General features: G+C 58.0%; 44 protein-coding genes and 10 pseudogenes (2 of these 54 only partly in view). 21 read left to right on the forward strand and 33 right to left on the reverse strand.

From position 1 onward, the window contains the following. On the forward strand, positions 1-354 hold the 3' end of the coding sequence (istB, locus tag QA644_RS32555; protein ID WP_283072758.1) for an IS21-like element helper ATPase IstB. Its footprint begins 567 nt before the window's first position; only the last 354 of its 921 coding nucleotides appear in the window; its start codon lies beyond the left edge, outside the window; its stop codon occupies positions 352-354. A gap of 101 nt (positions 355-455) precedes the next feature. Here the strand turns inward: istB and QA644_RS32560 are convergent, their stop codons facing one another. The 3 genes and pseudogenes from QA644_RS32560 to QA644_RS32570 form a co-directional block, all read right to left on the reverse strand. Further along, positions 456-833 (reverse strand): hypothetical protein, encoded by a 378-nt coding sequence (locus QA644_RS32560; RefSeq protein ID WP_283073133.1) that lies wholly within the window; start codon positions 831-833, stop codon positions 456-458. Between the two features lie 82 nt (positions 834-915). Further along, on the reverse strand, positions 916-1884 hold the full coding sequence (locus QA644_RS32565; protein ID WP_283073134.1) for an SDR family oxidoreductase: 969 nt from the start codon (positions 1882-1884) through the stop codon (positions 916-918). A 12-nt stretch (positions 1885-1896) separates the two neighbouring features. Further along, positions 1897-2944, reverse strand: a pseudogene (locus tag QA644_RS32570) (alkene reductase). Between the two features lie 95 nt (positions 2945-3039). On the opposite strand from QA644_RS32570, the gene QA644_RS32575 reads away from it, so the two are divergent. Next, a complete protein-coding gene (locus tag QA644_RS32575) occupies positions 3040-3915 on the forward strand; it encodes a LysR family transcriptional regulator (RefSeq protein WP_239602634.1) in 876 nt (291 codons plus the stop codon). 383 nt (positions 3916-4298) lie between these two features. Here the strand turns inward: QA644_RS32575 and QA644_RS32580 are convergent, their stop codons facing one another. After that, positions 4299-4421, reverse strand: coding sequence for a hypothetical protein (locus QA644_RS32580; protein ID WP_283074089.1), 123 nt, complete (start codon positions 4419-4421; stop codon positions 4299-4301). 284 nt (positions 4422-4705) lie between these two features. Here QA644_RS32580 and QA644_RS32585 point away from each other — a divergent pair, with 284 nt between their 5' ends. Both QA644_RS32585 and QA644_RS32590 read left to right on the forward strand, forming a co-directional pair. Continuing rightward, entirely contained in the window at positions 4706-4879 is a 174-nt protein-coding gene (locus QA644_RS32585) for a hypothetical protein (protein ID WP_283073135.1), read from the forward strand. Next, positions 4876-5211 (forward strand): type II toxin-antitoxin system PemK/MazF family toxin, encoded by a 336-nt coding sequence (locus QA644_RS32590; RefSeq protein ID WP_283073136.1) that lies wholly within the window; start codon positions 4876-4878, stop codon positions 5209-5211. Before QA644_RS32585 ends, QA644_RS32590 begins: the two co-directional genes overlap by 4 nt. A 285-nt stretch (positions 5212-5496) precedes the next feature. Here the strand turns inward: QA644_RS32590 and QA644_RS32595 are convergent, their stop codons facing one another. From QA644_RS32595 to QA644_RS32620, 6 genes are all read right to left on the reverse strand, one after another. Next, on the reverse strand, positions 5497-7386 hold the full coding sequence (locus QA644_RS32595; RefSeq protein WP_283073137.1) for a sugar phosphate isomerase/epimerase and 4-hydroxyphenylpyruvate domain-containing protein: 1890 nt from the start codon (positions 7384-7386) through the stop codon (positions 5497-5499). A gap of 274 nt (positions 7387-7660) precedes the next feature. Beyond that, complete coding sequence (locus QA644_RS32600; RefSeq protein ID WP_283073138.1) at positions 7661-8728, reverse strand: IS110 family transposase; 1068 nt, start codon at positions 8726-8728, stop codon at positions 7661-7663. Positions 8729-8889: 161 nt separating this feature from the next. Next, a complete protein-coding gene (locus QA644_RS32605; protein ID WP_283073139.1) occupies positions 8890-9750 on the reverse strand; it encodes a shikimate dehydrogenase in 861 nt (286 codons plus the stop codon). Between the two features lie 64 nt (positions 9751-9814). After that, positions 9815-10831 carry a TRAP transporter substrate-binding protein gene (locus QA644_RS32610; RefSeq protein ID WP_283073140.1) on the reverse strand — a complete coding sequence of 339 codons (1017 nt, stop codon included), beginning with the start codon at positions 10829-10831 and terminating at the stop codon, positions 9815-9817. A 77-nt stretch (positions 10832-10908) separates the two neighbouring features. Continuing rightward, positions 10909-12189: a TRAP transporter large permease subunit gene (locus QA644_RS32615; RefSeq protein ID WP_239602616.1), complete on the reverse strand. Its 1281-nt coding sequence runs from the start codon at positions 12187-12189 to the stop codon at positions 10909-10911. Between the two features lie 10 nt (positions 12190-12199). Next, on the reverse strand, positions 12200-12760 hold the full coding sequence (locus QA644_RS32620) for a TRAP transporter small permease (protein WP_283073141.1): 561 nt from the start codon (positions 12758-12760) through the stop codon (positions 12200-12202). A gap of 287 nt (positions 12761-13047) precedes the next feature. On the opposite strand from QA644_RS32620, the gene QA644_RS32625 reads away from it, so the two are divergent. Then, positions 13048-13701, forward strand: a complete 654-nt coding sequence (locus QA644_RS32625) for a TetR family transcriptional regulator (protein ID WP_092588739.1) — start codon at positions 13048-13050, stop codon at positions 13699-13701. A 272-nt stretch (positions 13702-13973) separates the two neighbouring features. Here QA644_RS32625 and QA644_RS32630 read toward each other — a convergent pair whose 3' ends face one another. The 8 genes and pseudogenes from QA644_RS32630 to QA644_RS32665 form a co-directional block, all read right to left on the reverse strand. Then, positions 13974-14405: a type II toxin-antitoxin system VapC family toxin gene (locus QA644_RS32630; protein WP_283073142.1), complete on the reverse strand. Its 432-nt coding sequence runs from the start codon at positions 14403-14405 to the stop codon at positions 13974-13976. Beyond that, positions 14402-14656: a plasmid stabilization protein gene (locus QA644_RS32635; RefSeq protein WP_028739329.1), complete on the reverse strand. Its 255-nt coding sequence runs from the start codon at positions 14654-14656 to the stop codon at positions 14402-14404. Before QA644_RS32635 ends, QA644_RS32630 begins: the two co-directional genes overlap by 4 nt. Before the next feature lie 369 nt (positions 14657-15025). Beyond that, positions 15026-15331: pseudogene (locus tag QA644_RS32640) on the reverse strand (transcriptional regulator); the annotation flags it as partial. 102 nt (positions 15332-15433) lie between these two features. Then, positions 15434-16260, reverse strand: a pseudogene (locus QA644_RS32645) (carbohydrate ABC transporter permease). Between the two features lie 3 nt (positions 16261-16263). Next, positions 16264-17097 (reverse strand): sugar ABC transporter permease, encoded by an 834-nt coding sequence (locus QA644_RS32650; protein WP_283074074.1) that lies wholly within the window; start codon positions 17095-17097, stop codon positions 16264-16266. A gap of 102 nt (positions 17098-17199) precedes the next feature. Then, positions 17200-18468 (reverse strand): annotated as a pseudogene (locus QA644_RS32655) (ABC transporter substrate-binding protein). 141 nt (positions 18469-18609) lie between these two features. After that, positions 18610-19696, reverse strand: a pseudogene (gene ugpC, locus QA644_RS32660) (sn-glycerol-3-phosphate ABC transporter ATP-binding protein UgpC). Between the two features lie 61 nt (positions 19697-19757). After that, positions 19758-21279 (reverse strand): annotated as a pseudogene (locus tag QA644_RS32665) (alpha-N-arabinofuranosidase). 500 nt (positions 21280-21779) lie between these two features. On the opposite strand from QA644_RS32665, the gene QA644_RS32670 reads away from it, so the two are divergent. Further along, complete coding sequence (locus QA644_RS32670; RefSeq protein WP_283074075.1) at positions 21780-23615, forward strand: potassium transporter Kup; 1836 nt, start codon at positions 21780-21782, stop codon at positions 23613-23615. Positions 23616-23855: 240 nt separating this feature from the next. Here QA644_RS32670 and QA644_RS32675 read toward each other — a convergent pair whose 3' ends face one another. The 6 genes from QA644_RS32675 to QA644_RS32700 form a co-directional block, all read right to left on the reverse strand. Continuing rightward, positions 23856-24467, reverse strand: coding sequence for a flavin reductase family protein (locus tag QA644_RS32675; protein ID WP_283073143.1), 612 nt, complete (start codon positions 24465-24467; stop codon positions 23856-23858). 1 nt (position 24468) lies between these two features. Then, positions 24469-25212: an aspartate/glutamate racemase family protein gene (locus QA644_RS32680; RefSeq protein WP_283073144.1), complete on the reverse strand. Its 744-nt coding sequence runs from the start codon at positions 25210-25212 to the stop codon at positions 24469-24471. A 1-nt stretch (position 25213) separates the two neighbouring features. Continuing rightward, a complete protein-coding gene (locus QA644_RS32685) occupies positions 25214-26035 on the reverse strand; it encodes an ABC transporter permease (RefSeq protein WP_239602605.1) in 822 nt (273 codons plus the stop codon). 1 nt (position 26036) lies between these two features. Next, on the reverse strand, positions 26037-26951 hold the full coding sequence (locus QA644_RS32690; RefSeq protein ID WP_283073145.1) for an ABC transporter permease: 915 nt from the start codon (positions 26949-26951) through the stop codon (positions 26037-26039). Between the two features lie 153 nt (positions 26952-27104). Then, complete coding sequence (locus tag QA644_RS32695; RefSeq protein WP_283073146.1) at positions 27105-28403, reverse strand: PotD/PotF family extracellular solute-binding protein; 1299 nt, start codon at positions 28401-28403, stop codon at positions 27105-27107. Positions 28404-28431: 28 nt separating this feature from the next. After that, a complete protein-coding gene (locus QA644_RS32700; RefSeq protein WP_283074076.1) occupies positions 28432-29514 on the reverse strand; it encodes an ABC transporter ATP-binding protein in 1083 nt (360 codons plus the stop codon). Positions 29515-29783: 269 nt separating this feature from the next. On the opposite strand from QA644_RS32700, the gene QA644_RS32705 reads away from it, so the two are divergent. Further along, positions 29784-30497, forward strand: a complete 714-nt coding sequence (locus QA644_RS32705) for a GntR family transcriptional regulator (RefSeq protein WP_074072897.1) — start codon at positions 29784-29786, stop codon at positions 30495-30497. A 61-nt stretch (positions 30498-30558) separates the two neighbouring features. Here QA644_RS32705 and QA644_RS32710 read toward each other — a convergent pair whose 3' ends face one another. From QA644_RS32710 to QA644_RS32720, 3 genes are all read right to left on the reverse strand, one after another. Continuing rightward, the gene (locus QA644_RS32710; protein ID WP_283073147.1) at positions 30559-31566 is read right to left on the reverse strand and encodes an alpha/beta hydrolase; all 1008 of its coding nucleotides are present in this window, start codon (positions 31564-31566) and stop codon (positions 30559-30561) included. A 311-nt stretch (positions 31567-31877) separates the two neighbouring features. Continuing rightward, complete coding sequence (locus tag QA644_RS32715) at positions 31878-33116, reverse strand: hypothetical protein (RefSeq protein WP_283073148.1); 1239 nt, start codon at positions 33114-33116, stop codon at positions 31878-31880. 41 nt (positions 33117-33157) lie between these two features. Next, the gene (locus QA644_RS32720; protein ID WP_283073149.1) at positions 33158-33469 is read right to left on the reverse strand and encodes a hypothetical protein; all 312 of its coding nucleotides are present in this window, start codon (positions 33467-33469) and stop codon (positions 33158-33160) included. Positions 33470-34007: 538 nt separating this feature from the next. On the opposite strand from QA644_RS32720, the pseudogene QA644_RS32725 reads away from it, so the two are divergent. Next, a pseudogene (locus tag QA644_RS32725) lies at positions 34008-35099 on the forward strand (IS630 family transposase). 22 nt (positions 35100-35121) lie between these two features. Here QA644_RS32725 and QA644_RS32730 read toward each other — a convergent pair. Beyond that, positions 35122-36189, reverse strand: a complete 1068-nt coding sequence (locus tag QA644_RS32730; protein ID WP_283073150.1) for a glycosyltransferase family 4 protein — start codon at positions 36187-36189, stop codon at positions 35122-35124. Between the two features lie 6 nt (positions 36190-36195). Next, the gene (locus QA644_RS32735; RefSeq protein ID WP_283073151.1) at positions 36196-37155 is read right to left on the reverse strand and encodes an NAD(P)-dependent oxidoreductase; all 960 of its coding nucleotides are present in this window, start codon (positions 37153-37155) and stop codon (positions 36196-36198) included. A 1517-nt stretch (positions 37156-38672) separates the two neighbouring features. On the opposite strand from QA644_RS32735, the gene QA644_RS32740 reads away from it, so the two are divergent. From QA644_RS32740 to QA644_RS32795, 12 genes are all read left to right on the forward strand, one after another. Beyond that, positions 38673-38918, forward strand: coding sequence for a hypothetical protein (locus QA644_RS32740; RefSeq protein WP_283073152.1), 246 nt, complete (start codon positions 38673-38675; stop codon positions 38916-38918). 317 nt (positions 38919-39235) lie between these two features. Then, entirely contained in the window at positions 39236-40219 is a 984-nt protein-coding gene (locus tag QA644_RS32745) for a nucleotidyltransferase family protein (protein ID WP_283073153.1), read from the forward strand. After that, on the forward strand, positions 40216-41409 hold the full coding sequence (locus QA644_RS32750) for a hypothetical protein (protein ID WP_283073154.1): 1194 nt from the start codon (positions 40216-40218) through the stop codon (positions 41407-41409). The genes QA644_RS32745 and QA644_RS32750 overlap by 4 nt, the downstream gene beginning before the upstream one ends. Positions 41410-42119: 710 nt before the next feature. Beyond that, positions 42120-42914 carry a YdcF family protein gene (locus QA644_RS32755; protein WP_283073155.1) on the forward strand — a complete coding sequence of 265 codons (795 nt, stop codon included), beginning with the start codon at positions 42120-42122 and terminating at the stop codon, positions 42912-42914. Between the two features lie 156 nt (positions 42915-43070). Then, positions 43071-43250: a hypothetical protein gene (locus QA644_RS32760; protein ID WP_283073156.1), complete on the forward strand. Its 180-nt coding sequence runs from the start codon at positions 43071-43073 to the stop codon at positions 43248-43250. Positions 43251-43575: 325 nt separating this feature from the next. Further along, the gene (gene wecB, locus QA644_RS32765) at positions 43576-44757 is read left to right on the forward strand and encodes a UDP-N-acetylglucosamine 2-epimerase (non-hydrolyzing) (protein WP_283073157.1); all 1182 of its coding nucleotides are present in this window, start codon (positions 43576-43578) and stop codon (positions 44755-44757) included. 45 nt (positions 44758-44802) lie between these two features. After that, positions 44803-45963: a hypothetical protein gene (locus QA644_RS32770; RefSeq protein ID WP_283073158.1), complete on the forward strand. Its 1161-nt coding sequence runs from the start codon at positions 44803-44805 to the stop codon at positions 45961-45963. Next, positions 45960-46730 (forward strand): WecB/TagA/CpsF family glycosyltransferase, encoded by a 771-nt coding sequence (locus tag QA644_RS32775; RefSeq protein ID WP_283073159.1) that lies wholly within the window; start codon positions 45960-45962, stop codon positions 46728-46730. Before QA644_RS32770 ends, QA644_RS32775 begins: the two co-directional genes overlap by 4 nt. A 12-nt stretch (positions 46731-46742) precedes the next feature. Continuing rightward, positions 46743-47882 carry a glycosyltransferase family 4 protein gene (locus tag QA644_RS32780; protein ID WP_283073160.1) on the forward strand — a complete coding sequence of 380 codons (1140 nt, stop codon included), beginning with the start codon at positions 46743-46745 and terminating at the stop codon, positions 47880-47882. A gap of 562 nt (positions 47883-48444) precedes the next feature. Beyond that, on the forward strand, positions 48445-49500 hold the full coding sequence (locus QA644_RS32785) for a polysaccharide biosynthesis tyrosine autokinase (protein ID WP_283073161.1): 1056 nt from the start codon (positions 48445-48447) through the stop codon (positions 49498-49500). A gap of 125 nt (positions 49501-49625) precedes the next feature. Next, complete coding sequence (locus tag QA644_RS32790) at positions 49626-50924, forward strand: polysaccharide biosynthesis/export family protein (protein WP_283073162.1); 1299 nt, start codon at positions 49626-49628, stop codon at positions 50922-50924. After that, positions 50921-52456, forward strand: coding sequence for an oligosaccharide flippase family protein (locus QA644_RS32795; protein ID WP_283073163.1), 1536 nt, complete (start codon positions 50921-50923; stop codon positions 52454-52456). The genes QA644_RS32790 and QA644_RS32795 overlap by 4 nt, the downstream gene beginning before the upstream one ends. A 96-nt stretch (positions 52457-52552) precedes the next feature. Here the strand turns inward: QA644_RS32795 and QA644_RS32800 are convergent, their stop codons facing one another. From QA644_RS32800 to QA644_RS35295, 3 genes and pseudogenes are all read right to left on the reverse strand, one after another. Continuing rightward, positions 52553-53686, reverse strand: a complete 1134-nt coding sequence (locus QA644_RS32800) for a glycoside hydrolase family 18 protein (protein WP_283073164.1) — start codon at positions 53684-53686, stop codon at positions 52553-52555. A gap of 589 nt (positions 53687-54275) precedes the next feature. Beyond that, positions 54276-55321, reverse strand: a pseudogene (locus QA644_RS35290) (glycosyl hydrolase); the annotation flags it as partial. Next, positions 55319-57058 (reverse strand): annotated as a pseudogene (locus QA644_RS35295) (DUF4158 domain-containing protein); the annotation flags it as partial. The pseudogenes QA644_RS35295 and QA644_RS35290, both read right to left, overlap by 3 nt. A gap of 236 nt (positions 57059-57294) precedes the next feature. On the opposite strand from QA644_RS35295, the pseudogene QA644_RS32810 reads away from it, so the two are divergent. Further along, positions 57295-57565 (forward strand): annotated as a pseudogene (locus tag QA644_RS32810) (ABC transporter substrate-binding protein); the annotation flags it as partial. Positions 57566-57644: 79 nt separating this feature from the next. Here the strand turns inward: QA644_RS32810 and QA644_RS32815 are convergent. Next, positions 57645-57671, reverse strand: the 3' portion of a protein-coding gene (locus QA644_RS32815) for a GNAT family N-acetyltransferase (RefSeq protein ID WP_283073165.1). The gene runs 531 nt beyond the window's last position; only the last 27 of its 558 coding nucleotides appear in the window; its start codon lies beyond the right edge, outside the window; it ends in the stop codon at positions 57645-57647.

The raw sequence follows: 57671 nt of genomic DNA on the forward strand, positions 1-57671 counted from the left end.
TTCGAGCTCATCTCTGCGCGTTACGAGCGACGATCAATTATGATCACCGCCAATCAGCCCTTCGGAGAATGGAACAGGGTCTTCCCAGATCCCGCCATGACCCTCGCAGCCGTTGATCGTCTCGTCCATCATGCAACCATCTTTGAGATGAACGTCGAAAGCTATCGTCGCCGAGCAGCGATGGAGGCAAAACGACAGCGCGGCAGGCCAGCCTCCTATGCGACAATCAGGAATACCGCTGAGATTGACGCTGCGCGACAATCAGAGACCGACGAAGTTGTTGCCCGCGACAATCATGATGATACGCTCACCGACAACCGCGACACCAGAGTCTCATCCAGATTGTCGCGCTGATCTCATCCAGATTGTCGCTCTATACTTCAGGGGTAGCTCCCAAGAACCCGCCGTGAGGACCAGCTTCGATAACGTGGAGTTCGGCCGTCACGCCTGCATTCCTATTCGGCGATCTTCAGCTTCGCGGTCAGAGCGCACATCTCGCCACCGCCGACGACGAAGCCGCCGCCATGGATGTCGAAATAGGCTACTTCCGCGAGGCGCCCCCTGGTTCCCTCCGGATTGGCTCGGCGGAGTTCTGCGCCGTTCGGCAACGCAATCACCGTCGCCGATCCCTGAAACCCGGCTGCGAGCGGTCCCATCATGTCGAGCATGGGTTCCATAAATGCCGAGAGCGCTGGCGGCTCTACGTGCGTCTGCCCGGAAGTGGCCAGCTGATCGGTCCTCTGAGTCAAATAGGTTTGGGCCTGCGGACTTAAATTCGTCGGCACGGGGATCACCTGCTCCGGCCGTTTAAGCGCTGTCGGATCACTTATCATAAGTCCTTCCTCCATGATTTTCTGATTCAGCCGAAAGACAGGCGCCCATCTCGCTACTCTTGAAATGCCGGCACACTATACTTCACGAAATTAGCTGCTGACTTTTCGCCCATCGCGTGATCGCATCTCTGGATGTAGGGGCAGGTCCAAAGAAGTGTTCTTGTTGCGAAATGTTCGAAACATAGACGCCCTTCTTGAAGAACAGGAACATCTGGATCAGATCGTACCCAAGCTCGGAAAACAGCTTTACCGGGCGCGCGAGCAAGCGGAAAACCAGCCAGGGCACAACCCGCACCTTGAGACGTTTCTTTATAACCTCGGAGACGAGATCGGCGATCTCTTGCTGGCTCTTGGGGCCATCGCGCCAGCCGACATCGATCGTTTGGTTGTTCATCTCGCTACCAAGAAACGTCGCGGCTTTGGCGAGATATGACGCCAGATCATCTGTCAGAACATAGGACCATCTCGTGGTCTTATCGCCCAACGCCAGGAACCGGCCAGCTTTCACACCCTTCGCAATGATGTCTGAGCTTTGATCGAGAAATGTGGGGGCGCGGACAAATACATATGGCACACCGGAGGCCTTGATCAGATCCTCTGCCACTTTCTTGGCGTGGAAATGCGGCACTGCTGACGCAGCCTCGCAGCTGACGATGCTGAGAAAGACAAATCGGCCAACATTGGCTCTTGCTGCGGCCTCAATAAGATTCTTGTTGCCCTGGAAGTCCGTGTCGAGGCTTCCTTTCATGTAACTGTTAGCCGAGCTGACGACGACGTCCACGCCCTGCAAAGCACGATCCAATGAAGCTGGATCCATCATGTCGCCGCGCACCCATTCGACATCGGCGCTCTCATTTGAGGGCGCGCCCTTACGCGACATCGCAACGACGGCCACATTCGTATCATGCGCAAGGTTGCGGAGAATCTTGGCTCCGAGAAACCCTGTTGCGCCGACGACCAAGACCTTCTTTTTCGCCGTCGCGCTTGAACTTGCGGTCTCGGCAAGTGCCTTATTATCCGAGGCAGTGGAGGGATGGGGTGATTGAGTCAATCTAATCTCCTGTCATGGTCTGGTATCGGTTCGGGCGCTCAGGGCGGGGTAATCGATGTAGCCTCGCGCGGTACCGCCGAAGAAGGTGTTATGGTCTGGCTCGTTCATCGCCGCATCAGCCTTCAGCCGCGCAACGAATCATCTGACCATAGGCTTCGAGATCGGACAGCCCCGAAGCCACGTCGGCGCCGATCTGGTCGCGCGGACGACCCGGCCGGTTGAGGATCAGCGGCTGGTGCCAGAGCTTGCGAATATCGACCAGCAACGGTTCGTTGCCCTGGTGCATGATGTGCACATAGGCGAGCCCGAGCTTATCGAGTTCAGCAATAAGATAGCGGTAGAGATCCGGCCCTTCGGCGCCTTCGTCGATCCCCCACATGGTCGTGCCTGGCGACAGGCGGATCGGGGTTCGGTCTGCGCCGATCTCCTCTGCGATCGCCGAGGCAACCTCGATGGCGAAGCGGGCGCGGTTCTCCATAGGGCCGCCATATTCGTCCGTGCGCGTGTTGGCACTCGGCGCGAAGAACTGCTGGACGAGGTAGGCGTTCGCGCCGTGAATCTCCACGCCGTCGGCACCGGCCTCGATCGCTGAGCGGGCCGCGTGGCGGAAATCGGCGACGGTCTGGCGCACTTCTTCGGTCGTCAGCGCGCACGGCGTGGGAATGCCCTGCATCCCGGTCACCGTGAACATACCCGTCCCCGGCGCGACGCCCTGGCGATGATGCGGCGTGTTGTCGGGATGCGACATGCGTCCGGCGTGCATGAGCTGGATGAAGATATGGCCGCCCTTGTCGTGCACGGAAGAGGTGATCTTCCGCCAGCCGGTGACGTGTGCGGGAGTATAGATGCCCGGGGTAGTGAGATAGCCCTGGCCGTCATCCGAGGGCTGGGTGCCTTCAGTGACGATCAGACCGACGTCGGCGCGCTGGGCATAATATTCGGCAGCCAACTCTCCTGGCGTACCGTCGAAGGCAGCGCGGCTGCGGGTCATAGGCGCCATCACCAGCCGGTTGGGAAGCATGCAGCGGCCAATGCAGGCCGGGGTGAACAGTGGATTCATTAGGGTCTCCATTCGTTGGAGTTCTTGTCCACTATTCCAATCTCGGGATAAATTCAGCAGAATTGAAATCAGTTTTCCATCTATGGAGCAATCAGATGAGTCATTTGAACGACATGGCGCTGTTCGTGGAGGTCGCTAGAGCCAGGAGCTTTCGGAAGGCCGCGGAGGCTCTCGGCATGCCAAACTCTACTCTGTCGCGACGCATTAGCGAACTGGAGAAGGCAATCGGCTTGAGGCTCCTGCATCGCACGACGCGCAAGATCGAGCTCACCGAGGCCGGCCAGCTCTATTATGAACGAAGCAAGCGAATCGTTGACGAGGCACGGCTCGCGCACGAACAGCTCGGCGCGATGCTTGAGCAGCCCAGCGGTGTCCTGCGGGTTTCGCTCCCAGTCGACCTCGCTATTTTTTACCTCACACCGATCATCGGCGATTTCGCGCGGCACTATCCCGGCATCACGTTCGAATTCGACCTGACCCCACGCCGTGTCGATTTGGTGGCCGAGCCGTTCGATGTGGCGATCCGCATAGGCAAACTGGAAGATTCCAGTCTGATCACTCGTCTGATCGGGCGGCATTCGCGCCACCTCTATGCGTCTCCTGGCTATATCGAAGCTTCAGGCGAGCCCGCCACACCGGCGGACCTGGCGAAGCATGAATGCATCGGCATGCTGCGGAGCCCGACCTGGACTTTGCACCAGGAGGTAAACAAGGTCGATGTCGCCGTTCGCGGCCGCTTCACGCTCAACAGCGTCGGGATGATCCGCGCCCTGGCGGTCAACCACCAGGGCATCGCCCTGCTTCCCGAGAGGATCGTCGCCGAAGACTTGGCCACTGGCCGGCTCCGACGCATCCTGCCCGAATGGCAGGGGTCGACGGTCAGCATTTACGCCGTCACCGAAACTCGCCTTATTCCAGCCAAGACCCAGCGGTTCATCGAATTCCTGTCCTCCACGCTGATGGAAGCTTGAACCTGGAGGTTCTTATGGAAGCACGCGGGATCGGCAGCTTTTGGATAGTTGCGGTTTTGATGGTCTAAGACCGGAATAAGGGCGCATAGTTGCCATAGCGCTCCACGGTCGGTGGCATTTGATATCGAGTACCGGAATTATCCGCCCAAGGTGTGAGCGGCACACCGGTTACGCTCAAGCTTTGGAATAACGATACGATACACAAGGCCCTGAAAAAGATCAGCTCGACCACAAAGACGTCCGCGCTGGCGAAGCTCCGATTGCGTCGTGGCCTTTAGGCTATCCCAGTGGAATGATGGCAGCCAGACCACAGAGTGAGGAATGCAGCGAATGACCTTTCCGTTTTGTCGTAGCGGGTGGCGATGCGCCGAAACTACTAGACCCTATCCCCGATAGCCGCGCCTTTCGACAATCTCGAAGAACAGACCTTCACCGTAGGTAGGACTGTAGAGCTGGAAATATTCGCCATGCTCGTCGCGGTCATAGAGGATGTTGTTCGCCTTCAATCGTTCCGCAAATTCCGCGGGATACGAAGCGGTAGCGAAATTATCTCGGTCCGTGAGATAACGGCAGTCGGTGCGCGGCCGCAATCTTGAGCTCGAATGACGGCTTGCCAGAGGCAAAATTGTAACTACATTGTAAGTGCTAAATGTAAAACATAATGAGGTTGCCATGCCCCGCGCCGGTCATCCGAAGGGCGATACGTTCAATTTCCGAATCGATCCCGCCTTGAAGGCCGCATTCACACAGGCGGCGGAATCTGAAGATCGGCCCGCCGCCCAGCTATTTTATGCGGGCCTATGTCGAACGCCAGAAGCGCAAGGCATTTGAGGGCGCGGCGCGGCGGCAATCGCTTGCCGTGGCCAAACGCGCCCGCAACTCCGAGAGCGACGAGGCAAAGTCTCTGAAGGAGCTGGATGCACTCATCAATGAAGAACAGCTCAGGGACGAATGGAAGGCATGAAGCGCGGCGACCTGGTGACGTTTGCCGTCAGTGGTGACTATGGCAAACCGCGCCCTGCGCTCATTGTGCAAGACGACGCATTTGCCGAACTGCCTTCCGTGACCTTGCTGCAAATAACCAGCGACGTCCATGACGAACACTTGATCCGAATCACGATGCAGCCCAATGACGGCAATGGCTTGCTCAAACCTTCACAGGTGATGGTCGACCGCACCATGACCGTACCGCGATCAAAGACAGGCGCAGTATTCGGCAGGCTGGATTCGAATACGATGGCAATAGTCGACGCGGCGATGGCACGGTTCTTCGGTTTAGGAAGCCGCGGCCTATGACGAACAACGGCAAGGGAAGGTCGTGTCTCAAGACGACAGCGCGGTCGATGCGGCAAGGGACGCGGTCGACGATCGAAACGAACGGCGCACAGCTCGGCGCGGAAATAACCATCATCGGCAAAGCGTAAAGGCGGAATTCGACAATGAGAGAATCCGACAACCCCTGGAATATGGCTCTGATTTGGACGGATCTTTCAGGACCTTGCCACGGCCGCCGAGCGACTGGGCGCCACACGAAAGCGTGATAACTGACCAGTATTTTCGCAAAGATCAGTAAGTCTGCCGTCAGGCCCGCGGTACGCCCGCCGGCCGCAGATGCTTTCTGAGCGCAGCGATGCGGAAAATGGCGTTTGCCGCACCGTATCCCCGATAACCGCGCCTTTCGACAATCTCGAAGAACAGACCTTCACCGTAGGTAGGACTGTAGAGCTGGAAATATTCGCCATGCTCGTCGCGGTCATAGAGGATGTTGTTCGCCTTCAATCGTTCCGCAAATTCCGCGTCCAGACCGAAACGGGCTTCCAGGTCGTCATAATAGTTCGGCGAGATCGCAAGGGGTACGAAGCCGTTTGCGGAAAGGGCAGCGGCAGCGGAAAAGATATCCTGCGTTTTGAAGGCCAGATGCTGGATGCCGGAGCCGAAGGTTTCGGCGATGAAGTGGCCGGCAAGTGTGTTGCGGTTTTCGGCACCGTTCATGGTGATGCGCAGCGACCCGTCGGCATTTTCTATGGCTTGGCTTCTCACTATGCCGGACGGATCGATGATGTCGACCATCGGCGTCTTATGAGCATCGAGGATCGATGTGTAGAACAGCAGCCAGGTGAGCAATTCCTCATATTTCATGGTCTGGGCTATGTGATCGATCGACTGCAGCCCGACAGGCTCAGGCGCTGCTGTGTCTTCGACCGGATCGAACTCGATCTCCCATATGCGGGCAAGCTCCGTCTTGGGGTCGAGGAAGTAGAGGATGCCGCCGCCGACACCGCGTACGGCCGGCATCTCGATCTCGCCAGCATCGAGGGGTTGCCGAAAGCGCTCGGCGCCCAGGGCCACGGCGCGTTCGACTGCCGCCTTCGCATCGCCGACCATCAGGCCGGCAGCATAAGCCGTCGTGCCATGGACAGCGAATGACGCGCCGGCAAAGCCCTTTTGCTCGGTATTGACGACAAGATTGATACCGCCTTGGCGAAAGACTGTGACACTCTTGGTCTTGTGTCTCGAAACCTTTCGAAAACCGAGGCTTGCAATCAACCTTTCGAGCTGCGGCGCTTCGTCCTCGTCTACCGTGAACTCGACGAATGCAACACCTTCGACGGAGGCGCGCGGCGGCATCGCGGGGACGGGCAAGGAGCTTTCCGGCTCCTGCCGCTTTACCTGATCGCCGAGATAGATCAGAGAGCGCTGGCCATCGACGGCGATTGCCGTGGGCGAGCCGCCGCGGAACTGATCGTTGAAAATCTCCAGCGACAGATATCCGTCGTATCCGGTTGCCGCCACGGCTTTCATGAAGTCCAGGACCGGCAAGTCGCCCTCGCCGGGCATGTTGCGGAAATGCCTGCTCCAGAAAAGCAGATCCATGTCGATCAGGGGCGCATCGGCAAGCTGGATGATGAAGATCTTTTCTTTCGGGATCGAGCGGATCGAGTTGACGTCGATCTTGCGCGACAGCGTATGGAAGCTGTCGAGGATAAGGCCGATGTTGGGATGGTCGGCACGGCGCACGATCTCCCAGGCGTCGCGGTGATCGTGAATGTGCCGCCCCCAGGCCAGCGCCTCGTAACCCACCCTCAGCCCGCGCTTTGCCGCGCGCTCGCCAAGTTCATGAAAGTCGACCGCGGCTCGGTCGAGACCGCCAAGCGATGCCGGCGACACATTAGAGCAGACGAGTACCAGATCCGTGCCCATTTCCTGCATGACGTCGAATTTGCGCTCGGCACGGTCGAATGTGCGGCTGCGAAGCGGCTCGGGCATTCCCTCGAAATCACGGAACGGCTGAAATAATGTGATCTCCATCCCGAGATCACGCACCATCTTGCCGACCTGACGCGGGCTTTCATCAAAGATGAGGAAGTCGTTTTCGAATATCTCGACGCCATCGAAACCGGCCTTGGCGATCGCTTCGAGCTTGTCGCGGAGATCGCCGCTCAACGATACGGTCGCTATAGACGTCTTCATCGGCCTGCTCCAATGAAAGAACACAAGGGGCAAAACGCCTTCAACTGGCGGCTTTTCCTTGGGTTCGGTTATGGTTTGATCAGCTTTTTTGCCGATCGGCTAAATCTCTTTCTTTCGCTGGACAGAGTGTTGCCGTCCTGCGGTTCTCGAACCAATCTCCAATGCGTGACCTGATGCGTTAGCTTCGGTCACAGAGTGACGTTCGGCTCCCGGTTTCCCATTCTCCTCCTTAAGGAGCGCAACCCGGGACTTGACCGGGCTCGCTAGTAGACCATCAGGACAACCGGGATATCGTCAGCACGCCTTCCATGGTGCTTTCGCCGCGCCGCTCATAGGCGCGCTGGTCACGCAGGATCTGGAAGGCGATCGTCAAAAGTTTGCGCGCAATGGCAACGCGCGCCTTGTTTACTCCTCTGAACTTCAGATGCTCGTATTGGGCGCGCAGCTGCACATCGCTGGCGATGGCAGGGGCCACCGCCTCGACGAAAGCCCAGCGCAGCCACTTGTTGCCCTGCTTGATGATCTTGCCGTGAAAGGTCTTGCCGCCGGAGGAATAGGTCGACGGCACCAGCCCGGCATAGGCGGCCAGCTTCTTCGGGTTGCGAAACCGCGCTATATCGTCGATCTCCGCATCGATCAGCCTTGCAAAGAACTCGCCGATGCCGGGGATCGTCTTCAACAGCTTCACATTGCCATTGGCCTTGGTCATCGCCCGGATCGTCCTCTCCGACTGCTTGATCCGCTCATTGATATCGCCGATGAAATCGAGGCCACGATCGATCTGGATGCGGTCGATCTCTGAGACCTTCACCTGCGCCAGCTGGACGCGACCGGCCTTGCCGAACAGATCAGCGAGCTTCTTCAGCTGTGCCGTCTGTTCCGGATAGCGATCAAACACCGTGACGATCCGGTTCTTGGTCATCGTCCGCAGCCGCACGTAGAACATCCGCTCACGCAGGGCGACACGCAGTTCTCGGGCGCGTTCGCCGGGCGCCCAGGCCTCCGGCACCAGATCGGCTCGGAGCAGATGCGCCAGCACCGTCGCATCGATCTTGTCGGTCTTGATCTTGGCGTCGGCAATCGCCTTGACCTTCCAGGGATGGGCGAGAACGACATCATCACAAATGTCGTCGAGCCAGTCGTAGATCACCATCCAGTTGCGGGTCGCCTCGACAACCGCATGCGAATTCTCCCGGTAGCGTTCCAAAAACCCACCCAGAGACTGGCGGTCGTTCTTCACCCGGCCGGATCTCAGCGTCTTGCCGCTGCTGTCCTGCACCACCAAGTGGCTATAGGATTTGTGGTAGTCGACGCCGATATGGTAATCATAAGAGGCAGTCATGCTTCCAACTCCCTTATTGAGATTTTCCGAACCCCAGTAAGGTAAGCCGAAAGGCTGGAAGTGTGACTGTCCCTCGATCATCGACTGCATCTCAGTGATCCGTTCTCTCCAGCGGCGCGGCCCTCTTTCATGCCACCTCCCTTGTGCTGTCGAATGGAGGGTTATTCGGTCATGGCCTTGAAATGCGCGAGCATTCGGGCTGCATCCGGCGTTCGTCCTGTCAACAGACGAAAGGCGCCAACGGCCTGGAAGACCGCCATGCCTCCGCCATCGAGCGTCCGGCAGCCGCGATGTCTGGCCTGCCTCAGCAGTTCGGTCTCCAAGGGGAAGTAGACGATCTCGGCGACCCAGTGCCGTTCCTCAAGCAGTTCCGGCGGCAAGGGGGTGCCCGGATACTTCGTCATTCCGGTCGGCGTTGCATGTATGAGGCCGGCTGCCTGCCCCATCTCGGATGCCAGATCCCTTCCGGTGATGATGGAAGCAGCGGGAAAGAGCCGCGCCATCGTTTCCGTCAAAGCGGCAGCACGTTCGGCTTCGCGATCGAAGACGGCCAACCTCTGCAAGCCAAGAAAGAGCATTGCATAAGCGGTCGCAACGCCTGCGCCGCCAGCACCGAGCTGGACGCCCGAAGAAAGATCGGCGTCCGGCAGCCCGCGACGGAAGCTTTCGGCAAAGCCCCACCAATCGGTATTGTGTCCATATCGCCGTCCATCCTTGAAAACGACGGTATTGACGGCCCCGAGAGCCCGCGCCTCGGATGACAGGTCGTCCAGACAAGAGATGACGATCTGTTTGCAGGGATGGGTGATGTTGAGGCCTGCAAGGCCTTGAGCTTCGGCCTTAGCCAGAAGTTTCGGCAGGTCGGCTGGCGAGGCGCCGATCCGGTTAAGGTCGATCAGTTCATACTCGTAGTTCAGACCCTGGGCGGCACCCTCCTTCATATGCATGGCGGGTGTCAGCGACGCTTGGATGCCGGCGCCGATCAGGCCGGCCTTTAGCGGTCTTATGATTGTTTCGGCCATCCGTCTTTTCCGTGGTTCCGATGAGAAAGGGACCAGGCCCGCAGCAGCGGGCCTGGTCCTTTGCTTATTTGCCGCGAACGGTGTCGAGTTCCTTCATGAGCTGGGCGACCGTTTCTGCGCCGATCTGAGGGCTGAACTTGTCGATCAACGGCTTGACGGCGTCGCGCAGCTTCTGCGTCTCTTCCGGGCTCAGTTCGCTGACTTCCATGCCGGTCTTCTTGATCTCTTCGATCGCCTTGGCGTCCATCTCGCGCGAAACCTTGCGCTGATAGTCGCGCGCCTCGGTTGCGGCCGATTGGAAGAGGGCTTTTTCTTCATCGTTGAGCCCATCCCAGAACTTCTTGCTGATGAGCACGATCTGCGGATTGTACTGATGGCGGGTCACCGTCATGTACTTCTGCACTTCGAAGAACTTGGCATTGATGATGTTCGCAGCCGGATTTTCCTGGCCGTCGACAGTGCCGGTTTCGAGCGCCGTATAGAGCTCGGTGTATGGAAGCGGAACGGCGTTGGCGCCAAGGCTGTTGAAGAGCTCGATCGGGATCGGCGACTGGATCGTGCGGATCTTAAGGCCCTTGATGTCCTCAAGCTTGGTGACTGCGTGACGATTGTTCGTCAGGTTGCGGAAACCGAGCTCCCAATAGGCAAGACCGACGAGGCCGGTATCCGGCAGAAGCTTCATCAGACCGGAGCCGAACGGTCCGTCCATCACCTTGTCTGCTTCCTCGCCGCTATTGAAGAGGAAGGGCAGATCGACGGCGCCGAACTGCTTGACATTGCTTGCAAGGATGCCGGCATTGAGCACCGTCATTTCGATGACGCCGCCCTGCAGCGCCGAGACGGTCTGAACGTCGCCGCCAAGCACACCGCCGGGAAAGAGTTTCACCTCGATCTTGCCGCCGCTCTTCTCCTTCAAGAGCTCGGCGAACTTCTCCATTCCCATGACCTGGGGATGGCCCTTGTTGTTCGCCGACGCGAATTTGAGCTGATGCTCGCGGATTTCGGCCATGGCCGGGCCGGTTGCCAGCAATGCGATCGGCAACGCCAATCCCAATGCCAGCTTCGTCAATTTATTCAGCATGTCTTCCTCCCAGGTTGTGGCCGGCATCTCCCTCCGGCCGCGTTGAAATTCGTTCGCCGTTGCCGACGAAACTACGATCAGTGTCCGAACCACGAGACCGGGACGGTCACCAGTTGCGGAAACAGGACGAGCAGAAACAGAACGATCAGTTCGGCGATGAGAAAGGGCATCACGCCCTTCATCAACTCTTCCATTGAGAGCTTCGAGACGCCGCAGATGACATTGAGCACGGTGCCGACCGGCGGCGTGATCAGGCCAATCGCGTTGTTGATGATGAAAAGCACGCCGAAATAGACCGGATCAATGCCCGCCTGCTTGATGATCGGCATCAGCACCGGCGTCATGATCAGGATCGTCGGCGTCATGTCCATGGCGGTTCCGACGACGACGATCAGCACCATGATGGCGAGCAGCAGAAGGGTCTGATTGTCCATCAGCGGTTCGACCAGGGCCGCGAGCTCGCCGGGCACGTCGGCAACTGTGATCAGCCAGGCGGAAACCGCCGCACAGGCAACCAGGAACATGACGACGGAGGTGATCTTGGCGGCCGCCACGAAGACATGAAACAGTCTCGCCGGGGGTAGTTCGCGATAGATGACCATCGAGACGAAGAGCGAATAAACAGCGGCAACGACGCCGGCTTCGGTTGGCGTGAAGACGCCGAATTTCAAGCCGACGATGATGATGACCGGCAGCATCAGGGCCCAGATGCTGTCGATGAAGGCTTTGAGACGCACCGCGCCGCTCTGCTTCGGGGGAAGTGCGAACTGCTCCTTTCGAGCAACGATCAGCCAGGTGACGCAGAGTGCGGCTGCGATCATAAGGCCCGGGAAAATTCCCGCCAGAAAAAGCTTGGTGATCGAAACGCCGCCGACCACGCCGAACAGGATGAAACCGATCGACGGAGGAATGATCGGCCCGATAACGGAAGCTGAGGCGAGGAGGCCGCCGGTGCGGGCCGGGTCGTGTCCGGACTTCTGCATCATCGGAAAAAGAAGCGCGCCCAGGGCCGCTGCATCGGCAACGGCCGACCCGGAAAGGCTCGAAAGGACACAGGCGGCGAAGATGGCGACAAAACCGAGGCCGCCGCGGACATGGCCCACCATCGCCATAGCAAGCTCGACAATGCGACGAGAAAGTCCGCCGGTATTCATGACCTCGCCGGCAAGAAGAAAGAAAGGCACCGCCATCAGCGGAAAGCTATCGGCGCCGTTCAGCACGTTCTGCGCCACGATCTGCGCATCGAACATGTCAAGATACATCATCAAAGCAACGCCGCTGATGATAAGGGCAAAGGCGATCGGCACACCAAGCGCCATGGGTCCGAGAAGTGCTCCGAGGAAGATGGATACAGTCATTTCCCGCCCCTCAATGCTTTGTCACGAGCTTGGCAAGTGCCGGATCGTGATCCTCGAGCGCGACTCGTTCCTCACTGTCGCGGACAAGTTCGACCGTCGTGACATCGATGCGGCCCGTGGCGATCGCGAATGCGTCCCACAGGAGAATGAGAAATGCCGGAATGCCGAACGCCAGACCGGCGCCGTAGAAGACTGCCATCGAAATCCCGGTTGCCGGCGCTGCCACATGGACGTTGATCATGGTCTGCGTCCAGGCACCGCTGATCATCAGCCAGGTCGCCAGCAGCATCATTGCATGCCCGCCGAGCGCAGCCATTCTGGCAGCCGTGGGTGGCAGGCGCCGCAGCACGGAATCGACACCGAGATGGCCATGCTCGCGCATTGCGACGACCGCGCCGAGAAATGTCAGCCAGACGAAGAACATCCGCGACAGCTCTTCGGAGGACGTGATGCCCTGATTGAAGGCATAGCGAAGGACGACGTTGCCGAAGACGAGCACGACCATGCCTGCCAGCAAGAGCGCGATCGTCGCCTTCAGCACGAGAAAATAGAAATCGATGATGCGGGTCATTCGCTCCTCCCAAAGCGTGGGCAACAGATCCAAGTGTTCTTCCGACGTCCGTCAGTCGCGCGGGAAACGCGCATCTGAGCGCGGAGACCCCCGCGCCCCTCCTCCGGGACATGTTGCCTTGTCTTCAAAATGTACTAACTAGTTCGAATGTCAAGCGGTGATCTATTGAAACGGACGTGCAAGGTGAATATGACTTTGTCGTCGAGCGCCACGAATGGCAGCCTCCACGTTCAGGCTCCGTTTTGACGATTGGAAACAGCGGTTTAGGGAATATGGTCGTGAGAGTGATGGCGGAGCGGGCTGAAAACGGACGAAAGAACGATCCGCAGCGGACGCAGGCGGATATTCTCGTCGTCGCGACGAAGGAGTTCGCGACCCATGGCCTCGCCGGTGCGCGCGTCGATGCGATCGCGGAAAAGACCCGCACCTCGAAGCGGATGATCTATTACTATTTCGGCAGTAAGGAGGGTCTCTATCTCGCCGTCCTGGAGCAGTCCTACCGCAAGATCCGCTCGCTGGAAGCCGACCTTCAGCTTTCGAACCTTGAGCCGGAAGCAGCGCTGCGCACGCTAATCGCAACGACCTTCGATCACGACGAGGCCAACCCGGATTTCGTCCGGCTGGTGAGCATCGAGAACATTCATCACGCCGCGCATATGCTGCGCTCGGATGCCATCCGCGACCTCAACGTCTCGGTCATAGAGACGATCGCTAAAATCCTGGAACGTGGTTTCGAACAGGGCATATTTCATCGCAAGGCCGATCCGATCGATGTCCACATGATGATCAGCGCCTTCTGTTTCTTCCGCGTCTCGAACCGCTATACCTTCGGCACGATTTTCAGGCGGGATCTCTCGGAAAGCGAGACCATCGACCGGCACCGCGGAATGATCGCCGATGCCGTCGTCAGCTATCTCAAGTCCTGCCCGTCGCCGGATTGACGCCGGCCAGCTTTGCGGCGGCGATCAACCATGTTGTATCGGAAGAAGGACGAGGCGCGAACAACCGGTTGTGCAAATGAGTAGGGCAGATGTCCAACTCGACAAGGCCTGAAGGTTCCTCGTAGCCGCGGCCGCCGATACCGGTAATGCGAGAGGGCGTTCATTTGCGTGGCGCACTCTTTGCATAAAAAGGGAGATTTTCTCCGGAGATCCACTTCGGGCCACAATCTGATCGACCGCCTTGATAGGAATCGAACTCACGACGACTTAGATTAATATCTTTTTTGTAGTGACCAAGGATTGATCACTTTCACCCCGGCGGCCTCGAAAGGGCTGGTGTCTCGAGTTGCGACCGCGAGGCCGTTCGCTGCTGCTGTGGCTGCAATATATCCATCCGCCTTGCCGATCGCTTTCCCGGATACTCGAGCTCGTACCATCAGCTCCGAGTAGAACTGCGAGGTGGCAAGGCCGAAAGGCAGGATGCGCTCGGCAAAGTGCGGAAGCACTTCGCCCTCCAGGCGATCGCGAAGGATAATTTGCCGTTTGCCTGAGGGCATGGCAGCGATCCCGAAACGAAGTTCAGCAATTGTTATCGCGGAAAGGAACAGTGTCTCGATGGCTTGGGCGTCCATCCACTCGATCACTGCCCCGTCAGGAACCGGTTTCCACGGCTCCGATATCACATTGGTATCCAGCAAGATCATTCGAAAGTCATCGGCTCGGCAGGCGCTTTATCGCGATTTTGCTGCAGGGCTTCAACGTCGTGGTTGGAAAGCTCAGCGTCACGACCTATGGCCGCGAGTAAGGAGCCGAGTTTCACGCGTTCAGATGGACGAACGGCGGCCTCGATAATGTCACGGATTTCGGCCTCGGTGCTTCGGCCATGGTGAGCTGCTCGCACCCGTAGGGCGCGATGCGTTTCATCAGAAAGATTGCGAATAGTTACCGCCGGCATTGATATCACCCTTCTAGAAACGATGACTTTGATATCGAAATACACCAAATGATATCGTTTTTCAAGGGGCTAGATGTGCGACCCTATCAAATTCGATCACGTTGAAGTTGAAATTCCGCTGATGGAGCATTGCATCCGTTCAGTTCACCGCGCACATCGTTCCGGTCTTTCACATCCTCGACCGCCAAGACTGAGCCATTCGGCGTGCACGTCCGCACGGACTAGAGAGTGCTAAGTTTCAAGCGTCACACGGGAACTTTTTGCCGAAAGCCACGTTTGTCTGCTGTCACCGAACTCGACCAAGTCGATGACATTCATGGGGCTCGCCGACATGACAGGAGGCGAGCTCCTTCCGTTTCCCTGGTTTGCTCAAAAATAGATCGACATCACCAGGTCCTGGTCGAAATCCCCGAAGCCCTTGCCAAAAATATTCATGCCGCCCGGATTGTCCGCCTTCTCGTCAATGCCGATGCGAAAGCGAATGGAATGATGATCGGCAATACCGAGCGAGGCAATCGTCTGTGTCGAGACCATCGCACCATCGATCCAGGTTCCCTTGTCGTCGATCGTCCAGGTCTTGAGCTTGCCGTACTGCGAGCCGCTGAGTTTCCACCAAGCCGGCGAGTACATGCCGCGCCGATCGCCGAAATCGCCCGGTGACGTCCAGTGGCCGGCGGTGTCGCCGCCTTTTTTATAGGTGCCGGCCCGCGCCACGGGAGAGCTGCCGCGGACCGGCTGGGCCTTCTCACCTCGGCCCGAAAGGTGTTCTTCACTCGTCTAGCCCTTGATGCCGGAAGAGAGCATCAGCGCCTGCGTCACGCGCTTCTGGAAGAGCAGATAGGCAACTGCGACGGGCATGGCGGCGAGGATCGCGACGGCCATGTCACGGGCATATTTGACGCCGAAGGCATCGCTGATCTGGGTAATGCCGACGGGAACCGTCATCATGTCCTCCGAGCTCGTGACAAGGAAGGGCCACAGGAAGGCGTTCCAGGCGATGATGTAGGTAATGATCGCAAGTGCCGTGGTAATTCCCCAGTTCAGTGGCAGATAGAGCTTGAAGAGGATCTGGAATTCCCCGCAGCCATCGAGCTTTGCCGCTTCGCGCAGTTCCTTTGGAACGGAATCGAAGAACTGCTTGTAGACTATGACGACCACCGGAACGACCAGTTGCGGCAGGATGATGCCACCCCAGGTTTTGATCAGGCCCAGCCGGTGCATAAGCACGAACTGCGATACCACAAGAGCCTGCGATGGCACACCATGAAGCTCGCGAGGATGATGCCATAGAGCAGTTTGCGGCCCGGAAAGACGATCTGCGACAGCGCGTAGGCGCACATCACGCTGATCACGATCACGACGATCGTGACGGTGACCGAGGTCACGATCGAATTCATGTACCAGGTGGCGAGATTGGTATTGAAGAGCGCAAAGTAATAGGCCGAAAAGTTGAAGACGTCCGGAATGAAGGTCGTTTTCGATACCACCTCCTGCTCCGGTTTGATCGATGTGACGATCGCCCAATAGATCGGGAATGCCCACATACAGGCGATGCACAGGGTCAGGACGAGAAGAAGCGCGTTACCGATAGTCTTGCCGGGCATGTGTCAGCGCTCCCTTACGCGCAGAAGCTGGTATTGCAGCACGGAAACGACGATGATGATCAGGAAGAGCATCACGGCGACCGCCGAGCCGACACCACCATGATTGAGGCGGAAGGCCTCGCGGTAAACAAGCTGCAGCAGCACATAGGTCGAGTTGAACGGTCCGCCTTCGGTCATCAGATAGACCTTGTCGAAAATCTTCAGCTGCAGGATAAGCTGGAGCGTGAGAACGAGCGCCGTGACCGGCCAGATCAGCGGCCAGGTGATGCGGCGGAAGCACTGGAGGCGCGTCGCACCGTCGAGCATCGCAGCCTCATAATAATCCTGCGGAATATTGCGCAGTCCGGCGATGAAAAGCAAAAGGTTGAAGCCGTTCGTCCACCAGACCGTGACGAGGGCCACCATCGGCATGGCCCAGACGGGATCACGGAAAACACTGACGCGCTTGCCGGTGAAGAATTCGATGATGTACTGCGCGATGCCGAACTGCTGGTCGAGCACCCATTGCCATATCTGGGTCACGACCGAAACCGGCAGGATATAGGGGATGAAGAAAAGCACGAGTATCAGGCTCTGCAGCCAGCCCTTCAGCCGCACGACCATCAGCGCCAGACCAAGGCCGATCAGCGTATTCGGAATGACGGTCAACAAGACGAAATAGCCGGTGTTCCACACGGAGGTATAGAAGAGCTTCTGGCCGAAAAGCTTCACATAGTTGCCGAAGCCAACCCACTGCCCCACGCCGATCAGTGGCGCGTCGGTGAAGCTCAAGGCAAACATCTTGTAGACCGGGTAGGCAAACACGACCAGATAGGCGGTCAGAAACGGCGCGATCATGATGATCGCCGTCAGCGTCTTGCCTCGTCTTTCACTGCTGAACACTAAGCATCTCCTTCAAGCGCAAACGCCGGCCGGAGGGTCGCTCCGGCCGACGAATTCTCACATCTGGCTCTGCAGTTCTTCGCGCATCTGCTCGATCGCGTCTTCCGGTTCGAGCTGCCCGTTCAATGCCGGAACCACGAAGTTCTGCGTCGCATCGTAGATCTGCGACGCCTGCGAGTTTGGAGACCGGATCGAAGACAGCCGTGTCTGCGAGCTTCGCATAGGTCGCGTTCGGCTGCATTTCCTTGAATTCCTTGCTGTCGGTCACGGGCTTATAGGCCGGAATGTGACCCGCGCTCGCCCAGGAGATGCTGTGCTCGTTCATCCAGTTGATGATCTCGAGTACGATCTTCACCTTCTCCGGAGCGATCGGCTTGGCATCGCTGTTCGGGATCGCGAAGGAGTGCGAGTCCGCCCAGGTCGCCTGCGTACCCATGAGGTTCGGTATTTCGATGGCACCCCATTCAAAACCGAGATTGCCGTTCTTCTGGAGGTCGACCATGGTCGGCACCTCCCAGACGCCGTTGATATGCATGGCGGCCTTGCCGGAGGTGAAAAGCGCAATCGAGGCTTCATAGGAAATCAGTTTCGGCGAATAGCCGGTGGAGACCCAGTGCGCCATGGTCTGCAGCGCCTTGACGCCGGCATCGCCGGGCAGGATCTCGTCTGCGTCGATGAACTTCGCGCCCTGCTGTGAAAGCAGGGTATAAAAGACGCGCCACATCGAACCGCCTTCGTCGGTATGCAGCGACAACGGATACTCGACCTTGCCGGTTGCCTTGATCTTCTCGAGCGCGGCATTGAAATTGTCGAGCCCGTCGAGACCCTTGGGCAGACCGTCGTCGCCCAGCAGCCCGGCCTCTTTCAAAATGGTCTTGTTGTAGTAAAGGACGATCGAATGAACGTCGAAGGGAATGCCATAGACCTTGTTGTCAAAAGTCGCCTGTTTCCAGGCCGCATCGACGTAGTTTTCCTTCTTGATTCCGGCGGAAGCGAGCTCTTCATCCGAAAATGGCCGCAGGATGCCGGTCGGAACGGCGAGCGGATAACGCGACATATGATATGATAGGTCATGATGTCGGGCTGCTGGCCGACGGCTGCGGACGTCTGCACCTTCGTATAGAAGGGAACGCCCCATTCAAGCGTCGTCGCGTTGATCTTGATGTCCGGGTGGGTGTCGTTGAACTCCTTGATGAGCGCCTTCATGCGGATACCGTCACCTCCGCTTAAGAAATCCCACCAGGTAATATCCGTCTGTGCGAATGCCGCTGCCGAGGGCAGCAATGCGATTGCCGCCGAAACGGCCAGTTTCAATAGTATTTTCACGTCGGTTCCTCCTCGAAAAATTCATGGGTTGTGACCATCGCGTGGTACGAAACGGTCTTTTCCGCAAACCTCCTCCAAGGTCCGCATCCTCGTCCTGCATTCACTTCCGAAATCCGGGCGCAGACGCCCGAATTGCGGCTATCAGCTGAGCCTCCTGCCTTCGCTGTCGAAGGCCAGCATTTCGGGCACCCTCAAAGAGAGGTTGATCTTTTCCTTGGGCTGCGGGCGGCTGTCGCGGCACTCGACCGTCATTTCCGCGCCACTCGCAGTCAGAATGTGCAGGTAGCCGGTGCCGCCGAGCTCCTCGGTGAACTCGGCCACGGCCGGAAGCGTCACAGTGCCTTCGCCCGCCCCGAGCCCGATATGCTCCGGACGGACGCCGACATGGACGGATGCGCCGGCAGCAACACCCGTACGCGTCGGCAGATCGAACGGCTGGCCGGGCGCGTCTTCAAGCTCGACCCGCAAAAAGCCTTGCCCTGCGTTTACGACTTTTGCCTTCAGAAAGTTCATGCCCGGCGAGCCGATGAAGCCTGCGACGAACATGTTTTGCGGATCGCGATAGAGCTCGAGCGGCGCGCCGACCTGCTGGACGACGCCTCCTCTCAGCACGACGATCTTGTCGGCAAGGCGTCATCGCCTCCACCTGGTCATGCGTGACATAGACCATGGTCGCGCCGATCTGCCGGTGCAGGCGGGCGATCTCCATGCGCATCTTTACGCGCAGTTCGGCGTCAAGATTGGACAGTGGCTCATCAAACAGGAAGACGCGCGGCTCGCGCACGATCGCCCGACCGATCGCCACGCGCTGGCGCTGGCCGCCGGAAAGCTGGCTTGGCTTGTGATCCAGATAGTCACCGAGACGCAGAATGTCCGCCGCCGCCTTGACCTTCTGCTGGATCTCCGCTTTTGGCCGGCGCGCGATCGACAGGCTGAACGCCATGTTTTCGAAAACGGACAGATGCGGATAAAGCGCATAGGACTGGAAGACCATCGCCACGCCGCGCTTGGAGGCCTCCCTGTGCGTCACGTCGTCGTTTTCGATGCGGATTTGCCCGCCGCTCGTCTCCTCCAGCCCCGCAATCATTCTGAGCAACGTCGACTTTCCGCAGCCCGAGGGGCCGACAAAAACCGCGAACTCGCCCTGTTCTATCTCGGTATCGACGCCATGAATGACCTTGAACGAGCCGAACGACTTGCTGACATTCGCCAGCTTGATACCAGACATGCATCCTCCCGATTGTCGTTTTGATCGGGGCGGCTCCTGCGCCGCCCCGATGGCAATCAGTTCACGCCGAGGCGACAGACAGCAGTATGAAATGATAGGATTTTGCCGGCAGGGGCCCGATGAGCGCACCCTCGTCGGTGATGGAAAGACCTGTGCCCGGTCTTGGGACGATGCGCTCCTGGTTCTCGACCGCGTTCCTGGCTTTCAGATCCTCGCCGGTCATGACGTGATGTTGCACGATCTTGAGACCCTTGAAGCCTTGCAGGTCGACGCTGAGGTCGATCGCCTCGTCAAGGCTGCGGTTGATCGCAAAGAGCGCTATTGGTCTTGCCATCGTCGTGCAGCACCGCCGACAGATCGAGATAGGGCACGTCCTGCGCGACCTCGCAGTCGTAAGTCGGGCCGGATGACGACACCGTCAGCGCCGTGCCGCGACCGTATTTCGAGGCAAATTGCAGCGGATAATAAATCGACTGGCGCCATGCCGGACCGCCGGCCTTGGTGAGGATCGGCGCAATCACATTGACGAGCTGCGCCATGCAGGCGATCTTGACCCGGTCAGAGCGGCGGATGAAGACATTGATCAGCGAAGCGACGAAAATCGCATCTTCGAGATTATAGAGCTCTTCGAGGAGCGGCGGCGCTTCCGGCCAATCCCAGCTCGCGATACGCTCGCCGTCTTCCTTGCGGTCGTGATACCAGACGTTCCATTCGTCGAAGCAGATCTTCACGTCGCGCTTCGACCGCTTCTTCGCCTTGATGTAGTCGATGACGCCGCCGATGGTGACGATATAACGATCGAGCTCGATCGCCTTGGCATAGTAGTTCAGCGTGTCGTTTTCTTCGTTGCCGAAGTACTTGTGCAACGAAATGTAGTCGACGCTGTCATAGCTCGCATCGAGTACCGTCGCCTCCCATTCGGGATAACTCTTCATCTTGTCGTTGGACGAGCCGCAGACAACCGTCTCCAGGGTCTTGTCGAAATATTTGAAGGCCTTGCTGACCTCGTTGGCGAGGTGGCCGTACTCGGCCGCACTCTTGTGGCCGACCTGCCAGGGACCGTCCATCTCGTTTCCGAGGCACCAGGTACGGACATTGTGCGGGTCCTTGTAGCCGTGCTTGGCGCGCAGGTCGCTCCAGTAGGTTCCGCCCGGATGATTGCAATATTCGAGGAAGTTGCGGGCATCGTTCAGTCCGCGCGAGCCGAGGTTCATGGCAAGCATCATCTCGGTGTTGGCAAGCTTCGACCAGTCGGCGAATTCGTTGATGCCTACTTGGTTGGTTTCACGTGTTCGCCACGCAAGATCAAGCCGGGTTGGACGCTGGTCCCGCGGTCCGATACCGTCTTCCCAATGATAGGCCGAGACGAAATTGCCACCCGGATAGCGCACGATCGGCATGTCGAGATCGCGCACCATATCAAGAACATCGGTTCGAAAGCCGTCCTTGTCCGCCTTCGCATGGCCCGGTTCATAGATGCCGGTGTAAACGGCGCGGCCCATGTGCTCAAGGAAGGAGCCGTAGACCCGCTTGTCGACGGTCGAAATCGTGAATTCCCGGTTGAGTGTGGCTTTTGCCCGCATGAATGTTCCTCGTTTATTGAATTTGATTTTTCCGCAAGTTATTTCAATGATTTTGTTTTGTATCAAAAAATCAGTTTCATATGGTGGGCGTGTGCGATTGGCGCACATATTTTCCGCGATGCGTAACGCTGATTCCAGGTATGTGTTGTGCCTTGCTTTTTCTTGGCCACCTGCGCATTTCCACTTCGCATCCGGTCGCCATCGACCGGCCGCGATCCACTTGAAGGATCGCTGCGCTGGCGTGACATTGACCGCAGAAACTGCGATTATGAGCGCCAGATCGAGAGGAACCGTCACCAGGACAATCCGAGGCAGGGATCTCTTTGCACGTTCTCGTCGTTTCCTCTTCGAGGACTTTTTTGGCGGCGGGACGGCGGATAGTCGGCGGCGCTTGAACAGCGATCGTCAACCAGGAAATAACCTTGACCTCGACGAAGCCACCCGGGAACGGACCCCAAGCCGAAAACCATCACCGGGGACCGGCGAATTTTCCCCTCCTCGTGCTCGGAGCCCTCGGCGTCGTCTACGGCGATATCGGCACAAGCCCGATTTATGCATTCCGCGAAGCCCTGAGAGTCTCCGGTCAGGTGTCAGGAATGGTCGATGGCAAGCAAATTCTCGGTTTGCTTTCTCTGATCGTCTGGGCATTGACCTCCATCGTCGCCATCAAATATGTCGGCTTCGTTTTGAAAGCCGATAACAAAGGAGAAGGCGGCACACTTTCACTGATGACGCTCGCCCGAGAGAGCCTTGAAGGCAGGCCGGTTTGGGTCCTTGTTCTTGGCATTGTCGGCGCGTCGCTGTTTCTGGGCGATGCCATTATCACCCCTGCGATATCGGTATTATCGGCGGTCGAAGGCCTCGAGGTGGTCGCCCCGCAGCTTTCGCATTGGGTCGTTCCGACCACGGTTGTCATCATAACGGTACTATTTCTCGTTCAACGGTTCGGGACGGGCGGTGTCGCATCGGTATTCGGTCCCGTCACCGCAGTATGGTTTTTAACCCTTGGCGTCTCCGGCCTTGCGCACATCCTCCAACAGCCCTTGATCCTCTCGGCCATCAATCCGCTTCACGCCATACAATTTCTCGGCACGCATGCTGGAATTTCAGTGTCGGTTCTGGGTGCAGTGTTCCTGGCAGTAACCGGCGCTGAGGCGCTCTATGTGGATCTTGGGCATTTCGGGCGCAAGCCGATCGTCTTTGCCTGGTTCGCGCTGGTGTTTCCAAGCCTGCTTTTGAATTATTTCGGTCAGGGCGCATATGTCCTCAGCCATCCTGAGGACATCGAACATCCTTTTTTTGCAATGCAGCCCGAATGGGCGCAATTTCCTGTGGTTGCTCTCGCTACCGCTGCAACCGTCATTGCCAGCCAAGCGGTTATATCCGGGGCATATTCCCTTATCCGCCAAGCGATGCATCTCAATCTTCTGCCGCGCTTCAGCATCCGCCATACGTCGGAAACTCAGGCCGGACAAATCTACATGCCCCAGATCAATGCCTTGTTGTTCGTCGCCGTCATCGCATTGGTGATCACGTTTCGAAATTCCAGCGGTCTGTCCGCCGCCTACGGGATCGCCGTCACCGGTGAGATGCTCATTACCGCTATTTTGCTTTTCGTCGTCGCGCGACGCGTCTGGAGATGGCGACGGACACTTGCATTGATCGTAATCGCTCCGCTGATCCTGATCGACACAAGCTTCTTCGTCGCCAACGTCGCAAAGTTCGGACAAGGCGGCTGGGTTCCCGTCGCCGTGGCCCTCACCGCTGCGTTCTTGATGCAAACCTGGATTTCCGGACGTCGCTTGCTGACAATTAGAACGAGGGCGGACGAGGTCCCCCTCACGATGATCATTGACAATCTGACAAGGAAAAAGCCATCAACCGTGCCGGGAACTGCAGTGTTTCTGACGAGTGACGTCGAAGGTGCGCCTACTGCTCTCTTGCATAGCATGAAGCACTACAAGGTGCTGCACGAGCACAATATCATCCTCTCCGTTCTGACGTCCCCGTCACCTTATGTCGCCGATGACGAGAAAATCTTCCTTGAGAGCCTGCATCCCCTGTTCAGCCGCATCGTCATCACTTTTGGCTATATGGAGACCCCCAACATTCCCCGCGCCCTTATCCTGGCGCGCAAGCTCGGCCTGAAATTCGATATCATGTCGACGACCTTTTTCCTGTCGCGCAGGACGATCTTGCCGTCCGAGAAAGGCGGCATGCCGCTGTGGCAGGATCGGGTGTTCATCGCACTCGCGCACAATGCCAGCAACGCAACTGAGTATTTCCGGCTCCCGACCGGGCGTGTCGTCGAACTCGGGATCCAGGTGACGATCTGATTCCATCGGCGCGGTGCCTGGCGTTCCGCTTGCGAGCGCAAAGCTTTTTTCGTGACGAAGGCGAAAGAGGCGAATGACGCCAAACGGTTCGCCCGTTCGACATCAAAGAGCCGTCAAACCACCCGTCAGAGGCAATCGGGCTTGTCTTCGGCCTTCTATCCCCCAAGGATCGCTTCCAGAAAATTACCGCTAGAGTCTTGAGATACGAGCAGGGCTTGCTTCTCGCAAATAACCGCCGCTCTACAACTTCGGCGTCAGCATCTCGAAGCGGTCGCGGACGGTGGAGCAGATGTCGCCGCCAAGGCGGGCGATCGCATCGACCGCTGCTGGATCAACGTGAAGGCGCTCCGGATCAACAACACCGTCACGATAATGCGCAAAGACGATTTCACCGAGGATAACCTGGCGCGACTTGCCAAGCTCCAGCGTCACATGCCTGCGGCATTCGAAGGCGGCAGGAGCCTCCGCAATCCAGGGCGAACCGACCTTTACTCCGGGCATGGCGGTCAGACCCGCCTCCTTCAGTTCGTCGACACCGCGCGGATACTTCGCGCCGCAGACATGCATCGCCTCGGCGATTGAAAAGGAGACGATGTTGACGGTGAAAACCTCGGTCATGCGGATATTGTGGGCGGTATCCTTGAAGGACATGTCCGGATGGTTCTCGACGCCCAGCGCCAGGATCGGCGGATCGGCCGAAAGGCAGTTGAAGAAGGAAAAGGGAGCGGCATTGATGCGGCCCTCCTCATCCACCGTCGTCACCAGCGCGATCGGACGCGGAATGATCGTGCCGATCATCAGCTTGTAGCGCTCGCGCTCGCTCAGTGCCGTAAAGTCGAAGGAGATGCTCATCTCAGCTTGGCGTCCGCATCGGGGCAAATCTGCTCATCGCGCCCGTGAAGGCCTTGGGAAGCGGCGAGGCATAGGAGCCGCGCTTGCTGGTCGAAAGTCCGAGCGACACCAGCGCTTCGGCCTGCTTCACGGCCGCGGCGACGCCATCGACGACCGGAACACCATAGATCTCCTGCAAATCGCGCGCGAGGTCGGTCATGCCCGCACAGCCGAGCACGATTGCTTCTGCACCATCTTCTGAAAGGGCCTTTTCGATTTCAGCCCGAAGCTTTCCGATGGCACCAGAGCCCTCGTTTTCGAGCTCGAGCACCGGGATGTCGCACGCCCTTACCTTCGCCCGGCCGCCCATGCCGTAGCGGCGGACAAGATTGTCGATGAGCACGCGGGAGCGTTCCAGCGTGGTAACGACCGTGAAGCGTTGCGCCAGGAAGCCGGCCGTCGCTACCGCAGATTCGCAAAGGCCGAGCACCGGCACATCGGCAAAGGAGCGCGCGGCATCAAGGCCGGTGTCGTCGAAGCAGGCGACGACCGCCGCGTCATAGCCGGCCCCCTGGCGCTCCTTCAGCTCCATCAGCAGTCCCGGGATTGCCAGCGCCCCGTCATAATGGCCTTCGATCGAAACCGGTCCCATACGGGACGTGGCAGCGATGATGTCCGTTCCTGTTGCGGCGACAGCGCGTGCGGCGATAGCAGCCTTTTCCGTCATCGAGGCCGTCGTGTTGGGGTTTACCAGCAATATGCGCATGTCATTTGATCTTTGCCTGCCGCCGGCTGAGCATCATCATGATGGCGAGCGCGACGAGGATAATGGTGAAGGAGAAGAGCGTCGTCACCGTTCCGAGCGCATAAAGCACGGGCGTCGTGACGTTTGTCGTCATGCCGTAGATCTCGAGCGGCAGCGTGTTGTAGGTGCCCGACGTCATCAGCGTGCGGGCGAATTCGTCATAGGAAAGCGTGAAGCCGAAAAGGCCGACGCCGATCAGGCTCGGCAGGATCATCGGCAAAACGACGTGCCGGAAGGTCTGCCATGAGCTTGCGCCGAGATCGCGCGCCGCTTCCTCATAGGCCGGAGAGAAGCGGTTGAAGACGGCAAACATGATCAGCACGCCGAACGGCAGCGTCCAGGTGAGGTGCGCGCCGAAAGCCGAGGAATACCAGGCGGGCTTCAGGCCGCCCTGCTGGAAGACGACGCCGATGCCGAGCGAAATGATGATCGAGGGGACAACGAGGCTCGCAACAGTCGCATAAAACAGTGCCGTCGAGCCCCGGAATTTCCGGCGGAAGGCCAGACCTGCGAGCAGCGAAACGACGACGGTGACGATCATCACCATCAGGCCGAGCAAAAAGGACCGTTTGAAGGATGCGCCGAAATCGCCGACGGCCTGCTTTTCGAAAAGGTTGAAGAACCAGTGAACCGAAACCCCGTTCAGCGGGAAGGTCAGGCCCCCGTCCGGCCCCTGGAATGACAGGATCAAAACCGCCGAGAGCGGGCCGTAGAGAAAGACCACGAAGACGGCGAAAAAGACCGCGAGCACATAGAATTCGACGGTTCGCTTTTCATGGTTCATCTCAAAGCTCCTTGCGGATGTCGACGACGCGCAGGATGGCGGCGACCATCAACAGCACGACGACCAGAAGCACGACAGCATTTGCGGCAGCGGCCGGATACTGCAGCAGCGACATCTGGTTTTTCATCATCAATGCGACCGAAGCGCTCTGGCCGCCGGACATGACCTGCACGGTCGAAAAATCCGCCATCACCAGCGTCACGACGAAGATCGTACCGATCGCCATGCCGGGTTTTGCAAGCGGGATGACGACGTTCCAGAGGATTTGCCAGCCGCTGGCACCGGCATCGCGCGCCGCCTCGAAGAGCGAGCGGTCGATGCGCATCAGCGTGTTGAAGATCGGCGTCACCATGAAGAGCGTATAAAGGTGCACCATGGCGAGTACGACGGCGAACTCGGAATAGAGCAACCACTCGATCGGCTGCGGAATGAGGCCCATCTCAATCAGCGTCGTATTGACGAGCCCATTGCGGCCGAGCACCGGAATCCACGAGATCATGCGGATGATGTTCGACGTCATGAAGGGGACGGTGCAGACAAGGAAGAGGATCATCTGCGTCGAGGTCTTGCGGATATGGAAAGCCAGGAAATAGGCGACCCAAAAGCCGATGAGGAGCGTCAGCGCCCAGACGATGACGGTGAATTTGAGCGTGTTAAGGTAGATCTTCCAGGTCACCCATGAACCGAGCGTCTCGGTATAATTCATGGTGAGGAAGGCGGGATAGAGCCCCGCAAAGTCGTAATCCCAGAAGCTCACGACCGCGATCATCGCGATCGGCAGCAGGAAGAAGAAACCGAGGATCAGAAAGAGCGGCAAGGCCTGGAGATAGGAAATCGCAGCCAGCGGCAGGCGAAAGCCGCCATTTCGAACGCGCTCAGCCTTCTCACCGGGTTGTGCGGAAGCGATCGTTGCCATCTGCCATCCTCTTAGACATTCGCGGAAACCAAAATGGAAGGGATCCGAAAGACCCCTCCCCAGCCCTCCCGCAGAAGGAGGGAGTTTTCTGCCGCAACCTCTCCGTCCGCTCCTCCTGTCGGGAGGGCTGAGGAGACAAACGCGGCGAACACCTTATGCGGCGACGAACTCGTTCCAGCGGCGGACCATGTAGCGGTCTTCGTCCATGACCGAGTTCCAGCAGGCAACAGCGCCCATGCGGGCCTCGAAGGAGCCGCCATCGCGGACGGCGCCGGCCTTCTCCATGACCTTGCCTTCCGGCGAGAGAATATCGCCCTGCGCCGGCTTGCCCTCGATCCAGTAGCCCCATTCGTCGGCCGACATGAAGCCCTTGGCGGTTTCCATGCAGGCAGAGTAGTAGCCCTGGCGGTTGAGGTAGCCGCCGACCCAGCCGGACGTGTACCAGTTGATGTACTCGTAGGCGGCGTCGAGCTGAGCGCCCTTGAGGTGCGAGGCAAGGCCGAGACCGCCGCCCCATGCGCGGTAGCCTTCCTTGAGCGGCTGATACTTGCAGGCAATACCCTTGGAACGGACAGCGGCAACGGCCGGCGACCACATGGATTGGATGACGACCTCGCCCGACGCCATCAGGTTGACCGACTCGTCGAAGCTCTTCCAGAAGGCGCGGAACTGGCCTTCGCTCTTTGCCTTGATCAGGAATTCAATCGTCTTGTCGATCTCTTCCTTGGTCATGTTGCCCTTGTCGGCATATTTGATGTTGCCCATGGCTTCCATGATCATCGCGGCATCCATGATGCCGATCGAGGGAATATTCAGGATCGAGGTCTTGCCCTTGAACTTCGGATCCATGATGTCGGCCCAAGTGGTGATCTCGCGGCCGACGAGATCCGGTCGGATGCCCAGGGTGTCGGCGTTGTAAATGGTCGGAACCATCGTCATCCACTTCGTCGGCTCCTTGGCGAAGGTCTTGGAATCGGCGCCTCCGACGAAGCCGACCGTATGCGGTGCAGTACCCTGCGCAATGACGCTGTCCGGCTTCATCTTGCCGTTGATGAAGAGCGGCACGATCTTGTCGAAATATTTCAGCTTCGACGTATCCATCGGCTGAAGGACGCCGGTCGGAAAGACTTTCTTGGCAATCCAGTATTCGATGTCGGCGATGTCATAGCTGTCCGGCTGGGTGACGGCACGCTGTGCAGCAGCGTCCGAGTCCGTCGCCGTCATCTCAAGCGTGATGCCGAGGTCCTTCTTGCACTGTTCGGCGATCGCGTTGATATTGGAGACGCCGGTGCCGAACTGGCGAAGCGTGATGCTGGACTGCGCCCAAATCGTCGGAAAGCCGGTGATCAGGCCCGAGCCGGCGGCTGCACCGATGGCGGCAGCGCCCGTTTTCAAAAGCGAACGGCGGGACATGCCCTTCTCAGTCTTGGTGGTCTTCGTTTCAGTCGTCATGTCAGTTCCCCTTTTTTGATTGCGAAATTTATGCACGGCCGAGGAGGACGGCATCCTCCAGGGTCCAACTCAAAGACACCGCATCGCCGATCGATACGGGTTTGGCGAAGTAATCGCCGTCGCTCGCGATGACCGTGAAGTCATCACTGCCCGCGCCGATTGCGGTGATCTTCACCGAAGCGCCGCGATATTCGATGTTTGAAACCACGCCGTGGAAGCCGAGCGTCTTTTCCACCGGCGCTTCGAGGCGGACGCGATCGGTGCGGATGCCGATATCGATAGGCTCGCCCACCTTCCTGCCCTCACCACGCACGGAAAATGTCTGGCCTTCCGGCACCTTGAGTGTGATCAAGCCGCCTTCGGCAGAGACGACGCGACCGGATAGAACGTTGTGGTCGCCCATGAAACGGGCGACGAAAGCCGTTGCTGGGCGCTCGAACACCTGGCGCGGTGCTGCCGCCTGTTCGATCTTGCCGTCATTCATGACGACAATCATGTCGGCAAGCGCCATCGCCTCTTCCTGGCTGTGCGTCACATGGACGAAGGTGATGCCAAGCGTCTTTTGAAGCTTCTTGAGCTCCGCGCGCATCCGGATCTTCAGGAACGGGTCGAGGGCCGACAAAGGCTCGTCAAGCAGCAGCGCTTCCGGATCGGTGATCAGCGCGCGCGCCAGCGCCACGCGCTGCTGCTGGCCGCCCGAAAGCTGCGCCGGACGCCTGGTCGCGTAAGCTTCCATCTGCATCAGCTTCAGCATCTCCAGCGCCTTGGCCCGGCGCTCGTCCTTGCCGACCCCCTTCATCTTCAGGCTGAAGGCAACATTGTCGATAAGGTCCAGATGCGGAAAGAGCGCATAAGACTGGAACATCATCGCCGTGCCGCGCTTGGCCGGAGGAAAGTCGGTCACAACCGTATTGCCGAGGCGGATATCGCCCGACGAGATGCTTTCATGGCCGGCGATCATGCGGAGCGTCGAGGTCTTCCCGCAGCCCGATGGGCCGAGGAAGCAGCAATATGATCCAGCCGGAATCTTCAAGCTGATGGTGTGCACAGCAGTTGTCGCGCCATAAACCTTCGAAACGGATGCTATATCGATTTCCGCCGCTTTCGACATCATGTCTTCCCCTGTTCCAGAAAGATTAATGCATCCGCCGTGCCAGTTTCGTCACCGGCACCAAACCCCCATGAATCACTGGGTTTTTTTGGAAGATCCAAGGGCCGCCGCCCATTGCGGCCTTGATCGACTTGCACAGGAAATAGGCTTTTGTCTGCAATTTATGCAAAGAATCGTATACAATTTGACCCGTGTTTTGCTCGCAAATTCCGTTTAACTTTTCTTCCGAAGCTGTCTATCATCGAGGCGGTAATCAGGTATCCGATTTCATGAAGTCCACCTCTGACGCCGTTCTTTCGGCAGATGATTCAGCCGAGATAAGCACGCAGCAAATTCGCGATGCGATCCGCGATGCGATCGTCGAGCGGCGCCTTTCTCCCGGCACGAAACTTTCCGAAGGCGATGTCGGAAATCTCTTCAACGTCAGCCGCACGCTTGCCCGCGCCGCACTCCAGGCCCTGTCCTATGAGGGCCTCGTCAGCGTGGAGAAGAACCGTGGCGCCTTCGTCGCCTATCCGTCCCCGGACGAGGCCCGTCAGATTTTCGCTGCCCGCCGGCTCGTGGAGCCCGGAATCCTGCGCGAAGCGGCCGCGCGCATTACACCTTCGCAGATCCAGCATCTGAGGCAGCTTCTATTGGAAGAGGGCCGTCTGATGAGCGAGCGCGGCCAAACAGCGCGACGCGCAGAAATCAAGGCCTCCGGCGATTTTCACTTAATGCTTGCACAGATTTCCGGCAATGCCATCATGCAGCGCTTCATGGAAGAGCTCGTCGCCCGCTCCTCGCTTGTCATCGCGCTCTACGGTCAGTCGACCGTATCAAGCTGCGGCCACACAGAGCACGGCGATATCGTTGCGGCTATTGAACACGACGATCTCGATACCGCCTGCCGCCTGATGGTGCACCACATTTCTCATATCGAAGCCGATCTGGATCTGCGCGAACGCAAAAGCTTCGGATTGAAGGAAGCCTTTGCGATCTAGAATACAGCCAGCTTGGCGGACGAAGGCGAATAGCGGCTGTCGGAGCATCGCCAACCCGGTTTCATTGCGGTGGTCTATCGGCGAAATGAGCCATGGCAAATTCCGCCGCATTCTGGTTGGATCTCCTGGCTTGGTCGAGCCAGAACGGAAACAGCGACGCCTCATGGAACAGGCCCGGCACGACGTCGAGCCGCACATCGACGTTTGCGGCCTTCAGCTTTTCGAAAAGACGCTGAACATCCCCCCGCAAAGCCTCCTTGTCCCCGATCTGCAGCAGGATCGGAGGAAAACCTGAATATTCGCTGTTTATCGGCGACACGGTTTGAAGCGAGGGACTCCCCTTCCCCGCATATTCCTTCCCCACCTGCTGCAGCCATTCGCGGCTGACGGAAACCTCGTCTTCGCCATGCGCCGGAAACCCCGCACCCTCAAAATCGGCAATCGGGCTGATAGCGATCACGGCAGCGGGCTTCTCGCCGTTCGTGGCGATCTGGCGAAGGGACATTTGAAGCGCCAAGGTTCCGCCGACGGAATCTCCGATCACCACAATGTTTGCCGCCTCGTAGCCGGATTCAAGCAGCCAGCGAAATGCGGTTACGGCATCCTCGACCTGCCTCGGAAAGCGGTATTGAGGCAAAAGCCGATATTCGATCAACAGCACATCGGCAGACGAGGCCTTCGCGAACGACGCGGCGATGTTGCGATGACTACGCAAGGAGCCGCCATAAAAGCCTCCACCGTGGAGATAGAGGATCGCCCGCCTGCCGAGCGGGTGGTGGAGGCGAGCGGGCCAGATCAACTCGCCGTCTACGCCATCGGCATCGACCTGGCGTATCTGCACCCGGGTTGGCTCAGGCGTGGCCCTCATCGCCTCCTCGAAGCGCAGCCTTCGATCGCGAAAATCACTCTTATCGTCCAGAAGCCGAGCGATGATTTCCTTAGCGCGCGATCGCGGGTCCGACTTTGTTGCGCTGGCGTCGTCGGCACGGGCAATGCCGATCGGCGATGATACCAGAAGCAAGCATGCCATCGCCCTGCCAGCCAAACCGGTTTTTGATCGCAATGGCATGAAACTCCTCTCCATCCTCGCCTCGCCTGAATATCAGAGGGGCTCGCCAAGACTGTAGCGGCAATTGCTATCGTGTAAAGAAAGGGCAGCAGTTGCCAGGAGTATTTGTCCTAGGCCTGCCGCAAGGGGCGCTAAGACCACTGGCGCGATACCGACGATCGCGCCGGCGTCGGCAAAATTTTGGCAATGCGGCCACGGCTAACACACCGGTCGCTGTTTGGCCCGTGCAACGATCTGCGTCGCTGCAGGCCGGCTCGCCGGCTTGGGAAGGTTCGATACGTTGATCGGAATGATGCATTTCCGTCGATTCTTCACCAGTCAACCGCTTTTCGGGGCAGACACTTAATGTTTGGCGTGTCTTGATTGTGCTTTTGGCTTCCCACGACGAAGCCGAGAAGTGCTCCGGTCTTGATCGAAGCATAAGCGTGCCCGAACAGGCTCGTACTCGCCAAGTATATCAACGCGGCGTTCGTGATAAATGGGCGCTCTTTCAAGGACGAGACGCCCGCAGATATGTACAATAGAAGGACGTACCCCAATATTCCAGAAACCTCTGCAAAGTAGAGAATTGCGCTGTCATTGGCATGGGTTTGATCGAAGCCTCCGAACAGCAGCGTCGTCAAGTCAGCTTCCCTGAGTTCCTCGAAGGTCCAGGACAACCGTCCCGCCAAGTCGGCAATGTGTTGATCACCAGCCGAGGAAAAATGCAAAACCGCTCCACCTGCGATCACAAGGAATGGCAGCGCAAGGCCCGCCAATCGCGGCAATCGCGCAAGGACCTGCGCCCCTACCGCAATGACGAAAAGCACCCCCAAGGCGGCTCGAACGTCGGACAATATTATGAGCAAGGAGCAGCTAGCGACAGCAAGTATTTTCCTGCCGACTTGAAATCTGTATTCATTCAAATAGAAAATTGCGGCAATACAAGCGAAGTAACCTAGGGACAGAGGCTCGAGAAAGAGGCCGCTGGCGCGATGCGTAGCGTCGCCCTCCCCCGCCCGCTGGGCACCGAAATAGAAACCTGAGACATCGGCCTGGTCATCCATCTTGGCCGCGACCCAGCTTCGTGTGTTCGCATAGTATCTCAGGGGATTGACGATCTTCGCATAAACATCAGGCATGACAGTCTCGAAGGCCACCGTAGTCAATACAATTACAAATAGCATATGCATATACCATCTCGGTATTCGCCTGATGGTCGAACCTAAAACAACGAAAAGCGGAATCACCGACATGTCATACAGAATTTTTACATCGGTATAACCGTGATATATTGTCGATATTACAATGCAGGATACTAGCATAACAAACAATATGACTTGATCGGCTGTCAAACGAGGTCGCCGCAACACGACCAATGCGGCAGCACAAAGGGTCACAAAGAGCTGCACGGCAACGACGTGGATCTCCTGAATATTCGTGACGAGATTGTTGACGATTGCCAGCCCGAAGTTCATGACCGTACAAAAAGCTAGGAGAGCGAGCGGAAGAAAATCGCCATCCCACCGAGCCAAGGTGCCTTTCCGATCAGCAGCCGGCATGCCACTCATTATATAAAGCTCCGTGACAACCAAAATGGTTCACGCGACCGTCAATCGTTCTTGTCGGTCTTCCGAATTGCACTGAGTGCCCACCCGCTGAAAAAGAACGAAACAAGGAGAATGGCAGGTGCTCCAGTGGATGTGATGATGATGTTGAGACGATAGTCGCTGAAAAGCAAGCGCGCTATACTTCCCAGCAGCAAAACCGTAGCGATGTTCACGCAGGACATCGCTGAGAGCCTAAGAACCGCAGCGATAATCCCACCAATGCAGGACGCAGTTAGAAGCCAGTACGTTCCCATGACCTGAGCCTTGTCGTGCCGCATGTCGAACGGCGCACGCACTTGATTGCTAAGGTGCATATTCAACGTCCGGCACGATGCATGCATTAGCGTGACGGCGCAATGGTCGTTCTCATCCGGCCCGATGAATACGCCCGTCCCGCCGATTGCAGACGACGAGCTCGAAGGACTGCGTGCGCATGCGCAACTGGCCCGGCAATCTCTCCGAACGATAGACGCGCGCAGTCCGGCAGGCTCCTAAGCGTCCCCGACACGGGCTATGGCGGCGCGAGGATGGGCGAACTAAAGGTCGGCGTGACGCCAGTCGCCGATGATTGGGCGCGAACGCGTTTGACCCAAGCGATCGTTCGTTCGACCCCTGTCGGATAGCTCAATGTTGCATCGGGCGATGCGCGGGAGGATGCTGCCTTGGCGCAGGTCGTGGCGTCAGCGTGAAAGACATAGCCCTTGTTGGCATGGAACTCGTCGGGCTGACGGCGCACCGCCCTTGGCCACAGCGAACAATCGATCCCCGTATGGCTAACGAAAGCTTATGCTAGTCATCTGGAACTGAAGTTGATTACATTGTACGCTTGACCTCTTCATGAGAGGTTGAGCAATGGCAAATGCGACTGGCCGACCGACGGCACCATTAGTTTTGAGCAAGGCGGAACGCGAAATTTAGAACGACAGGCACGGAGGCATCGCGTTGCTCGCTCCATGTCGGAGCGGTGCCGGATCATTCTTCGCTGTACTGACGGAATTCCGAGCAAGGTGGTTGCGGACGACCTGGGCGTGCATGAACATACGCTCGGCAAATGGAGACGGCGCTTTCTTAAAGATCGGCTCGATGGTCTGATCGACGAAGTTCGCCCTGGTCGGCCCCCGACGATTGACGACGATCAGATTGCTGCTGTGATCGAGCGCACGCTGCGGCCAACGCCAAGCGATGCGACCCATTGGTCGATCCGCCCGATGGCAGGGGCAACAGGCTTTTCACACACGACGATCCGCCGGATATGGAACGCCTTCGGCTTGCAGCCTCATCGCACTGAGACGTTCAAGCTTTCCAGCGACCCTTTGTTCATCGATAAGGTCCGCGACATCGTCGGTCTTGATCTGTCACCTCCCAATCGAGCGCTGGTTCTCAGTGTCGACGAGAAGAGCCAAATCCAGGCACTCGATCGCGAGCAGCCAGTGCTGCCGATGATGCCCGGCGTGCCTGAACGGCGTACCCATTCTTATGGTCGACACGGCACAACCACGTTGTTTGCAGCTCAAGATGTCGCCTCCGGCTTTGTCATCGGCAAATGCGACAAGCGGCATCGCGCCACCGAGTTCCCTGGACTTCCTGAAGCAGATCGATGCGAGCGTACCGTCCGATTTGGACGTTCCTATCGTGATGGACAACTATGCGACCCACAAAACTGCATCGATCAAAAACTGGCTGATGCGCCGGCCACGCTACCACGTGCACTTCACCCCGATCTCAACGTCATGGATCAATCAGGTCGAACGCTGGTTTGCGGAACTGACCCGCAAGCAGCTCCGTCGAGGCGTCCATACCTCGACAATGCAGCTCGAAGTTGAAATCAAAAGCTTCATCGAACGCCACACCGAAAACCCGAAGCCTTACAGGTGGACGAAATCCGCAGATGACATTCTCGCATCCGTCAAACGCTTTTGTCAGAAGGTCGACAACAGCTTATGACACGAACTTCGGATTCGGGTGACTAGGTACTCTTAGCGTAGATGTTCAGGAGGCGCCGGGCATTAACTTCCCATGAGAATTCATCGGCGACGAGGGCTCTGCCGCCGGCAAGTGCACTCGCAGGAATCCTGCAGGCGGATGCAAGTGACGAGACATAACCATCTTCGTCGTCCAGCTTGAATATCATTCCGGGAGCACCGCGCTCTACCAGCCAGCCGTTTCCACCCACGTCGGAGGCGACAAAGGGCTTTCCGAAGAACATCGCCTCGAGCAGAACCGTTGGGAGTCCCTCCCAGCGCGAACTCAGCACCACCGCAGAGGCGTTCATGTAGGCGGCCATGACCAGAGCCCGATCGGCACGTTCCAGAATATGGACCCGTCCTTCGAGCTGAAGTCGCGAGACGAGTTCTCTGACGGCGGGCAACTCACCGTCGTCCTGGCCGATTAGGACCAGATGATGGTCGGGGATCCTACGATGCGCCCTGACAAGAAATGGGATGTTCTTCACGCGGTGAAAACGCCCGACGTGCAGGACATATGGCTGCTCAAATGGAGGAACTATGTCGCGGGATTTGTCCTCGAGTTCAATGAGCTCGCGCAGCGACACAGAGTTCGGGATTATGACCGACTTTTCCCTGTCCAATCCGTTGCGGATCGAGTCTGCCTGATCTTGCGGGGTCAAGTTCACGACGGTGTCGCAGATCTTCATAGTATGGCGCGTCATCGTGAGATCAGTCACCGCTTTCGCGAGCTTCTTGATGGCGGATCCATCGGGATAGAAGGCGTGCGGCGTGAACACTGTGCGCATACCAGCCTTGTGGCCCGCCCGGAGGGCCCCGAAAGAGAAGGGATTGCGCGGCAGATGCGCGTGGACGACATCGGCTCCACGGTTGACGAAGGCGCGCAGTTGGGCCTGCGACGGCACCGTCTTGACTGCGAGCCCCTCGAACTGGACGAGCGCGTCACTGCCGGCCGCGCATATCACGACGTCTACGCCCAGCCTCCCCAGTTCGGCAGCAAGGGACGCGATGTAGCGCTCGACCCCTCCGAGATAACCGAGGAAATATCTATTTGCCATTATAACACGCATGCCACCCTACCCGGTATTTGACAATTTCGGCTGTGTTTTAAGAGCAAACTCCGTCAAAACGGCTTTGATCGCATCCTCGACCGAGCGCTGCGGCTCTCCGATTAGCCCCCGCATGACGGTAGTGTTTGGCTGAAGCCTAGGCCGATCGACCTTGCGCTTACGCGCTGCTGCTTCAACGAATTTGACTGGTCTCTGCGCGGCTTTCTGGAACAGGCTCAAAATGTCCGCGACCGAATACTCCTCACCTGAGCCCAAATTTATCGTGTAGGCGTCGCTTCCTGACAGTCCAATGCATCGAACGAATAGGTCGGCTGCGTCCATAACATGCAGATAGTTTCTCCTCGGCGTCGTATTCCCAACTTCTATCAGCGCTTCTCCTCTTGCAATCTGCCTGCCGATCTCAGGAAAGAGGTGCGGATTCGTCTCGCCCGGCCCGATCAAGTTGGAAAGACGGCAGCAGACGGCTCGCCATCCCCCTCGGACCGAAGCGCTCCGAACGAGATCTTCGCACACAAGTTTGCTCCAGCCGTAGATATCCATCGGCACCGTATCGGCGTCCTCAGATAAGACCTCTGCGGACGGCGCGTAGACTGCGACGCTGGATGCGAAGACCAAAGACTTTAGCGACGAGGACGGTACGAGTGCTTCGACCAAGTTCCTTGTTCCGACCACGTTCACCATGAACGCGGCCCTCGGATCCGCGTCGCAGCGAGGAATGAAATGTATCGCTGCAAGGTGGATGACATGGTCGAAAGGCCGCTCGCCGAGGACCGCCCGGACGGTGCTCGGATCGGCGATGTCTCCGTTGACGAATTTGATCGACGCGTCCGCCGTGTCTGGCGGGGCGCCGGCGGACAAGTCGTCCAGAATTGTTACATGGCACCCCTGGGCCGCAAGCCTCGACACGACGTGGCGGCCCAAGAAACCGCAGCCTCCTGTGACCAAGACATGGTTCTGATCGCTCAATGTAAACCCCCCTTTTTAAATAATCGAGTGCGAATTATCGCACAAATCGACCATTGTTGTTTACCGCGATAGTGCACTGTTAAATAATGTCTTCGATGTTAGAAGAAGTATCTTAAAATCCATGGCAACTGATATATTTAGTATATAGTATAGATCATATTCTACTTTTACCTGAACTTCGTCAATTGTCGAAACATATCCCTGCTTGACTTGGGCCAAGCCGGTCAAACCTGGAGGTGCGCAGTAGCGCAGTTTGTACTCCGGGAAAGCGCATTCATACCGGCGAGCCAGAGGGACCCACTCCGGCCTGGGGCCGATAAGGCTCATATGGCCGACGAGGACATTCCAGAGCTGCGGCAGTTCGTCGAGATGCGATTGTCTTAGGTACGCACCGAGAGGTGTAATTCTGTCATCATCCTGACTGGTTGGTCGGGGAGTACCATCGGATGTGCGCATGCTCCGAAGTTTCAGTGCGCGGAACGTCCGTCCCCTGTAACCAACACGCTCTTGGGCGAGAAAGACTGGACGCCCCATCGTCACCGCCACTGCCGCCGCGGCAACGCCTATCAGCAGGACGCTAGCCGGCGCACTCGCCAGGACAAACGCGATATCGAACATGCGCCTGATGAAAAGATATCTCGTTGACCGGCCAACTGCTGCATCTATATGGCCGGGATCGGCGAGGTGCAGCGGCAAGCGCTCGCATTTTGGGCTCTCGCGAAAGTGCAGCGGCGAGATGTGACGATGCGCATACCATATGGACATAACCCCCCCCAAATCAAAAGGTTAGGAAGATATTACATTGCGTATATCTCTTCCGCCGCCCCGGCTTCAGAGCTAATGCTTTTGCTATATCTATGTATATATGCAAAACTTCTAAATTAAAAGAAATAAATTAGTAATGCTATTTAGGTACTTGTCGGGTTACTCAATGTTACAATTCGTTTTTTTATGTTTTATGCTACCGCTCTGCCGTGTAAATCTATTGCAAGTACCTACGAGTTGCGAGCGGCTCATCTGCAAGTCTCGAACAGTTTATCGATATGGAGAAATCAATCAGAAGGCGGTGGCGCCGGGCAACAACCGAAACGATCACAACCATGGCATGCTTTAGCGCCTCGCGACACCGGTCCAGCCAGTGCTCAAATTTCTGCACATCTGGCTTCTCCAGGCCCGGCTCATGAGAGCCAGACATCATTCACCAGGGGCTGGCCCGAGTGTCATGCCGATCATGTCAGTAGAGGGTCATCAAATAGAGCTATGACGGCTTCGTCGTTCAAACGTATGCGCTCGTGCACGGCCGACGCCTGGAGCACCTTCGTCAGAGCGCCATGGCGCGCCTTTGAATGGATTGCGCGGCCGGTCAATCCGGGATGATTTGGTTTTCAAAGAGTCAGGGGTAACTCGATTGAGTATTCGTTCGGGTTATTTAAGGTTACCGCATACAACTTATGTCTGACTTTTCACCATCACATTAATGCTATAAAGATATAAGATCGAGCACGTGAGGTAACCCGATGGCAACGGAGCGTGAAACCAAAGAAAAAAGTGATGCAAATTCCGCAATGGAACGGCGTGATTTCATCAAGGGGCTTGGGAAATTCGCTGCCCTGACGCCGCCCGCGGTGACGGTGCTGCTTGATGTCGCCATGAACTCGCCCGCTGTAGCTGCGTCCGGCGGTCGGCCCGGCTGGGGAAACGGCGATAAGAACTATGTGCACACTGGTCCTCCTCGACGCCGCCCTCGCACGTGGTGGAATTGAACTTAAGCGTCACCGCGGCAAACAATCTAGTCGATCTGCCGTCGAAGATCATGCCCACGGCCCCCGAACTTGGCCCCATCGGTCATCATCAGCGCTCGTTGGTATTGAGTTGTCAGCTGCCATGGAACTGAGTGCCGTGGACCAATGTCATCGTGAACCATTCCGCTGTGCTGTTGGCGTCGTCATGGTCCATTCTGGTTATTCACCCTGCGTCCCCAACCAATTGCACAATACGACAAGCTCTTCAGCGTTCGAAAGACGGCTTGAAAACCGTTCTAGTTGTCAGCTGCAAGGTCCAATGATGCGGGAGGGGTTGCATGAGATCGGGAGGCTCTGAATCCGGCTTCCAGGTACTGGCTGCGTTGTTGAACGGGATCACTACCGGTCAAGATCAGTGGGACAAAGTCGTGCAGGAGGCCAATCGGCACCTTGTTGGACCCGCATTATATGGTTGGCTTCGCCATTGGGGGTTACTTATCAGCGTTCCTGGGGAAGTCGAAAAATACTTGCGCTTTTTGTATGATTTGAACGAAGAGCGAAATCGACGACTGCGCCTACAGTCCGTCGAGACCCTGCGTGTATTGAACGAAGCGGGGATCGAACCATTGCTTATCAAAGGGTCGGCCCTCCTGATGATTATGCCGGAACATCGGCTGGGCAACCGGATGATCAGCGACTTGGATCTGGTGATTGACAGGAACAATGTCGAGCGAAGCGTGGGGCGACTTCGCGGCATCGGCTACCAACCCCTTCCAGAAGACCCTGGTCCACACGCATACGGGAAATTCTATCGGCCTACCGATGTTGGTTCCTTGGACTTGCATCTGAGGCCGCCAGGCCCAGCTATTTTATACACAGAGGGCGAACCGCTCCATAGCACACGCCTCGAAGTGATGGGTGTTCGGGTTTGTATCCCCACGCCAGTGGAGTGGGTGGTACACCTAATCGTTCACGACATGATATTGGACCGCCGTCTGCGCACGGGCGATGTCGAGCTGCGGCATCTTCTCGACTGCCGCGAGATCTTCGACTTGGGGTACGACGTCGACTGGGATGCGGTCCGTGCCAGGTTGCCGTCAGGTCGACTGGCCCTGGCACGGGATTTGTTTTTCCTGAACCTGCAACGCCTGGCCGGCGTCAAGATCGACGGCAGCCCCGCAGGGTTGCTGGCGAACCTCCTATTTAGCCGTCAAATCGCACGGCAGGATCACGGCGCTTATAAGAATCTGGACGATTTCGGGCTTTCCTTGCTGCGCGCGATCTGGAAGCCGTTTAAAATTGCCGCGGCAAATCAACGATGACCCGGCGCCTGCACCCGGACAACCCGGCGACAACCGGACCAATGGTACCAGGGCCGGACAATGGTGTTGTGCTCTGCGCTCTTGACGATGATTACGCTCTTTTCTCCGAACCCCAGCAACGCGTCTATCAGTTGAGCCCCATATCAGGGCCGATCTGGCTTGGCGTTTCTGCAGGCGAACCAGCGAGCAGGATCGCGCGGTTCGTCGCCAATGAGACGGGATGTCGTCTGGACGAGGCGAATGACTACATTTCGTCTTGCCTGGTGGAATGGGAAAAACTTGCCCTTCTGAAGCAAGGGCTGATGGAACCCATTCGACCGAAATCTAGAAGCGACGAAAGCCCAGAATCCATTTCCGCCATCCGGGAAATCTACTGCGTCTCTGGCGCAATGATTGCCATCTCTTTCCCAGACTCGAGCGCAAAACGGGCTTGGAATGCCATTGCCGGTCATCTGCGCCATGGCCAGACTGGCGTTGCCGAAACCGAAATTACGGTTGGAGCGTGCGAAGACGGCTACTGGATCGCACACCAGCCTGGAGAACGGGCGAGCTTCGGTGACCCAGCGGCTCTCGCTGTCGGCCTGAAAGAGGCTGTCCTCCATGCCGTGCTTAGGCCTCGGCCCGACTGGATCGCACTCCACGCAGCGGTCCTTTCCTCCGCGTCGGGCGCAATAGCGTTGGCCGGCTCTTCCGGTCAAGGCAAAACCACACTGGCGGCGCTGCTAAGCGCATCGGGCATGTCTGCCATTGCCGATGACGTTGCTCTTGTCACCGCGCAGCCCCCGGGCCTTCGAGGACTGGCCTTCGCATTTGCGGCCAAGCCGGGCAGTTGGGAGCTCCTTCGGACTCGGTTTCCGAACTTGGACCGCCTTCCTAAGTATCGGCGTCCAGATGGACGAACTGTGAAATACATCCAGCCTGTTCGATCGTCCGAACAGGCTGGCGCCATCACCGCCATCATTTTCCCGCGATATTCAATCATGACACCGTTGCGGATCACACACGTGCGGAAGCTTAATGCATTGGTGTCCCTGCTCAATGAGGCGATGAACGCCAGCCAATGGCTAACTGCGAAGGGCTTTGTCGCGTTGTCTACAATGATCAATGACGCGGTGGTGATCCGCATGGAATACGACGACGCCAATACCGGCGCAGAATGGATCAAGATGAACCTGATCAAGGCCGGTTGATGCGGGTCGGCAAAGCCCACTCGCAAGCCGCACATTAGACGCGGCACTGGCTGCTCTGGCATTCGCCAACTGGTCCAACATTTATTGGAACCGCCGGCGCTGCGTCATGCCACCATTTTAGATTTCGCGAGATTTGCGGGGCTAATCGACATCGGTGCATAAAGTCTGCCGTGAAGCAGGCAAGCAGCCGGACGGATAGCAAATAGATCATCAGCGCGATCAACTCGGGCGAACGTTTCGACCGGCACGTCTCGGTGACCAGAGGCCGGACCCGCGCTTCAGCTCCCGCGCTGTGTTGCCTTCGGCATGGATGTCGCAGATTTCCTTGAGCTTCAGCGCCAGCGCGCGCGTATCGTTCGTACCAAACCTCGGCGAGCTCGCACACCATCATCGCGATCCGCTCCTCAAGCTTCAACGCCGGCTTGCTAGGCATAGCGCCTCGGTAAACTTCAAGACGAGGCCCTTCTCCTCCTCACGTGATTGCGCCGCCGATGCTAGCAGCGCGAAAGGCGAGCGAAGCGAGCACGGCAGACTGGCAGGCGAAGGACCTTGGTTGAGGCAACGCCGATCTTCGAGCGCCGTGTGCGCCGTCGAACTTGTGCCCCGGCAGCTGACCATGACAAAAAGGCTACGTTGGATGATTCTTCCACTTTCCAAATGCAGTGTATGATTTGCTCCGCGTATATTCAGAGCGATCTCAGGAGCGGCACGTGTTCTTCGTTCTTTCGAAGCTTTTAATGGCATTTCTCGTGATATCGAATCTGATTGGATTGACGGCATTCGCGGGGATCGTGGCCTTTGCCATGCGTCGGTTCAGAGCAGCGCGAATTCTTCTGATCATGTCGACCGTACTTTTGCTGATCGTCGGCTGGTTCCCCGTTGGAAGTGCTGCGCTTCTCTTACTGGAGGACCGGTTCCCGCGACCCGCTATCCAGGACAATGTGACGGGCATTGTTGTCCTCGGCGGGGAAATTGACACTGATATCTCGACCGAACGCCAAACCATCACCTTGACCGATGCAGGCGAGCGTCTCACCAAGACGGCCGAGCTCAGCCTGCTCTACCCCAACGCGAGAATTCTCCTTTCAGGCGGGACGGCGAATTTACTGTCTGCCGAGGAGAAGTCGGAGGCCGCAGTCGCGCGCGACCTTCTCATCGAAATCGGTGTTCCGGAGAGACGGATCGAACTTGAAGAGCGCTCGCGAAACACCTGCGAGAATGCGGTCGAGAGCAAGGCTGTTGCAAGTCCCAAGCCGGGGGAGTCGTGGCTGCTCATCACATCCGCCTTTCACATGCCGAGGGCCGTCGCCTGCTTTCGCGCCACCGATTTTCCGGTCATCCCATACCCCGTAGGCTATCGGACTCGGCCGTCCGATGTGGGACGTCCGACACGTTCCGTCTCTATGGGTTTGTACCTCGCCGATCTGGCCGCTCATGAATGGATCGGACTGGTGGCCTACCACCTCGCAATGAGAACCGAGCTCTTTCCTTCGCCCGACAGGTAGTTTCCATCGGCAAACACAAGCTTCCTTGCAGCCAAGCGGTCAAGACCGGGGCGATGAAGCCGCAGGATACGCGCCAGGTGAGGGTGGACACCGCCCTCCAGCAAAAACCGTGACATTCCCGGTCGAAGCGCTCACCCATCGATCGGGAAGCGGCAAGTGAAGCTTGCGACGAAGACCGGCGTCACTGCGCCAAACCCTGCACCGCCTCGGCAAGTGGCGCTGATCAGACGTCAGCGCAATGAGCATGCCCTGCGAAGGTACTCGGAACTCTATCTGGGCCCTGCCATCCACGACTTCAGCCGCCGCATCGCCGGCGAGGAGGAACCGCTTCCGTAATCATCGCGATGCCGTTGCCCTTTTCGGGAGCTGGTTAGGATGGGCAGCTGATCGTGAGTCCGGTTGTCTGGACACGCCAAGCGCTCCGCGTCTGACCGCAGGAGCCATGTGATCCTTCCACAGACTCTGCCATTCGAATAACACATGATCGTGATCGAACTCTCAGGTCCAGATCTACTCCTGCACTTCATCAAGCAAATGGTCTGTCCTGGGCCAGATTTATTACTCTAATACCAACGAATTATACTCCTTATGATCTCTTGTTTTATGATGGCTATCGTACATTGTTGCTATGAAAAATTTAGAGCTGGGCGGTCTTTAGCCAATGGGTTCCGCGGGGACAACCATATTAACTGTCTTGGGCACCAGGCCCGAGGCAATAAAGCTTGCTCCTCTTGTCAAGGCGGCAGCTGCTGATCGGGCATTCGATATTCGGGTCTGCGTAACCGGACAGCACCGCTCCATGTTGGATCAGGTGCTCGATGTATTCGGCATCAAGCCTGACTACGATCTGAACTTGATGAAACCCGCGCAGAGCCTTGCCGAGGTTACGTCACGAATTGTTGTAGAGGTCGCGAATGTAATCCGGGAGGCGCGACCGGAGTGGGTTATCGTCCAAGGCGATACGACAACGGCGTTCGCGTCGAGCTTGGCCGCATTTTACGAAAAGGTCTCAATTGCGCATGTGGAAGCCGGGCTTCGCACATCCGACAAGTATTCTCCTTATCCTGAAGAAGCTAACCGGCGCTTCATCAGCACCATAGCGGACCTCCATTTCGCGCCCACCTCTCGGGCCCGCGCCAACCTGCTGCAGGAAGGCCATCCAGAGAGCTCGGTATTCGTGACCGGGAATAGCGTCATCGATGCGTTGGTGTGGGTGATCAATCTTATAAAGTCGAACAGCGTATTGCGGAAACAACTGGACGATCGATTCTCATTCTTGAAACCGCAAAGACGCCTCGTTTTGGTCACAGGGCATCGCCGCGAAAGTTTTGGCAGTCCTATCCGCAGGACGTGTGAAGCCCTCATCGACTTGGTTAGGGAATTGTCGGATGTCGAGATACTGTATCCAGTTCATCTGAATCCAAACGTGCAGGAGCCTGTCAAGGCCATTCTCGGGAGCGCACATCCGGAGTTGCTTGAACGAATACATCTGATAGCGCCCGTCGACTATGTCTCCTTCGTCTATCTGATGGCTAGGGCTCATCTCATCATTACTGACTCGGGCGGCGTTCAAGAGGAGGCTCCCTCGTTGGGTGTGCCAGTCCTGGTCACCCGGCAGCATACCGAGCGTCCGGAGGGCATCGAAGCAGGGTTTGCCAAGCTGATCGGCACCGACCGGACCCGAATTGTGGAAGAAGCTATCGGCGCACTGAGCACCAGCCGCCTTCCCACAATGACCATTCACAAAAGCCCGTACGGCGATGGCTTGGCCAGCGCTCGAATCCTTGAGAGCCTGCGCGAACGGGTTGCAGGTACGACGAAGGCGCAGGCAATTATCTGCTGACTTTATTCGGCTTCAGACATGCCGCGGGACAATGGAGAGGCTCCGATGCCAACCATTATGACTTTCGAAACAGGCCCGGAACCCTCATCCGCCGTTCTTGACGCATATGCACGTTTGTTGCCGCTCTGCGCCTCCGGCTTGCAAGCGGCCGCCAATCCCGAAACAGCCCTCTTCGACCTACAGATCAGGGACCGCAGATCCGGTCAGCCCACCCGAGGGACAGAGAATATTACGAGCACGCTCATCTGCCTGATAGGTCTCGACAGAGCCGGTATCGCTCCCAATCAGATCGGACTGCCATCCGAGAAGGCGCTATCTGCGGCCCTCGACCGCATGGGCCGAGAGCATGCGCTTGGTGCAACCGGCCTTGCCATCTGGGCGAACGCAGTCCTCGACGGTCTTGCATTGGGAGACCTCCTCGATCGTATCGGCGTGTCATTGGATGACCGGCGGGAATGGGCCGACCGGCTAACCACGATGGAGGTCGCGTGGCTTGCCAGCGGCCTGCTTCATGAACTGGGGCGGGTGCGCAACGCCCGCATGTTCGATCTGGCTCGTTCGGCTGTTTCGGTATTGTCGTCCCGCTATGACGAGAACGCTCGTTTGGTCAGCCACGCCAGTGCCGCGGCCCCGCTCCGACATCGACTGCGTCGGCAACTTGCGAACTTCGCCGACCAAATTTACGCCGTCCAGGCCTTAGGCTTCGCAGCGGTCGTGCTCTGCGACGAGCGAGCCCTTCGGTTGGCGGAACGGATAGCCGGGCGGCTGACCGAGCTACAAGGCAGCCGGGGCCAGTGGTGGTGGCACTACGACGTGTCCTCGGGACGGGTTGCGGAAGGCTATCCAGTCTATTCGGTTCATCAGCATGCGATGGCACCGATGGCTTTGATGATCCTGCGGGCGGCGGGTGGAGGGGATTATTCGCAAGCAATCGAACGTAGCCAACGCTGGATTCTCAAGAACGAGCTGGGTGTCAGCCTCATCGACGAGGAGGCGACTGCGATCTGGAGGAATATCGAACGGACCGAGCCCCCGATCGCATCCTTGGGCAACAAGCTGCTCGCGCTGGCCGGACGTTACCGCGGGAGCGAAGCCCCTTCAGCGGCACTATGCATCAACCACGAGATACGGCCCTATGAATGGGGATGGTGCCTCTATGCCGCCAGCCTCGATAAGGGCGGGAACAGGGGGAGGCACATAGTATGAACAGCTTTGACAATATTCCAGTTGTGGAATTTCTGAATACCCGTTTCCACGCCATACCTGCTGACGATGTTGTAAGTCTCGTCTTGCACTGGCAGGCCGAACCTGTTCGGCAAACGCACATCATAATCACTGCGAATGTTTCTCTTCTTGTGACGATGCGGACCGATTCGACGCTTTCGGCAGCTGTCGGGAAGGCGGATCTCGTCGTGACCGATGGAATGCCCTTGGTGTGGGCCAGTCGCTTGCTCGGCACCCCGGTTCCCGAACGAGTGACCGGAATCGATCTAATGGAAGCGTTATTGGAGAGAGGGTCGACCGAAAGGCTGAGCGTGTATTTGCTCGGGACGACCCAGCAGCGACTGCAACGGTTCATGGAAGTCGTCGCGTCGAGATATCCAGGCATACGAATTGCAGGCGCGAGAAACGGCTTCTTCTCGAAGAACGAGTACGCTGACATCACAACAGAGATCAATAACAGCGGCGCAGATCTGCTCTTGGTGGCAATGCCCGCGCCGTTCAAGGAGATCTGGTGCGAGGAACAGCGCTCCGCCTTGCAGATCCCGGCTGTCTTGGGCGTGGGCGGAGCGTTCGACGTCGTCGCCGGGTTTCTGCCCCGGGCGCCGGTCCTCCTACAGAATGCCGGACTCGAATGGGCCTGGCGGCTTTGCTTGGAACCGCGGAAGCTGTGGAAGCGCAATCTTACAACCAATTCCCGTTTCATCGCCATCCTGGCGACTGACCTCGCTAGGCGGGCAACCCACCATTAGCAGAGTTGTATCATGACGGACGCTCAAAAAATCTTCGTGAAGAGGGCAGAAAGCAAACAGCCGGATAAGGCGAGTGGGACGATTGCCTTTGTGCAGAACTACTACTCGCCGCACCAACATGCCGTCTTTGAGCATCTGGCGCGCTCAGGCACGGACCTGACAGTCTATTATCTGCAGAGCCCGGAGGACGAGGGGCGAAGATGGGGCGGCGCCTGTCATAAGACCACGTACACAGTCGTCAGGTGTCCCAGTTTTACCGTCGGTCCATTCGTCTTCTTCTGGCTTCGACCGGAACCGCAGACCGTCGTCCTATTGGATAACAATCCAACGAACCTTTGCATGCTCTTTTGGGCCTTCGTTCTAAAATTGGAAGGAAAGCGTTTATTGCTTTGGGAAATGCACATTCCAGATCATTTCAAGCCACGCGTCAAACAACTCTATCAGCGAATTTGTTCAAAGATATTGTGTGCAATATGCGACACAGCGATCGTTTTCTCCGACATGACCAAGGCATACCTGCGCAGCTTGCCGACCAACATCCCCACCAAGCGAATGATCTGTGTTGTGCCCGACGCCAGAGGCCCTCTGGTTCGCCGGAGCGGCCCGATCAGATCGTTCGGCTATATCGGAGCAGGCTCGAATCGTAAAAACGTGACGGCCCTCATCGAGGCATTCGCGGCACTGGGAGAAGCCGACGCGTCGCTTCACATGGCCGGAATGGCTCCGATGCCCGTCGGAACGGCAAAACGAATACGATGGTGGGGCTACGTTGACGGCGAACTGCGGGAGGAATTCTATCGCTCGATCGACGTGATGGTCCTTCCGTCATTGGCAGACCCGTGGGGACTGGTGGTCAATGAGGCCCTGCAACGCGGATGCCTGTGTGCAGTCAGCACAGCGTGCGGCAGCGCAGAATTAGCCCGATCGATCGATCCGCGTCTCGTCTTCGAGCCCAGAGTTCGCGACATCGAAGACTGCCTGAGAACGCTTCTTTCCCTGTCACAGGCCGAAATAGCATCCCTTCGGGAAAAGTGCGAAGCCAGCATCGCCCCCTATACCATCGACAATGGGGCAAAGATCTTGAGCACGATAGTATCAGAGGAAATAACGAACGAAAGAAGTAACGGCCGTCCTCATCCGTATCATGGGTAAGTTTATGCGTTATGAACATCCCCAAGCAGCACGTTGGTCGAAGGTCTCGGCGTTGACCTCAGATGATGGTCCGCGCCCGCTCCTCCTTGGTCCTATTGTGTCGTTCTTATCGGCCAACTGGCTTGGGCTTGCCCTTTGGGCCGTCATAGGCTTGTCCCTGACGGCAACCTACGTCATGCGTGCCGAACCGACGTATCGGTCGCGGGCGGTCATTATTCTCGATTACCGCTTACCAGGGTCTGACGGGCGAGTCCCCAGCGACTCTGCGGACTCCGCCTATATCGATACACAGATCAAGATTATCGAGTCTAATGACGTGCTTCTGAAGGTCGTTGATGAGCTCGCACTTGATAAAGATCCCGAATTCGTTTCTGTCAAATCCGGCCGCTCCTCCAAGTTGGCTGCTTGGCGGTCGAGCCTTGAACAAATGATCTTCGCGGCACGGATGCCGCCGCAGGACACGACGTCAAGCGCGGAGGCGATACCTGCTGACGAACTTCGGCAGATCGCCGCCAGACAGCTTTGGTCCGCGATGCGGGCCAGCCGGGCCGGGCGATCGTACGTGGCCGAAATCGAAGTCACAGCAAACAGCTCTGAGAAGTCAGCGCGCATCGCGAATGCCATTGCGCGAACCTATGTGGATTATCAGTGGAAATTCAGGATGGAGGCGACCGAGCGGGAGAGTGCGCCCCTAGCCCGTATCTTGACGCCGGCAAGTCCGCTCGTGGAGCGCACCGGCATGAGGACGCCTGTCCTGCTGGCGCTCGGCCTCTTTGCCGGATTGGGGTTCGGAATCTGCATCGCCGCCGCCCGTGTCGCGATGAAGCGGACGGTCGGGGGAAGGAGCGATCTCGAGGACGAACTTGCCATCCGATGCTTGGGACTCGTTCCATCGGTGCGCGCGTTGAGGCCCAATCCGTTCTCGCAGCTCTTGCCCCGATGGTTGCGAGCGTCCTCCAGGAAGCCCCTATCGTCCTCCGCACTGTCTTATGCGGCGGACTTCCCGACCTCGCTATTTTGCGAGGCGCTTCGCTTACTCAGGTCCCAGTTGGTGGTTGCAGCCAGCGGGCACCGGGCTATCGTCGTCGGCGTTGTGTCTGCGTGTGGATCCGAAGGTCGTTCGACGCTGATCGCCAATTTCGCTCAGCTTCTCGCTCGCGCGGGGGAGAAGGTCCTGCTCGTCGATGCCGATTTTCAGACCCGGCAGCTCACCGAGACGCTTGCTTCCCTGACATTCCTGTCGTCAGACGGGGCGGACGCTGACGCCGAGATCTCCGAAGTCCGGTGCTTTCCCGGCATCGCCCTGAAATTCGCTCCTCTGCTCGGGCCAGCTGTGGACGAGAAGTTCATGAGCCGACAGGATTGGGTCGGCCGCATAATCGCAACTCATCGTAAGGAGTTCGACTGGATTTGCGTGGACATGCCGGCATTGGCCAGATGCGGAGATGCCCTGGCGATAGTCAATTTCTTGGATCATCTCGTGATATTGGCGGAGTGGAACAAGACTGACAGGTCTGCTCTCGGTCTAACGTTGAAGATGCTAGAGCCGCAGCGGCCGAAGGTCCTCGGAGTCGTGCTGAACAAGGTTGCCCGGCGGAAGATGACGCTGATGGAATGACGCAAGGTGTGGATTTGTGCGCCCTACCTGGCCCGGGCTGTGGTTCAAACACTGGTAGCTCAGCATTTTCCAAGAGCTAGCGCGGGCAGAGGCGGTGCGCCAGAAGCGGTGGAGGGAGTGTGATTATGGCTCGTCTTAACGTGCCAGGCGCGGCGCAAAATGGCGCACTGGCGCTGGTGCTCCTGTTCTCGGCGGGAGCCACAGCCGGCAAAGCATCGGATGAATATACGCTAGGCTCCCAGGATAAACTCAGGATCAGCTTGACGGAGATCTCTTCGGCGAGCGGCGAGATCCGACCTCGGTTGGATGGCGAATTCACGGTGGACGCGGCAGGCGACGTTGCGATACCGCTCCTTGGCAACATCAAAGCGGCCGGGATGAGCGCTTCCGAATTCGCAACCTCGATCGCATCGCAGTTTCAAGCGAAGGTGCGGCTGGTCAATCCTCCCGTAACGGCCGTCGAAATAGTGCAACATCGTCCATTCTACATCATCGGTGCGGTCGAGAAACCGGGAGAGTATCCCTTCAGGCCAGGCATGAGAGTGATCCATGCGCTCAGCGTGGCAGGTGGCATAGCAAGGGGCGCTGCGTTAGGAGAGACCCGTTTCGAACGCGATATGATTCAGGCCAACGGCGAACTGAGCGTCTTGAGGGCGCAAAGGGACAGGCTCGAGGCTAGACGCGCCCGGCTGGAAGCGACAATCGGGGGCAAAGATAAAGTCGAATTTCCCGCGAGACTGAGATTGCGCGCAAGCGAGCCGACTGTCCAAGATGTCATTATGCGAGAGCAGCTTGTTTTTGATCAGCGGCGCAAGACACGCGCTCTCGAGTTAGGTAACTACAACGAACAGCTTTCACTGCTCCGCGGGCAGATGCGTACTTTGCAGAGCCAGATCGAGACCCAGAACGCGCAGAGCAACAGCGTAGACCGCGAACTTGTCCAGGTGCGGAAGCTCGAATCCCGGGGCTTGGCTCCTTCCGCACGTGTATATGCGCTTGAGCGGACGGCCCTGGACGCCGACAGCAAGCGCAAAGAGGTCCAGACCGAAATGCTCAAGGTTAGCGAGCGCGTTGCGAGCACTGAGGCCTCAATAAGGCGACTGCAGGACACGGACGGCCGTGAGTTGCTTGCCGAGCTTAACGGCGTGGACGGCGAACTCGAGAACGTGATAGGCAAGCTTGGCACCGCCGAGGACTTGATCCAGCAATTGCAGATAGACGGAGCGCCTGCTGCAAGTCGCGACGAAGAGATCGAGGTTACGTATTCGCTCCTCAGGGAGCGGGACGGACAGTTGGTCGAGGAGGTGACTGCCGAAACGAGCCCGGTCAGACCGGGAGACGTGATCAAGGTCTCACGCCGCACGACAGGCTCGCTTTCGGACCGGACCCTCAGCAGCGCCCCGGCGGTAACGGGTTACCAATGAGCCCCGAGAACCGTAGCGATCCCGGCGTCGAAATCCAAAACCTGCAAGCGCCAACGGCCACGCAGGGACTTGCAAGCAATGAGGTGCGCGCCACCGCTATACGGGGTGCCGCGTGGTCCTTGGTGCAAATCTGCGCTGAGCGGGCCACCCAAGCCAGCGTCTTCTTGATCACGGCTAGACTGCTCGGCCCGACCGACTTCGGCATGGCGGCCATGGCCGTTGCTCCCGCGCTGATTGCGAATCATACATTGCAGGGCATCACGCAGACCGTCATACAGCGGGAGGATGCCGGGCCAGGCTATCTGAGCGCGTGTTTTGTCTGCGCAATCGGTAGCAGCCTGCTGATGGCGATGCTCATCGTCGCAGCCGCACCGATCCTATCATCCGCCACCGGCAATCCCTTGGTTGGCGATCTGATGCGGGCTTCGGCGCTTGCTCCAGCACTGACCGGGATCGGACTGGTCCCAGAGGGGCTGCTCGCTAGACAATTTGCCTTTTCGGTGCTGGCGATCCGGCGCCCCTTGGCAATCCTCACGGGGGGTGCGCTGTCGATCGCCCTTGCCTATTTCGGCGGCGGAGCCTGGAGCATCATCGCGCAGACCATTCTCGCGGCGGCGACGGGGTCCCTCGTGTGCCTGGTGGCCCTGCCGGCCGTTCCGAGATCCCGGTTTTCCAAGTCGGACTGGCAGAACGCTTCCTCGAGCGTCGCCAAGCTGATGGGTCGGCTTGTGCTCGATGCCGCAGGCCAACGCCTGCCGGAAGTCACGCTAGGGCTCCTTGCAGGACCCGCTGCTGCGGGCATTTTCCGCTCGGCGAAGGCGCTCCTCGATCTGGTGACGAGCGTGCTGTTCTATCCGATTTCGGCAGGCCTCCTTCCCATATTCGCCCGCATGTCAGGCGACTCCCAAAAGCTCGAGAGCTTCATATTGAATATCTCGCTTGCAAGCGTCGTGCTGTTCTGCGTCCCGGCGTTCGGATTTTCCATTTTCTCAGCCCAGATCGTCCGGATTACCTTGGGATCTGCCTGGATCCAGGTGGCCGACATCATGATGATTTTCGCGCTGGCGCTACCCGTCCTGGCCCTCGTCGCTTCCGTGCCTTCCTTCATGATCGCCACCCAGCAAGCCGGAACGCTGCTTCAGTGTTCTGCGGTCCAGTTGCTGGCGGGCATGGCCTTAGTTGCAATCGGGGCATTGTGGGATGTCGTGCTGGCATCCTTCGGGTTTGTGCTCTCTATATGCCTGGGGGCTGGCATGCTTTGGTCGCGGTCTCTTGCCCGATCCGCTCGCGTCGACGCGCAGCTGATCCGCGAGGCGATCGCCCTTGTGGCCATAGTGGAGGTGTCGCTTGCAGTGCTCTTTCTGTTTCGGCGCGCGCTCGTCTCCGACTGGTTCAGCGTGACCTCATTCGCGACATCGCTTGCGCTGTACATCGGGATCGTCGCCGTGTTCTTTCCCCGGCTTGTCGCTAGCACTTTGCAAGCGCTGCCGCCGCGCTGGCGCGGCCTGCCGAAATGGCTGAGAACCGGTTGAGACGATCGAAAGCGCTCCGGAGGCTTCGCCCGGTCTTCTCAACCAGTCTCACCCCTCGCAAGTGGGGACTAGCCAGCACCGAGATCGTCCTTCAGTTCAATCGAGAATCGCATTTCGAGTAGCGTGCAGAAGGCCACTCGGGTTTGTCGCCTTCGGCATGTATCCCTCACCCAGGGACCAGATGATTGCCCCACCCAGGCCATTCTGTCGGGCGAATTCCCCCTTGGCCGCGATAGAACGCTCGTCCTCGTATGAAACGAACGTGCATCCGAACGGGCCGATCGCCTTCGATGGAGACAGGTACGGCGCCTGAGCCGTTGTGTCGTACTCGGCGTAGTTAGGGTCGTAATAGTACGTCATGATATTCTTATAGCTCATGTCCTGATCGCCGGCGATCACTTGCGCGGTTCCAGCAGCCTGGCGCGGAGCCGATACCGGCGTGTTCCAGCAGCTCCCGTAGAATGCCACGCCGAGACCAAGTTTCCCGGCGGGGATGCCCACTTGGATGTAAGCCTTGATGCTGCTGGCGACCGAAGTCGGAGTGCTGTTGGAGTCGCCGTAAAGCGGTGAATTGTGCCACGACAGCCAACCCTCCCAGTTATCAGCCATATCGTATGTCATCACGTTCAGCCGGTCGAAGATTGGCTCGATTTGCATCAAGAATCGAGCCTCCTGATTTTCAATGGAAGAATTCGAATTCTTCCAGCTCAGGTCGATCGTTAACAATTTGTCAGGCATCTGATCGCGAAGCGCCTTTGCCAAGGCCGTCAGGTTTGCCTGGTCCATTGACTCTATAGGCTCCCAATCGATGTCGAGACCGTCGTAATTCCACCGCCTCACCAGATCCACGAGATTGGTCACGAAGCGTTGCCTGTTGGCGTCGTTTGAGGCTTCGCGCATTCGGTCGACCAGTCCAGCCCCGCCAACTGCGAGGAGCGCCTTTCGACCCGCTGCGTGCGCCCGCATAACGACCTCCTGCGCGATTCGGGGACCAGTCATCGAGTCCATGAAGAAGCTCGTATCAAGCGATCCATCATTTTCCGGAACCACCGAGAACATCACCACGTGAGTGAGGGAAGAAAAATCAATAAGTTCCGGCGGATAAAATTCATATTCCCAGCCCGGATAGAAGCCAGCCAACCACCTCTCTTGAGAGACGGCGGGATTGCTGAGCGCTTGCAACGCAACAAGCGGAGCAGCGGCGAAAAGACTGGCTAGACGTCTGAGCATGCAGAACTCCATGGTAAAAGCGGGCAACTGGAAATAGGAATGGCAAACAGACGCTCATGGCTATGTCGAGACGACGGAACAACGTTGCTGCGCCTCGTTGTCGTTTGACATTGGATCATCAGTGATTCTCCGCTGCATAAGACAAACTATATCTGATCGTGTCGTCTCGCTTATTTTCAGTATCGCGAGAGCCCGCAAAATGCACGAATCTTTCTCTTCGCTGCTAACCGTGTCGTTAGCATTACGTCTTCAGTCAAGTTCAGCTCGTCTCTCATCACTGCCAAGGTCCATTCTCCAATCACCTGAGGGCCATACTCACCGTCGTCAACATAGGATTTTGCGACAAGGAGCGTGTTGTCGCTGGCAGAGCGAACTTCTAGGCGTGGGCCACGTAGGATATGGTTGATGACAGGCACGCTACAGGCATAGCGGAGGTGCAACGCCGGAGAGGTCGCAGTGCTGGTCTCAATTCCGGGCCACCCGCAAATACCCTGATGCACTGATCGGAAAATGGCACATGCAGCTCGCTTTGTTCAGCAGTGCCTTCGGGAAGAAGGATATGTCCGGCTAAACACCCGCGGCGCCAGCATCAGTCGGCGATGATGCAGAGCGGGCTCTCCCGTCCGAAGGCGTCGCGCGCCCGCACGGCATAGCGCACGCCCGATTGCGGCGATACATGCAAGTAGGCCGTCGAGATCAGAGGAACGGGATTGACCTTCTCGAAGATCTTTCCATCGGTGCTGGTCAAAACGTCGTAGAAAATGCCCGGACGGGCATCGCCTGCGGCCCAGAACAGCATCCGTTGCTGCCGCTCCCCAAGACCGCGGTAGCGCGTCGCCGTCAGCCCGGTCGGGGCGGACGGCGCCGCACCCGTGTCGGGGACCACCAGTATCTGCGTGAGGGATGGCAGCGGTACGTCAAGGTCGAGGCTGATCCGGCCCTCCTGCGCGTCGACGATGCTGATCGGGTGCAAAAGCGCCGGCTCCTGGGCTCGCCGCAATTCGGCAAACTGATCGGCGGTTGGCTCGCGCGGCGCACCGACCGGCTCCCACGGACCGCGTGGGTTGCTTTCGTCCCGCTGCGCCTCCCACACTTCCATGGGATTGGTAAACTCATTGTCGATGCGCAGCAGGCAAACGCCGTGACGACCCGGCTCTAATCCGTCATTTGAAGCCGCACCGACGTGCGTCCGGACTGTGTGATTGCGTCGACGGAGTGGATCAGCGCGATTGAGGCGCCACTATCGGCGAGTTTTGTGGGCAGGATGGCCAGTCCGTCTCTATCCGGATCGAGTTTCGGATTTGCTGTCGCCTCGCAGAGTGTGTCGCCCAGCGTTGCCAGCAGTTCGAGCGACGTCAGGCCGGGCTTTTTGATCTGCTCGAAAGTCGGGGCGGCGTCGACGTCGGTCGCCAGCGTGCTAAGATCTGTCTTGTGCTCCCATTGCGCCCGCCGGAAATTGCGGGGTCCGAAATAAGAAAAGATCGTTCGCTGCCCCCAGCCGCCGATGAAGGCGTGATCGTTGCTCAGAAAGGTGAAGTCGGCCGCCTTGGGCGCGATGATGCGGCGCTCGTGCTGCTCGATGATCTTGCCGATGATGGCGGCATAATAGGCCTTTCCGTGCCACGAGTGATGGTCGGGAACCTCGACCAGCGGATACATGTCGCTGATTTCGGCATTCGTTTCCTCGGCGGCCACCGGGACTTCGCCGGGGGTTGGTGTGACGATCAACGTTCCGGCCTCTAGACGAACTCCTTCGAGCTTCCCGGATCGGGCTCTGTGCGCCAGACGCTTAAGGTTGAAGTCGAGCATCTGACGGGCTTCGGCAAGCCACTGCGCGCCATCAGCTTCGACACCCAATCCGAGGCAATCCGCTTCCTTCATCGTGATGAATGTCGACCGCGGCATCAGATGCTCGTCAATCGGCCGGAAAGATCGGCTGCCGTCGATCCAGATCTCCGCAGATCTAAGCCGGTCTCGCAAAGCCGCGAGCGTTGCGATCTCGTAGAGACGGCGATCAGGTTTTCCCTGTTCGAAGGTGAGCCGCCGATCGGTCTGGCTGAGGTGGGTGAGCGGGATGCGATCCGGGAGTGTCCGCCGCTTCTCGGCATGGAGACGCTTCAGCAGCGCAATTGCCGCGAGAAGCGGATCGTGCCGCCGCGCCGAGTGGAACGTGAATGTCCGCAGGAACGCCCCTGCATATTTATTGACTGTTCCGTATTGTTCGGCCGCAAGGATCAAAGGTGAGGCTTCATTGTCATCGACCATTGCAGCGAGTTCAGGCTTCATACAAAGCAAGCGATGCCAGCCGATCTCGCGATCGATAACCTGAAGAGCGTCCTGTCCGCGATCATTCGCGGACTGCAAAGCGGATATTGTATCGAGGAACAGTCGGAGAGCTTTGGATGTTTCTGTCCTACTGTCCATATGCCGCCGCTTCTTCCGGCTATGGGCCTGAGAGAACAGTCGGCCGATCAGCTTGATGAACATCGTGACCGCATCGTCGGAGAGCTTCTGGCCAAGCTTGATGACTTGCGCGACAATCAGCGCGTGCCGGCGACTGGGGTTGAAGTCGTTGGCGAGCCAGGCCGGTGTCGCGTCACCCTCACGGATCATCTGATCCCACCGCCCGGAAGGAACGCGGGACTGCAGACCTGGATCGATGCAGAGTGTTCGCAGGAACGAAATCCGATTAATTAGCCCGACCAGGTTCGAGCCTCCTGGCGCCTCTGCGGCTGATCGCAGCCAATGAAAGCGCGTCTGCCCGATCGTCGGGTCGACCTCCAATAATCTATTAAGCGTTTGCAGGGTCTCGGGCGCGATATCCTTGATCAGCGCCGTCTCAGCGCGTCGGCGGGCAATGGCCCGGCCAGCAAGACAAATTCGTTCGATTGTCTCCAAGGCAGGTAACAATGCACCACGTTCTCGCAGCGTGCCCACAACGGCTTTGGCAATCAGAAGCCCCTTGTCCGTCATCGCAGCCGCGTCGATCGCCGAAAGGAGCGCAGCTCGGCGATCCCGCGCCGTTGCGCTTCCGACCTTTAGGTAATCCATCAATCGGGCGACATGATCGCGACGCGTCTCGTCTCGGCGGGCATAGAGTTTGAACGATGCAGGATCAGCTCCGATTTGCTGAGTGACATATCCCAGCATCGCTCTCGGTGGAATTTCGTCTGCCCTAAGCACTCGGCTAGGATATCGCATTAGGCAAAGTTGAACCGCGAAGCCAAGTTGGTTGTGCTGACGCCTGCGAACTTCTATTTCCAACCGATCTGCCAGCGACAACGAATAGTGCCGGATCAGACTCTCCTCATCGGTTGGAATACCGAAGAGCTCTTGTCGCTCATGATCCTTGAGAAGCTTGCGTCTGCCCATCCTGACCTCCGTACGTCAGCCGATCACAAGCAGTCGATGGCAATGCAATTGCTGTCGGCGCGACCGTTATGGTCCGCCGATTCTTGAACAGGGAAAACGAGACCAGGTGGTTTACGGCAGCCTATCCACAGAGAAGTTCGCGCGCTTGGAGTCCGCGCAAGGCTTATCCGGCGAGAATGTTCACCTTTTGTACGACTCTAACGTACAATTTTGAGCAATTCCTGTTCCGACCCCTTGAAGCCAACAATGCTGGGAACTTTGCTTGGTGCTCTGCCTGGGACATCGCGGAACTGACCGCGCTTTCGGCAAAACGGCGGTCGAGAAAGACCCTAAAAAGCGCGGCGAACTGCACGTTCAGCTGCAGAAAATGTTCCTAAATTCAAGCCTGCATTGCCGCTATTTGAGCGATTTGAGCCGATCGTCGTGAGCGCGAAGGTTCATGGCTATTCGGGACATCCCAATCAACTGACTCGGCTGGAGAATATAACCAAATCGGAAGCTGAGTGACTCCCAGCGCCGCGCATTTGCCGGTATTTGACGAATGGTAGCGGCCGGCGGCTCGCCGGAATGGTCGCAGCGGCCGAGGCTAGCGGAGGGGTCTGCGGAAATAGAC

This window comes from Rhizobium sp. CC1099, from assembly GCF_029714385.1.
Lineage (GTDB): Bacteria > Pseudomonadota > Alphaproteobacteria > Rhizobiales > Rhizobiaceae > Rhizobium.

Bases quoted from the DNA above. Each gene is read 5' to 3' on its own strand.
- QA644_RS32560 (WP_283073133.1), bottom strand. From the start codon at position 833: ATGATAAGTGATCCGACAGCGCTTAAACGGCCGGAGCAGGTGATCCCC.
- QA644_RS32575 (WP_239602634.1), top strand. From the start codon at position 3,040: ATGAGTCATTTGAACGACATGGCGCTGTTCGTGGAGGTCGCTAGAGCC.
- QA644_RS32585 (WP_283073135.1), top strand. From the start codon at position 4,706: ATGCGGGCCTATGTCGAACGCCAGAAGCGCAAGGCATTTGAGGGCGCG.
- QA644_RS32590 (WP_283073136.1), top strand. From the start codon at position 4,876: ATGAAGCGCGGCGACCTGGTGACGTTTGCCGTCAGTGGTGACTATGGC.
- QA644_RS32595 (WP_283073137.1), bottom strand. From the start codon at position 7,386: ATGAAGACGTCTATAGCGACCGTATCGTTGAGCGGCGATCTCCGCGAC.
- QA644_RS32600 (WP_283073138.1), bottom strand. From the start codon at position 8,728: ATGACTGCCTCTTATGATTACCATATCGGCGTCGACTACCACAAATCC.
- QA644_RS32605 (WP_283073139.1), bottom strand. From the start codon at position 9,750: ATGGCCGAAACAATCATAAGACCGCTAAAGGCCGGCCTGATCGGCGCC.
- QA644_RS32610 (WP_283073140.1), bottom strand. From the start codon at position 10,831: ATGCTGAATAAATTGACGAAGCTGGCATTGGGATTGGCGTTGCCGATC.
- QA644_RS32615 (WP_239602616.1), bottom strand. From the start codon at position 12,189: ATGACTGTATCCATCTTCCTCGGAGCACTTCTCGGACCCATGGCGCTT.
- QA644_RS32620 (WP_283073141.1), bottom strand. From the start codon at position 12,760: ATGACCCGCATCATCGATTTCTATTTTCTCGTGCTGAAGGCGACGATC.
- QA644_RS32625 (WP_092588739.1), top strand. From the start codon at position 13,048: ATGGCGGAGCGGGCTGAAAACGGACGAAAGAACGATCCGCAGCGGACG.
- QA644_RS32630 (WP_283073142.1), bottom strand. From the start codon at position 14,405: ATGATCTTGCTGGATACCAATGTGATATCGGAGCCGTGGAAACCGGTT.
- QA644_RS32635 (WP_028739329.1), bottom strand. From the start codon at position 14,656: ATGCCGGCGGTAACTATTCGCAATCTTTCTGATGAAACGCATCGCGCC.
- QA644_RS32650 (WP_283074074.1), bottom strand. From the start codon at position 17,097: ATGATCGCGCCGTTTCTGACCGCCTATCTGGTCGTGTTTGCCTACCCG.
- QA644_RS32675 (WP_283073143.1), bottom strand. From the start codon at position 24,467: ATGAGCATCTCCTTCGACTTTACGGCACTGAGCGAGCGCGAGCGCTAC.
- QA644_RS32680 (WP_283073144.1), bottom strand. From the start codon at position 25,212: ATGCGCATATTGCTGGTAAACCCCAACACGACGGCCTCGATGACGGAA.
- QA644_RS32685 (WP_239602605.1), bottom strand. From the start codon at position 26,035: ATGAACCATGAAAAGCGAACCGTCGAATTCTATGTGCTCGCGGTCTTT.
- QA644_RS32690 (WP_283073145.1), bottom strand. From the start codon at position 26,951: ATGGCAACGATCGCTTCCGCACAACCCGGTGAGAAGGCTGAGCGCGTT.
- QA644_RS32695 (WP_283073146.1), bottom strand. From the start codon at position 28,403: ATGACGACTGAAACGAAGACCACCAAGACTGAGAAGGGCATGTCCCGC.
- QA644_RS32700 (WP_283074076.1), bottom strand. From the start codon at position 29,514: ATGTCGAAAGCGGCGGAAATCGATATAGCATCCGTTTCGAAGGTTTAT.
- QA644_RS32705 (WP_074072897.1), top strand. From the start codon at position 29,784: ATGAAGTCCACCTCTGACGCCGTTCTTTCGGCAGATGATTCAGCCGAG.
- QA644_RS32710 (WP_283073147.1), bottom strand. From the start codon at position 31,566: ATGCCATTGCGATCAAAAACCGGTTTGGCTGGCAGGGCGATGGCATGC.
- QA644_RS32715 (WP_283073148.1), bottom strand. From the start codon at position 33,116: ATGAGTGGCATGCCGGCTGCTGATCGGAAAGGCACCTTGGCTCGGTGG.
- QA644_RS32720 (WP_283073149.1), bottom strand. From the start codon at position 33,469: ATGCACCTTAGCAATCAAGTGCGTGCGCCGTTCGACATGCGGCACGAC.
- QA644_RS32730 (WP_283073150.1), bottom strand. From the start codon at position 36,189: ATGCGTGTTATAATGGCAAATAGATATTTCCTCGGTTATCTCGGAGGG.
- QA644_RS32740 (WP_283073152.1), top strand. From the start codon at position 38,673: ATGGCAACGGAGCGTGAAACCAAAGAAAAAAGTGATGCAAATTCCGCA.
- QA644_RS32745 (WP_283073153.1), top strand. From the start codon at position 39,236: ATGAGATCGGGAGGCTCTGAATCCGGCTTCCAGGTACTGGCTGCGTTG.
- QA644_RS32750 (WP_283073154.1), top strand. From the start codon at position 40,216: ATGACCCGGCGCCTGCACCCGGACAACCCGGCGACAACCGGACCAATG.
- wecB (WP_283073157.1), top strand. From the start codon at position 43,576: ATGGGTTCCGCGGGGACAACCATATTAACTGTCTTGGGCACCAGGCCC.
- QA644_RS32770 (WP_283073158.1), top strand. From the start codon at position 44,803: ATGCCAACCATTATGACTTTCGAAACAGGCCCGGAACCCTCATCCGCC.
- QA644_RS32775 (WP_283073159.1), top strand. From the start codon at position 45,960: ATGAACAGCTTTGACAATATTCCAGTTGTGGAATTTCTGAATACCCGT.
- QA644_RS32780 (WP_283073160.1), top strand. From the start codon at position 46,743: ATGACGGACGCTCAAAAAATCTTCGTGAAGAGGGCAGAAAGCAAACAG.
- QA644_RS32790 (WP_283073162.1), top strand. From the start codon at position 49,626: ATGGCTCGTCTTAACGTGCCAGGCGCGGCGCAAAATGGCGCACTGGCG.
- QA644_RS32795 (WP_283073163.1), top strand. From the start codon at position 50,921: ATGAGCCCCGAGAACCGTAGCGATCCCGGCGTCGAAATCCAAAACCTG.
- QA644_RS32800 (WP_283073164.1), bottom strand. From the start codon at position 53,686: ATGCTCAGACGTCTAGCCAGTCTTTTCGCCGCTGCTCCGCTTGTTGCG.